The sequence below is a fragment of the Nocardia sp. NPDC004415 genome, from assembly GCF_053602435.1.
Window position 1 is genome coordinate 1 of the sequence record NZ_JBSGDP010000011.1, and the last position, 56,854, is coordinate 56,854.

The 56,854-nt window shown below is 70.9% G+C and carries 53 protein-coding genes (1 of these 53 cut by a window edge); 35 read left to right on the forward strand and 18 right to left on the reverse strand.

Going from position 1 to position 56,854, the window contains the following annotated elements:
* Positions 1–719, reverse strand: a 719-nt coding sequence (locus ACWEMY_RS07630) for a tetratricopeptide repeat protein (RefSeq protein WP_452389411.1), incomplete at its 3' end; no start/stop codon positions are given.
* Positions 716–1,957 (reverse strand): ATP-binding protein, encoded by a 1,242-nt coding sequence (locus ACWEMY_RS07635; protein WP_452389314.1) that lies wholly within the window; start codon positions 1,955–1,957, stop codon positions 716–718. The genes ACWEMY_RS07630 and ACWEMY_RS07635, both read right to left, overlap by 4 nt.
* 666 nt (positions 1,958–2,623) lie before the next feature.
* Between ACWEMY_RS07635 and ACWEMY_RS07640 the strand changes: the two genes are divergently transcribed.
* The 14 genes from ACWEMY_RS07640 (at position 2,624) to ACWEMY_RS07705 (ending at position 16,773) form a co-directional block, all read left to right on the forward strand.
* A complete protein-coding gene (locus ACWEMY_RS07640) occupies positions 2,624–3,193 on the forward strand; it encodes a C40 family peptidase (protein WP_452389315.1) in 570 nt (189 codons plus the stop codon).
* 179 nt (positions 3,194–3,372) lie between these two features.
* Positions 3,373–4,437, forward strand: coding sequence for an NlpC/P60 family protein (locus ACWEMY_RS07645; protein WP_375937651.1), 1,065 nt, complete (start codon positions 3,373–3,375; stop codon positions 4,435–4,437).
* Between the two features lie 7 nt (positions 4,438–4,444).
* Positions 4,445–5,458, forward strand: coding sequence for a peptidase MA family metallohydrolase (locus tag ACWEMY_RS07650; RefSeq protein ID WP_452389316.1), 1,014 nt, complete (start codon positions 4,445–4,447; stop codon positions 5,456–5,458).
* Between the two features lie 48 nt (positions 5,459–5,506).
* On the forward strand, positions 5,507–6,634 hold the full coding sequence (locus ACWEMY_RS07655; protein ID WP_375937645.1) for a glycosyltransferase family 4 protein: 1,128 nt from the start codon (positions 5,507–5,509) through the stop codon (positions 6,632–6,634).
* 43 nt (positions 6,635–6,677) lie between these two features.
* A complete protein-coding gene (locus ACWEMY_RS07660; RefSeq protein WP_452389317.1) occupies positions 6,678–7,067 on the forward strand; it encodes a polyketide cyclase / dehydrase and lipid transport in 390 nt (129 codons plus the stop codon).
* A gap of 27 nt (positions 7,068–7,094) precedes the next feature.
* A complete protein-coding gene (locus ACWEMY_RS07665) occupies positions 7,095–7,532 on the forward strand; it encodes an SRPBCC family protein (RefSeq protein WP_375937638.1) in 438 nt (145 codons plus the stop codon).
* Positions 7,533–7,558: 26 nt separating this feature from the next.
* Entirely contained in the window at positions 7,559–8,809 is a 1,251-nt protein-coding gene (locus ACWEMY_RS07670) for an ArsA family ATPase (protein WP_452389412.1), read from the forward strand.
* On the forward strand, positions 8,799–9,668 hold the full coding sequence (locus ACWEMY_RS07675) for a hypothetical protein (protein ID WP_452389318.1): 870 nt from the start codon (positions 8,799–8,801) through the stop codon (positions 9,666–9,668). The genes ACWEMY_RS07670 and ACWEMY_RS07675 overlap by 11 nt, the downstream gene beginning before the upstream one ends.
* Positions 9,665–10,660, forward strand: a complete 996-nt coding sequence (locus ACWEMY_RS07680) for an ROK family protein (RefSeq protein WP_452389319.1) — start codon at positions 9,665–9,667, stop codon at positions 10,658–10,660. The genes ACWEMY_RS07675 and ACWEMY_RS07680 overlap by 4 nt, the downstream gene beginning before the upstream one ends.
* A gap of 117 nt (positions 10,661–10,777) precedes the next feature.
* The gene (locus tag ACWEMY_RS07685) at positions 10,778–11,506 is read left to right on the forward strand and encodes a lysophospholipid acyltransferase family protein (RefSeq protein ID WP_452389320.1); all 729 of its coding nucleotides are present in this window, start codon (positions 10,778–10,780) and stop codon (positions 11,504–11,506) included.
* Between the two features lie 38 nt (positions 11,507–11,544).
* Positions 11,545–12,318: a sporulation protein gene (locus ACWEMY_RS07690; protein ID WP_452389321.1), complete on the forward strand. Its 774-nt coding sequence runs from the start codon at positions 11,545–11,547 to the stop codon at positions 12,316–12,318.
* Between the two features lie 120 nt (positions 12,319–12,438).
* Positions 12,439–13,818 carry an AarF/UbiB family protein gene (locus ACWEMY_RS07695; RefSeq protein ID WP_452389322.1) on the forward strand — a complete coding sequence of 460 codons (1,380 nt, stop codon included), beginning with the start codon at positions 12,439–12,441 and terminating at the stop codon, positions 13,816–13,818.
* A 75-nt stretch (positions 13,819–13,893) separates the two neighbouring features.
* Positions 13,894–15,450: an alkaline phosphatase D family protein gene (locus tag ACWEMY_RS07700; protein WP_452389323.1), complete on the forward strand. Its 1,557-nt coding sequence runs from the start codon at positions 13,894–13,896 to the stop codon at positions 15,448–15,450.
* Between the two features lie 51 nt (positions 15,451–15,501).
* On the forward strand, positions 15,502–16,773 hold the full coding sequence (locus tag ACWEMY_RS07705; RefSeq protein WP_452389324.1) for an FAD-binding oxidoreductase: 1,272 nt from the start codon (positions 15,502–15,504) through the stop codon (positions 16,771–16,773).
* Positions 16,774–16,995: 222 nt separating this feature from the next.
* Here the strand turns inward: ACWEMY_RS07705 and ACWEMY_RS07710 are convergent, their stop codons facing one another.
* Positions 16,996–17,412 (reverse strand): cytochrome c oxidase subunit 4, encoded by a 417-nt coding sequence (locus tag ACWEMY_RS07710; protein WP_278265502.1) that lies wholly within the window; start codon positions 17,410–17,412, stop codon positions 16,996–16,998.
* 10 nt (positions 17,413–17,422) lie between these two features.
* Positions 17,423–18,544, reverse strand: a complete 1,122-nt coding sequence (ctaC, locus tag ACWEMY_RS07715) for an aa3-type cytochrome oxidase subunit II (protein ID WP_375937615.1) — start codon at positions 18,542–18,544, stop codon at positions 17,423–17,425.
* 352 nt (positions 18,545–18,896) lie between these two features.
* Between ctaC and asnB the strand changes: the two genes are divergently transcribed.
* From asnB to ACWEMY_RS07730, 3 genes are all read left to right on the forward strand, one after another.
* Entirely contained in the window at positions 18,897–20,840 is a 1,944-nt protein-coding gene (gene asnB / locus ACWEMY_RS07720; RefSeq protein ID WP_452389325.1) for an asparagine synthase (glutamine-hydrolyzing), read from the forward strand.
* Positions 20,841–20,933: 93 nt separating this feature from the next.
* Positions 20,934–22,118, forward strand: coding sequence for a hypothetical protein (locus ACWEMY_RS07725; protein WP_452389326.1), 1,185 nt, complete (start codon positions 20,934–20,936; stop codon positions 22,116–22,118).
* Positions 22,115–22,534 carry a hypothetical protein gene (locus ACWEMY_RS07730; RefSeq protein ID WP_452389327.1) on the forward strand — a complete coding sequence of 140 codons (420 nt, stop codon included), beginning with the start codon at positions 22,115–22,117 and terminating at the stop codon, positions 22,532–22,534. Before ACWEMY_RS07725 ends, ACWEMY_RS07730 begins: the two co-directional genes overlap by 4 nt.
* A gap of 51 nt (positions 22,535–22,585) precedes the next feature.
* On the opposite strand, the gene ACWEMY_RS07735 is transcribed toward ACWEMY_RS07730, so the two are convergent.
* Positions 22,586–23,512 (reverse strand): carbohydrate kinase family protein, encoded by a 927-nt coding sequence (locus ACWEMY_RS07735; RefSeq protein ID WP_375937939.1) that lies wholly within the window; start codon positions 23,510–23,512, stop codon positions 22,586–22,588.
* 195 nt (positions 23,513–23,707) lie between these two features.
* Positions 23,708–24,064: an iron-sulfur cluster insertion protein ErpA gene (erpA, locus tag ACWEMY_RS07740; protein WP_067496006.1), complete on the reverse strand. Its 357-nt coding sequence runs from the start codon at positions 24,062–24,064 to the stop codon at positions 23,708–23,710.
* Positions 24,065–24,379: 315 nt separating this feature from the next.
* Between erpA and ACWEMY_RS07745 the strand changes: the two genes are divergently transcribed.
* Positions 24,380–24,982, forward strand: a complete 603-nt coding sequence (locus ACWEMY_RS07745) for a DUF3043 domain-containing protein (protein WP_452389413.1) — start codon at positions 24,380–24,382, stop codon at positions 24,980–24,982.
* A 58-nt stretch (positions 24,983–25,040) separates the two neighbouring features.
* Here the strand turns inward: ACWEMY_RS07745 and ACWEMY_RS07750 are convergent, their stop codons facing one another.
* Positions 25,041–25,208 (reverse strand): hypothetical protein, encoded by a 168-nt coding sequence (locus ACWEMY_RS07750; protein WP_452389328.1) that lies wholly within the window; start codon positions 25,206–25,208, stop codon positions 25,041–25,043.
* 86 nt (positions 25,209–25,294) lie between these two features.
* Here ACWEMY_RS07750 and ACWEMY_RS07755 point away from each other — a divergent pair, with 86 nt between their 5' ends.
* The 7 genes from ACWEMY_RS07755 to ACWEMY_RS07785 all read left to right on the forward strand — a co-directional run bounded on the left by ACWEMY_RS07755 (position 25,295) and on the right by ACWEMY_RS07785 (position 31,688).
* Positions 25,295–26,257, forward strand: coding sequence for a helix-turn-helix domain-containing protein (locus ACWEMY_RS07755; RefSeq protein WP_452389329.1), 963 nt, complete (start codon positions 25,295–25,297; stop codon positions 26,255–26,257).
* A 173-nt stretch (positions 26,258–26,430) separates the two neighbouring features.
* Positions 26,431–27,348: an alpha/beta hydrolase gene (locus tag ACWEMY_RS07760; protein WP_452389330.1), complete on the forward strand. Its 918-nt coding sequence runs from the start codon at positions 26,431–26,433 to the stop codon at positions 27,346–27,348.
* Positions 27,349–27,421: 73 nt separating this feature from the next.
* Complete coding sequence (locus ACWEMY_RS07765) at positions 27,422–28,261, forward strand: NAD(P)H-binding protein (RefSeq protein WP_452389331.1); 840 nt, start codon at positions 27,422–27,424, stop codon at positions 28,259–28,261.
* An 88-nt stretch (positions 28,262–28,349) separates the two neighbouring features.
* A complete protein-coding gene (locus ACWEMY_RS07770) occupies positions 28,350–28,871 on the forward strand; it encodes a bifunctional adenosylcobinamide kinase/adenosylcobinamide-phosphate guanylyltransferase (RefSeq protein WP_452389332.1) in 522 nt (173 codons plus the stop codon).
* Between the two features lie 79 nt (positions 28,872–28,950).
* Positions 28,951–30,024: a nicotinate-nucleotide--dimethylbenzimidazole phosphoribosyltransferase gene (gene cobT, locus ACWEMY_RS07775; RefSeq protein WP_452389333.1), complete on the forward strand. Its 1,074-nt coding sequence runs from the start codon at positions 28,951–28,953 to the stop codon at positions 30,022–30,024.
* Positions 30,025–30,091: 67 nt separating this feature from the next.
* A complete protein-coding gene (locus ACWEMY_RS07780) occupies positions 30,092–30,841 on the forward strand; it encodes an adenosylcobinamide-GDP ribazoletransferase (protein ID WP_452389334.1) in 750 nt (249 codons plus the stop codon).
* A 133-nt stretch (positions 30,842–30,974) separates the two neighbouring features.
* Entirely contained in the window at positions 30,975–31,688 is a 714-nt protein-coding gene (locus ACWEMY_RS07785) for an MBL fold metallo-hydrolase (protein ID WP_452389335.1), read from the forward strand.
* Positions 31,689–31,739: 51 nt separating this feature from the next.
* Here ACWEMY_RS07785 and ACWEMY_RS07790 read toward each other — a convergent pair whose 3' ends face one another.
* A complete protein-coding gene (locus ACWEMY_RS07790) occupies positions 31,740–32,837 on the reverse strand; it encodes a branched-chain amino acid aminotransferase (RefSeq protein WP_452389336.1) in 1,098 nt (365 codons plus the stop codon).
* Between the two features lie 28 nt (positions 32,838–32,865).
* On the reverse strand, positions 32,866–33,966 hold the full coding sequence (gene gcvT / locus ACWEMY_RS07795) for a glycine cleavage system aminomethyltransferase GcvT (protein WP_452389337.1): 1,101 nt from the start codon (positions 33,964–33,966) through the stop codon (positions 32,866–32,868).
* 179 nt (positions 33,967–34,145) lie between these two features.
* On the opposite strand from gcvT, the gene ACWEMY_RS07800 reads away from it, so the two are divergent.
* Positions 34,146–35,708 carry a phosphatase PAP2 family protein gene (locus ACWEMY_RS07800; RefSeq protein WP_452389338.1) on the forward strand — a complete coding sequence of 521 codons (1,563 nt, stop codon included), beginning with the start codon at positions 34,146–34,148 and terminating at the stop codon, positions 35,706–35,708.
* 5 nt (positions 35,709–35,713) lie between these two features.
* Positions 35,714–37,420 carry a hypothetical protein gene (locus tag ACWEMY_RS07805; RefSeq protein WP_452389339.1) on the forward strand — a complete coding sequence of 569 codons (1,707 nt, stop codon included), beginning with the start codon at positions 35,714–35,716 and terminating at the stop codon, positions 37,418–37,420.
* A gap of 6 nt (positions 37,421–37,426) precedes the next feature.
* Here the strand turns inward: ACWEMY_RS07805 and ACWEMY_RS07810 are convergent, their stop codons facing one another.
* Positions 37,427–39,355 (reverse strand): hypothetical protein, encoded by a 1,929-nt coding sequence (locus ACWEMY_RS07810; protein ID WP_452389340.1) that lies wholly within the window; start codon positions 39,353–39,355, stop codon positions 37,427–37,429.
* A gap of 122 nt (positions 39,356–39,477) precedes the next feature.
* On the opposite strand from ACWEMY_RS07810, the gene ACWEMY_RS07815 reads away from it, so the two are divergent.
* Both ACWEMY_RS07815 and ACWEMY_RS07820 read left to right on the forward strand, forming a co-directional pair.
* The gene (locus ACWEMY_RS07815) at positions 39,478–40,344 is read left to right on the forward strand and encodes a pentapeptide repeat-containing protein (RefSeq protein ID WP_452389341.1); all 867 of its coding nucleotides are present in this window, start codon (positions 39,478–39,480) and stop codon (positions 40,342–40,344) included.
* Between the two features lie 93 nt (positions 40,345–40,437).
* Positions 40,438–41,067 (forward strand): nucleotidyltransferase domain-containing protein, encoded by a 630-nt coding sequence (locus ACWEMY_RS07820; RefSeq protein WP_452389342.1) that lies wholly within the window; start codon positions 40,438–40,440, stop codon positions 41,065–41,067.
* 14 nt (positions 41,068–41,081) lie between these two features.
* Here ACWEMY_RS07820 and ACWEMY_RS07825 read toward each other — a convergent pair whose 3' ends face one another.
* Positions 41,082–42,077: a hypothetical protein gene (locus tag ACWEMY_RS07825; protein WP_452389343.1), complete on the reverse strand. Its 996-nt coding sequence runs from the start codon at positions 42,075–42,077 to the stop codon at positions 41,082–41,084.
* Positions 42,078–42,234: 157 nt separating this feature from the next.
* On the opposite strand from ACWEMY_RS07825, the gene ACWEMY_RS07830 reads away from it, so the two are divergent.
* Entirely contained in the window at positions 42,235–42,483 is a 249-nt protein-coding gene (locus ACWEMY_RS07830) for a hypothetical protein (protein WP_375937564.1), read from the forward strand.
* Between the two features lie 51 nt (positions 42,484–42,534).
* On the opposite strand, the gene ACWEMY_RS07835 is transcribed toward ACWEMY_RS07830, so the two are convergent.
* Both ACWEMY_RS07835 and msrA read right to left on the reverse strand, forming a co-directional pair.
* Positions 42,535–43,506 (reverse strand): hypothetical protein, encoded by a 972-nt coding sequence (locus ACWEMY_RS07835; protein WP_452389344.1) that lies wholly within the window; start codon positions 43,504–43,506, stop codon positions 42,535–42,537.
* Positions 43,507–43,602: 96 nt separating this feature from the next.
* Positions 43,603–44,103, reverse strand: coding sequence for a peptide-methionine (S)-S-oxide reductase MsrA (msrA, locus tag ACWEMY_RS07840; RefSeq protein ID WP_375937930.1), 501 nt, complete (start codon positions 44,101–44,103; stop codon positions 43,603–43,605).
* 187 nt (positions 44,104–44,290) lie between these two features.
* Here msrA and ACWEMY_RS07845 point away from each other — a divergent pair, with 187 nt between their 5' ends.
* The 3 genes from ACWEMY_RS07845 (at position 44,291) to ACWEMY_RS07855 (ending at position 48,457) form a co-directional block, all read left to right on the forward strand.
* A complete protein-coding gene (locus tag ACWEMY_RS07845; RefSeq protein WP_452389345.1) occupies positions 44,291–44,776 on the forward strand; it encodes a carboxypeptidase-like regulatory domain-containing protein in 486 nt (161 codons plus the stop codon).
* Between the two features lie 108 nt (positions 44,777–44,884).
* Complete coding sequence (locus tag ACWEMY_RS07850; RefSeq protein ID WP_452389346.1) at positions 44,885–46,840, forward strand: GMC family oxidoreductase N-terminal domain-containing protein; 1,956 nt, start codon at positions 44,885–44,887, stop codon at positions 46,838–46,840.
* 57 nt (positions 46,841–46,897) lie between these two features.
* Entirely contained in the window at positions 46,898–48,457 is a 1,560-nt protein-coding gene (locus ACWEMY_RS07855; RefSeq protein ID WP_452389347.1) for a serine/threonine-protein kinase, read from the forward strand.
* A 7-nt stretch (positions 48,458–48,464) separates the two neighbouring features.
* On the opposite strand, the gene ACWEMY_RS07860 is transcribed toward ACWEMY_RS07855, so the two are convergent.
* From ACWEMY_RS07860 to ACWEMY_RS07875, 4 genes are read right to left on the reverse strand one after another with little or no spacing between them, the layout of a single operon-like run.
* Complete coding sequence (locus ACWEMY_RS07860; protein ID WP_452389348.1) at positions 48,465–49,769, reverse strand: AAA domain-containing protein; 1,305 nt, start codon at positions 49,767–49,769, stop codon at positions 48,465–48,467.
* The gene (locus ACWEMY_RS07865) at positions 49,766–51,247 is read right to left on the reverse strand and encodes a hypothetical protein (protein WP_452389349.1); all 1,482 of its coding nucleotides are present in this window, start codon (positions 51,245–51,247) and stop codon (positions 49,766–49,768) included. The genes ACWEMY_RS07860 and ACWEMY_RS07865 overlap by 4 nt, the downstream gene beginning before the upstream one ends.
* A complete protein-coding gene (locus tag ACWEMY_RS07870) occupies positions 51,244–52,329 on the reverse strand; it encodes a hypothetical protein (RefSeq protein WP_452389350.1) in 1,086 nt (361 codons plus the stop codon). Before ACWEMY_RS07870 ends, ACWEMY_RS07865 begins: the two co-directional genes overlap by 4 nt.
* A complete protein-coding gene (locus ACWEMY_RS07875; protein ID WP_452389351.1) occupies positions 52,326–53,117 on the reverse strand; it encodes a hypothetical protein in 792 nt (263 codons plus the stop codon). The genes ACWEMY_RS07870 and ACWEMY_RS07875 overlap by 4 nt, the downstream gene beginning before the upstream one ends.
* 109 nt (positions 53,118–53,226) lie before the next feature.
* Between ACWEMY_RS07875 and ACWEMY_RS07880 the strand changes: the two genes are divergently transcribed.
* The gene (locus ACWEMY_RS07880) at positions 53,227–54,738 is read left to right on the forward strand and encodes a leucyl aminopeptidase (protein WP_375937538.1); all 1,512 of its coding nucleotides are present in this window, start codon (positions 53,227–53,229) and stop codon (positions 54,736–54,738) included.
* Here the strand turns inward: ACWEMY_RS07880 and ACWEMY_RS07885 are convergent, their stop codons facing one another.
* Positions 54,739–55,086, reverse strand: a complete 348-nt coding sequence (locus tag ACWEMY_RS07885) for an oxidoreductase (protein ID WP_452389352.1) — start codon at positions 55,084–55,086, stop codon at positions 54,739–54,741.
* A 257-nt stretch (positions 55,087–55,343) separates the two neighbouring features.
* Here ACWEMY_RS07885 and sucB point away from each other — a divergent pair, with 257 nt between their 5' ends.
* On the forward strand, positions 55,344–56,854 hold the 5' portion of the coding sequence (gene sucB, locus ACWEMY_RS07890; protein ID WP_452389353.1) for a 2-oxoglutarate dehydrogenase, E2 component, dihydrolipoamide succinyltransferase. The gene runs 238 nt beyond the window's last position; only the first 1,511 of its 1,749 coding nucleotides appear in the window; its start codon is at positions 55,344–55,346; the stop codon falls past the right edge of the window.

A 56,854-nucleotide genomic window follows, 5' to 3' on the forward strand; every position in this document is an offset into this window, starting at 1 on the left:
GGCGGCGGGATCCGCCCGAGCAGGTCGCGCGCCACCGGCCCCAGTGCCGGTTGCAGTTCCGCGGCGCGACGTACGCGCTGTTCGGCGGATTCCCAGCGCTCGCTCGCCATGTCGTGGCAGGCGAGCAGGTACAGCGCCTCGACATGCGCCGGGTCCAGGCGCAGGGCTTCGACGAACGAGTCGCGGGCCGCCAGACCCCACGGCGACAGCGCCCCCGCCTCCTGCCACAGCACCCGGCCCCGGACCACATGCAGCAGCCCGGGGTCGTCGGGGTCGAGTTCGAGCGCGGTGTCGATCGCGGCGAGCGCGGCGACGTCGTCGCGCGGCGCCAGCACCAGGGCGTGCAGGCGATGACATTCCGGCGACCACGGTTCCAGTTCGACACAGCGTTCGGCGGCGTCGCGGGCCGCGTCGAGGTGGGCGGTGCGGGCGGGCTCGTCCGCGCGCCACAGTTCCAGTTCCGCCAGCACGAGCAGTTTCCAGGCGAACACATTGTCCGGCCGCAGGCGCAGTGCCGTGCGCGCCGACCCGGCCGCCGCCGTGTCCTCCCCGGCGCGCACCCGCGCGTAGGCCAGGTACGCGTGGGCGTCGCTGTTGTCGGGGTCGGTGGCCAGCAGCGGAGCCAGCGCGTCCGCGGCGGCATCGTAGCGACCCAGATCGATCAGGACCGCGGCGCGGGCGAGCTGGTCCTCCCCCGGCGCCGCACCGGCGGGGTTCAGCGCCGCTTCCGGCTCTGCAGATACCGGGCGAGGTCGTCATAGCTGCCGTCCCCGTTGGCGAACTCCACCACATTCCGGGCGGATTCGAACCAGGCGCCGGTGCTAGGGCGCACCTGGGCCAGGGTCGTGGCCAGGTCGGTCATGCCGATCGGGCGCACCTGACCGGTCCGCACGGAGTCGGCCATGGCCAGCTGGGTGGCGGCGGTGCACACGTGGGCGAGGTCCGCGCCGGACAGGCCGTCGGTGCGGGCGGCCAGTGCCGACAGGTCGATGCCCGCCACCGGGCGGTCGCGCAGGTGGTAGTGCAGGATCGCCTGGCGCGCGGCGGTGTCGGGCAGGCCGACGAAGATCATCCGGTCGAACCGGCCGGGCCTGCGCAGGGCCACGTCGACGTCCCACGGGTGGTTGGTGGCGCCAAGGACGAAGATGCCCTCGTTGTCGCGGGTGGCCGAATCCAGTTCGGTGAGCAGCTGATTGACCACGGTGCGCATCGTCGAGGACGCCTGCATCTGGCTGCGCTTGTGGCCGAGGGCGTCGATCTCGTCGAGGAACAGCACGCACGGGGCGTTGCGGCGGGCCATCTCGAAGATGCTGTGCACATTGCGTTCACTGGCGCCGGTATAGATGTCGAGGATGTCGGTGATCTCGATCGGGTAGAAGTTGGCGCCCAGTTCACCCGCCACCGCCGAGGCGAGGAAGGTCTTGCCGCAGCCGGGCGGGCCGTAGAGCAGCAGGCCGCCGCGGGCCGAGGTGCCGAAGGCGGCGGCCAGTTCGGGATTGCGCAGCGGGCCGAACAGGGTGAGGTCGAGCTGACGCTTCACCTCGTCCATGCCGCCCACGTCGGCCAGGCGCAGGGTGGGGCGTTCGACGGTGGCCGCGTCCTCGTCGGTGACGAACTCGGTGGGGGTGCCGTCGACGAAGGCGGGGGCGATGATGTCGCCGACCTGGTCCTCGGCGGCGGCCCAGTCGAATCCGCTCGCCGGCGCCTGCGGGGTGGGCGGCACCGACACCACCGGCGTCGCGGGCGTGCCCGACAGGGCCGCGGTGCAGCGGGTCATCAGGGCCAGGACCTGCGTGTTCCCGGGCTCGGCGGCCAGCGCGATCCCGCAGTGCGCCAAGCCGTCCGCGTAGCGCTGCCGCTCGATGAGCAGCTCGATGACGCACACGCGCAGCGCGAGCACCCCCGGGCTGCGGTCGAGCATGGTGAGCATGTCGGCGAGTACCTGGTCCTCGGCCACCGTTTTCCCCCTTCGAACTGCGATCTTCCGGTCGTACCCTAACCGCCGCAACGTTTTCGCCGCCAGCGCTGATACGCCCACCCCGCCTCCGGCGACCAGGCAGTATGCGGGCGACGAAAGGCGGGGCGGCGGCATTTCGCGGTGAGGGTTTCGTTCCGATGCGAACAAAATGACCGCGCACATCATCGAATGCGACCGGGCTCACAGTTTGCCGATGATCACATCACCGGAGCCGAATCGATCGGGTAAGCGGGGTTACCACTCCGGGCATGCTGCACGGCGCGGCGCACCCAGCCTGTTGACACACCGCCAATCAGGTGTCATGCCCGTCATCGATCACCGGCGACCTGGTACTTCCACCCGCACCACCCCGCGATCGCCCGCCTACGAGCGCCGCCGACGCGCCGGGTTGCGGCCGGGAAACTCGCGAGAAATCCTCCGGCGTTATCTTTTCGTGATCGGTGTGACGCAGCTCGCAGGCATTCGGCGGCCATATCGGCGGAAACCCGATGCGGACGGTTGTCCGACTTTACAAACCACCGTGACGTCTTCGTAACCTTTTCGAGACCTCACGGAGTCCGCCGCATCGGAAACGACCGCAGCGCGATGAAGCCCGCCGAGTCATACGGACCCGGCGTCGTGGGGCAGATTGGAAGTACCCGCATCATGGCGACCAACACCGTCAAGCGTCAGGCGCAGCGAGCCGTTGCCGCCGGAGCCGTCGGCGCTGCCACCATCGGCGCGTTCCTCCTGCCGGCCGCTCCCGCGTCGGCGACGCCCGTGACCGTGCCCGGCATCGGCACCTTCGAGGTGCCCAACGAGATCCCGCTGCCGCAGGGTGTCCCCGGCATCGAGATCCCGGCCGCGCCGCAGACCTTCACCGCGCCGCGCGCCACCGCCGCCGACATCGCCCTCGACGCGGCGATGAGCAAGATCGGCTCCCCCTACGTCTACGGCGCCGCGGGCCCGAACGCCTTCGACTGCTCGGGTCTGGTCCAGTGGTCCTACGCGCAGGCCGGTGTCGACGTGCCGCGCACCAGCGACGCGCAGCTCGGCGCGGGCATCCCGGTCTCCTTCGACGACCTGCAGCCCGGCGACCTGGTCTCGTTCTACGGCGGCGGCCACTCGGGCCTGTACGCGGGTGACGGCAATGTCGTGCACGCCTCCACCTCGGGCACCCCGGTGCAGCTCGCGCCGATCTCGTCGATGCCGTTCGCGGGCGCGCGCCGCTTCTGATCGACCGGACACGGTGCGCTGTTCGCGGGGAAGGGCGCACCGTGACCCCTCCGTGGCCCTACTGGACACGGGTATACGCGGTTCCGTAACCTGATCGAGACCTTCGTGGCAGACGCGGCGATCGAGCTCGGGTAAAACGCGGCAGCGAGACACATCGACAGAACGGGGCACGGGGCACTGTGACGGCACACCACCGCGATTCACGCCTGGCGCGTGGTTTCGCCGCAGTACTTTCCGGCGCGATCGTGGTGTGCGCCGCCTACACCGCGGGCCCCTCGCTGGCCGACCCGGTGGCGCTGCCCGCCACCGCCACCGACGCGATCGCCCGCATGGTGGAGTTGTCGCGTCAGGCCGAGCAGCTCAACCAGGCCGCGCTCAACGCCCAGACCGATCTGGACGCCAAGCTCGCCGTCCAGCAGGCCGCCGACTCCCAGCTCGCCGCGGCCACCGCCGTCGCCGACGCCGCCAGGGCCGAGGTGCGCAAGTTCCAGCCGATGATCGATCGCACCGCGATCGCCACCTACACCGGCGCGCGCACCGACCGCATGTTCGCGGTGCTGTCGAGCAATTCACCCCAGCAGCTGCTGGACAAGATGTCGACGCTGGACGTGATCGCCCAGCAGACCGCCGACCAGGTGCGCGAATTCAAGAAGGCCGCCGACGCCGCGACCGGCGCGGAGACCGTCGCCCGCACCGCCGCCGACGCCGCCCACACCGCCACCCAGGCCGCCGAGGCCGTGCGCACCGATGTCGACCGCAAACTCCACGACCTGAGCACCGCCACCACCGAGGTCGTGCAGGCGTGGGGCGCGCTGTCCACCCGCGACAAGTCCACCCTGGCCGGTTCGCCGTTCCCGCCCGGTTTCGATCGCGACTCGCTGCTGGCGGGCCTGGTCCCCGGCAGCGGCACCAGCGCGCTGGCCGCCGCGCTCACCCGCATCGGCGATCCCTATGTCTGGGGCGCCACCGGACCCGACCAGTTCGACTGCTCCGGCCTGGTGCAGTGGGCCTTCAAGCAGGTCGGCAAGGACGTGCCGCGCACCAGTTCCCAGCAGGCGAACTTCGGCACCCCGGTGGACCGCGACGACCTGCAGCCCGGCGACGTGGTGCTGTTCTATTCCGACATCTCCCACGTCGGGATCTACGCGGGCAACGGAATGATGGTGCACGCCTCCACCTTCGGTGTGCCGGTCGCCGTGGCCCCGATCGACACCACCCCGTACCACTCGGCCCGGCGATACTGAGCCGCCGGTGACCGAACCGTCCCGCCGCCCGTCCGGCCTGCGCTCCTGGTTCTCGGCCAACGGCCGCCTCGAGTTCTGCCTGACCCTCGCCTCGATCACCCTGCTGACCGGTGCCTGCGTGGCCCTGGTGCTGGTGCCCCGCAACGCCGGTCCGCTACAGCTGGCCACCGACGAGGCCGAGGTTCTCGACACCACCGAGGGCATCGACGACCCCCGGCTGACCCCGGTCCGCCGCGATCTGCAGCCCTTCGGCCCGATCCTGGTGCGCCGCGTCGCCGTCGAGGGCTCCCCCGACGCGCTGCTGGTCGCCCACGACGGGCACCGCGCCGACCTGGCCACCCTCGAACAGGACCTCGCCCCGGCGATCGACGCCGTGAGCAGCGTGTGGGGCACCGACTGGAACCGCGCGCCGGTCATCGTGGTGGCGGGCACCCCGGCCGAGTTCACCGCGCTGACCCGATCGGCGGGCACCCCCGCGGCCGCCGACGTGGCCGCGGTCTCGCTGACCGGCTCCTACCCGCCGGGCAGCAGGCCCACCGATCAGCGCATCGTGTTCAACCCGGACGCGCGCCGCCGCGTCGGCGACGAGGGCCTGGCGACACTGCTGCGCCACGAACTCACCCACGTCGCGACCAGGGCCGCCACCGGCGACGGGGCCCCGCAGTGGCTGCTGGAGGGCTACGCCGAGTACGTCGCCCAGCGCGACCGAGGCGCGACCTTCTCCCAGATCGCGCCCACCCTGACCACCCGGCTGCGCGCGAACACCCTGCCCACCGACCTGCTCGCCGACGCCGCGTTCACCGGCACCGACGCCGCCTACGCCTACGAAGCCGCCTGGAGCACCTGCGCCTTCCTCGCCGACCGCTTCGGTGCCGACCGCCTCACCACCCTGTACCAGCGCCTGGCCGGTGGCCCGCAATCCGCCGCCGCGCAGGACGCCGCCTTCACCGCCGTGCTCGGCATCTCGCGCGCCGAGCTGCTCGACGGCTGGCGCGCGTGGTTACGCGCCCGCGCCGTCTGACCCCTGCGCGAGTCACACCGTGACACTCACCCACTAGGTTGTTCACTTATGGCCCGAACGCTGCTGGTTACCAACGATTTCCCGCCTAGGCCGGGCGGAATCCAGTCGTATCTGCAGGCGCTGACGAACCAGCTGCCCCCCGAGGACCTGGTGGTCTACGCCCCGCGCTGGCGCGGCGACAGCCACGAGAAGTTCGACGCCGCCCAGAAGTTCCGGGTGGTGCGCCACCCGACGACGCTCATGCTGCCCACCCCGGCGGTCGTGCGGCGGGCGAGCGCGCTGCTGCGCGAGCACGAGTGCGACACCGTCTGGTTCGGCGCCGCCGCCCCGCTGGCGGTGATGTCGCCGATGCTGCGCCGCGCGGGCGCCGAGCGCATCCTGGCCAGCACCCACGGGCACGAGGTCGGCTGGTCGATGCTGCCGGGCGCGCGTCAGGTCCTGCGCTCGATCGGCGAGAACACCGACGTGGTGACCTACGTCAGCAAGTACACCCGCGGCCGCTTCGCCTCGGCGTTCGGCCCGCGCGCCGCCCTCGAATACCTGCCGCCCGGCGTCGATCCCGCCGAGTTCCGCCCCGACCCGGCCGCGCGCGCCGAGCTGCGCGCCCGCTACGGCCTGGGCGAGCGCCCGACCGTGCTGTGCCTGTCGCGGCTGGTCCCGCGCAAGGGCCAGGACATGCTGATCGTGGCGATGACCGAGATCCGCAAGCGCGTCGACGGCGCGGTGCTGGTGATCGCGGGCGGCGGCCCGTACGAGGAGCGGCTGCGGGGCCTGGCCGAGGCCCTCGGCGTCGGCGACAGCGTCGTGTTCACCGGCCGGGTGCCCTCCGGCGAGCTGGCCGCCCACCACACCATCGCCGACGTGTTCGCCATGCCGTGCCGCACCCGCGGCGCCGGGCTGGACGTGGAGGGTCTGGGCATCGTCTTCCTGGAGGCCTCGGCGACCGGCGTCCCGGTGGTGGCGGGCGATTCCGGCGGCGCCCCGGAAACCGTGCGCGAAGGCGAGACCGGAACGGTCGTGCCGGGCCGTTCGGTGCAGCGGATCGCCGACGCGCTGGTCGAGCTGCTCACCGACCGTGACCGGGCCGCCGCGATGGGTGCCGCGGGCCGCGACTGGGTGCAGCGCAACTGGCACTGGGACCGTCAGGGCGCCCGCCTGCGGGAGCTGCTGCGGTGACACCCCGGCCTGCGCCGGTGTGGCGTCCACTACGCTCAGCGAGGTGAGCAGTATCCAGGTCGCAGATCAGACCTTCCTCGCCGCGCCGCCCGCCGACATCGCCGCCGTGCTCGCCGCCGCGAACAACTGGCGCCGCTGGTGGCCCGACCTGCGCCTCGACGTGCGCGAGGACCGGGGCGACAAAGGCATCCGCTGGACGGTGGCCGGCCCGCTGACCGGCACCATGGAGGTGTGGCTGGAAGCCGTCCCCGAGGGCGCGATCCTGCACTACTTCCTGCACGCCGAGCCCGCCGAGCCGCTGGCCCCGCGGGCGCTGGCCGCCGCCAACCGGGCCCGCCGGGTCGCGGGCAAGGACATGTCGTTCGAACTGAAGGCCCGGCTCGAGGCAGGCCGTCCAGCGGGTGTCGCGCCCGCGCACGCCACGGCGTCCTGAATCGCACGAAAGGAACTGCGTTCTGTCATGGCCGACCGGACCCAGCGCTCGATCGTCATCGAAGCACCGTCCCAGCAGGTGATGGCCGTCATCGCCGATCTGGAGTCCTACCCGGAGTGGGTGGCCGCCGCACAGTCGGTGGAGGTGCTCGACCGGGATGCCGCGGGCCGGGCGGTGACCGCCCGGTTCGTGCTGGACGCGGGCGTCGTCAAGGACACCTACGTGCTCAGCTACACCTGGCGCCCGGACGGCCGCGCGGTGAGCTGGCGGCTGCTCGAGGGTGACCTGCAGAAGGCCCAGGACGGCAGCTACGAACTGCGCGAGCGGCCCGACGGCGGCACCGAGGTCGTCTACGAACTCACCGTCGACCTGAACATCCCGATGATCGGCATGTTCAAACGCAAAGCCGAGAAGGTCATCACCGACACGGCCCTGAAGGAACTGAAGAAGCGAGTCGAGGGCTGAGCGCCCCGGGCGGTACCCGCGTCGAACTGTTCGTCGGCAAGGGCGGCGTCGGCAAGACGACCCTGGCCTGCGCGAGCGGGATGAGTTACGCGCGCGCCGGGCAGCGGGTGCTGATCGCCTCGCTGGACCAGGCCCATTCGCTCGGTGACGCGCTCGGTTTCCGGTTCCCGCACGACCCGGGCACGGTGGCGGGCGTGGCCAGGGTGGCGCCGGGCCTCGAGGTCATCGAGATCGATTCCCTCGCACTGCTCGAGGACCGCTTCCGCGAGGTGGTGCGAATGCTCGAGCAGGGCGGACAGCACGATCACGGCATCGACCTGGCCGCGCTGGACCCGGCCGAGCTCACCGGGCTGCCGGGCGTGCAGGAACTGCTCATGCTGGTCGAGATCGCCCAGTTCACCGAGGAGGACGACTGGGACGTCGTCGTCGTGGACTGTCCGCCCTCGGCCGACATGCTGCGCATCGTCACCGCCCCCGACACCCTGCTCAACTATCTGGAACGGATCTGGCCCAGGCACGCGCGCACCATGAGCGCCATCGGCCCCGACCTGCGCAAGGCGGTGCTGGCGGCGACGGTGGAACGGATCGTCAAGGCGGTCACCCAGGTCCGCGATCTGCTCGCCGACCGCAAACGCACCACCGCCCGGCTGGTCACCGGCCCCGAGCAGGTCGCCGTCGCCGAGTCGCGCCGGGTGCGCTCGGCGGCCGCGCTGCTGGGCCTGCGCCTGGACGCGGTGGTGGTCAACAAGGTGCTGCCCGCGGTGCCCCCACCCGGCGAACACGCCCATCCGGCGGTGCACTGGTATCTCAATCGCCGCGCCGAACAGCTCGAGGTGGTGGCGCGGCTGCACGAGCAGCTCACCGACGTGCCCATCCTGATCGCCCCGCACGCGGGCACCGAACCCGTAGGCACCCACGCGCTCTCGGCGTTCTCCTACGAGGTCGACACGCTGCCCGGCCCGCACGCTCGAAGCGCGGATTCGGGCGAACCGATGGTTCGATGGGAGTCAGGCTCCGGGGTCGACTCCGTGTACGCGATGCGGATGCGGCTGCCGGTGGTCGATCCCGGCACCTTGCGGCTGGGCCGAGTGGAGGACGATCTGATCGTGGGAGCCGACGGGGTGCGCACCCGAGTACGCCTGGCACCGGTGCTGCAGCGCTGCACGGTGGCGGGCGCCGAGCTCGACGACGGTCATCTGGTGGTCCGCTTCCGGCCCGATCCGCGGGTGTGGCCCGCCGATCCGAACTACACGAAGGCGACCGCAGATGACCAGTGACAGGCAATCCGATCGCCGCGGCCACCACCCGGACGGTTTCGCGGAGTTCACCGAGGAGCTGCGGCTGCTCGCCGAGGTCCTGCTGGCCCGGGTCGAGCCGGTGCTGCGCCGCACCGCCGCCGACGGCCAGGCCGACCTGGGTGGCTGTGCCTGGTGCCCGGTCTGCGCGGCCGCGGCCCTGGTCCGCGGCGACCACCACGACGTCGTCGCCGCCCTGGCCGACCACGGCACCGCCATGGTGACCGTCCTGCGCGAGGCCCTCGCCGGCGTCCCCGTCGACCCGCTGCTCCCCCCGGAATGGATGGAGCACGCCGCGGGCCACCCGCATCCGGGCAGCCCTCCCGCCGGAAACGACCCCGCCGCCCCCGCCTCACGCCCCACGGCACCGCGCGCACACGCCACCACCGCGGCCGGGCCGGGCTCGCCCGCCCCCACCACCGCATCCGGACCGAGCGCACACGCCACGAGTGCATCCGGACCGAGCGCACACGCCACCACCGCCGCGTCCGGACCGAGCGCACACGCCACCACCGCATCCGGACCGAGCGCGCGCGCCGAGGCAGCCGCCTCGGCGGAGCACGATGACCGCGCCGGCGCCGCGCAGACCGAGCGATCCCGGCCCCGCTGGGGCGCCCGCAAGGACCCCCAGACCCCGCGCCCACGCCGCGTCGACGAGTACCCCGCAACGCGTGGGCAGGGCGCGCCGACCCGCACGCCGATCTCCCCCGACTCCGGCCCGATCCCGGCCGCCGCGCCGACCGCCGACCCCGGGACCCCGCGCGGCACCGGCGACCGCCGCAAGCCCACCCGCGACTCCCGCGCGCGATACGTCGACATCCCGGTGACGATCCGGGGATGACCGGGCGGATCGACCCCCAACACCTGCTCACCGTCGGAATCGACGTGGGCGGCACCAACATCCGCGCCTCGGTGGTCGACGCCGAGGGCGAGGTGCTCGACACCGTGCAGGCGCCCACCCCGCACGCCGCGCGCGCCCTCGAGGACGCCATCGACCGCGCGGTGCGCGAGCTGGCCCGCAGGCATCCGGTCGCCGCGGTCGGGCTGGCCGTGGCCGGGTTCATCTCCGAGGACCGCTCCACGGTCCGCTTCGCCCCGCACCTGCCCTGGCAGGACGCGCCGGTCGCCCAGCGGCTCACCGCGCGCCTGGGCCTGCCGGTGCTGCTCGAGCACGACGCGAACGCCGCGGGCTGGGCCGAGTACCGCTTCGGCGCCGCGGCGGGCGGGCACACGGTGGTGCTCGTCGCGATCGGCACCGGCATCGGCGCTGCCCTGCTCATCGACGGGCAGCTCTACCGCGGCAGCCACGGTGTCGCCCCCGAGCTGGGTCACCTGCAGGTCGTGCCCGAGGGCCGGGCCTGCCCGTGCGGCAAACGCGGCTGCTGGGAGCGCTACTGCAGCGGAACCGCCCTGGCCGACACCGCCATCGAACTGCTGGCCACCGACCCGGTGCGTTCGGTGCTGGCCCGCGACGTCGCGCGCGACCCCGGCTCGCTCACCGGCCGCCGGGTGGCCGGTGCCGCCCAGGACGGCGACCCGCTGGCGACCCGGGTGATGGCCGATTTCGCGCGCTGGCTCGGCCTGGGCCTCGCCTTCGTCAGCGACATCTTCGATCCGGACCTGGTGGTCATCGCCGGTGGCGTGAGCAGTTCGGCGCCGCTGTTCCTCGACGAGGCCCGCGAGCACTACGCGAGCTCGGTCACCGGCGCCGGGCACCGGCCGCTGGCCCGGCTGCGCACCACCCAGCTCGGCGAGGCCGCGGGCATGATCGGCGCCGCCGAATTGGCCAGGGCCACCCTCGGCGCGCCGGTGGCGGGAACCGGCGGGAGATGAGGGTCACATCCATGTGTGACGGCTACCGTCCTGGGTTGGTTGTGACCTTCGACCAGCGGTAAAGTCGATTCCCGACGAGGCTGCACACCCATATCCGGTCCCCGAGGAAAGGACGCCATGTTCTACTGGCTGCTCAAATTCATCTTCCCGGGACCGTTCATGCACCTCTACAACCGGCCCGTGGTGGAGGGCGTCGAGAACATTCCGGCCGACGGTCCGGCGATCATGGCGGGCAACCACCTCTCCTTCGCCGACTGGCTGTTCGCGCCGCTGCTGAGCCCGCGCCGGATCAACTACCTCGCCAAGGCGGAGTACTTCAACACCCCCGGTGTGAAGGGCCGCCTGCAGAAGTTCTTCTTCAGCGGCACCGGCCAGTTCCCGATCGACCGCAGCGGCGCCTCGGCCGCCGAGGACGCGCTCAACGCGGCCCGCAAGCTGCTCGACGAAGGCCGCCTGGTCGGCCTGTACCCGGAGGGCACCCGCTCCCCCGACGGCCGCCTCTACAAGGGCAAGACCGGCATGGCGCGCCTGGCCCTGGAGACCGGTGTCCCGGTCATCCCGGTGGCCGTCATCGGCACCGACGAGGTGAGCCCGCCCGGACCGTTCAAGTGGCGCCGCAAGCGCGTCACCCTGAAGTTCGGTGCGCCGCTGGATTTCTCGCGCTACGAGGGGATGAGCGGCAACCGCTTCGTCGAGCGCGCCGTCACCGACGAGGTGATGTACGAGCTGATGCGCCTGACCGGCCAGGAGTACGTCGACGTATACGCGCACAGCCTCAAGAAGGGCGTCGCCCCGACCGATCGTCAGCTCGACGCCACCCGCATCCCCGATACCGCCGCGGGCTGACAAGCGAACCTTAAGCGTCATCGGCCAGACTGCCGGACATGTTCAAGCAATTGCTGGCCGCGGCCGGTGTCGGTGGTGCCGAGGTCGATACCGAATTGTTCACTCCCGGTGTGCAACCCGGGGGTCGGGTCGAAGGGGTGATCCGGCTGCGCGGCGGCCGGCTCGACCAGTCCATCGCGCAGGTGTCGGTCGAGTTCAGCACCCGGGTGGAACGTGAGTACGGCGACGGTGAGGAACACGTCACCGACCACGGGTTCGGCCGCACCCCCGTCGCGGGCGCGTTCACCCTGGGGGCCGGGCAGGTCACCGAATTCCGTTTCGCCGCACCGGTTCCGCTGGAAACCCCGATCACCTTCTTCGACGGCAGGCATCTGCCCGGTGCCGCGGTGGCGCTGCGGACCGCGGTCGACATCCACGGTGCCGTCGACAGCACCGATACCGATCCGATCGGGATCGGCGCCCTGCCCGCCCAGCACGTCGTCCTGGACGCTGTGCGGCGCATGGGTTTTCCGCTGCTGCGCACCGACGTGGAAGCGGGCGGCATCCGTGGCCTGCCGCAGCGGCTGCCGTTCTACCAGGAGATCGAGTTCGGCCGCTCCCCGCACTTCCCCCGGGTGAACCAGCTCGAGGTCACCTTCGTGGCCGCCGAGCACGGGGTGCACGTGGTGCTGGAGGCCGATATCGAGGGCGGCTGGTTCCGGGAGGACCGCGACGGCATCGGCATGTTCCTGGTGGAGCACGCGCGGGCGGGTCAGCAGGACTGGACCGCCGAGATCCACCGCACGCTGCACGGAATCGGCGCCCTGGGCTGATTCCGCGCCGCCGGGCCACGACAGGCCGCCCACCCGGTTGGTAGCCTGCTCTGGGCACGACGCCGACGGGTGGGCAGCCACCACACCGGTGGCCGGCGTCGGCGCGACAGTGAGGTGGAGATGATCGGCCGCGATCCCGAGGGCCGGGTGATGCCGTTCGTCCGGCCGGCACCCCCGCGACGCACCGGCAATCCACCCACCGGCCAGGTCGCGCGCAGCGCCCGGCTGGCGGCGGTCCCGGTCGCCTACGCGGGCCGCCGGATCGCGGGGTTCGGCAAGAAGGTGGCAGGCAGGCCGCCCGCCGACGTCGACCGCGACATCCGAACCCGCACCGCCGAGCACCTGTTCCAGGTGCTCGGCGAGCTCAAAGGCTGCGTGGCCAAACTCGGTCAGCTGCTCGGGCTGCTCGAACTCGGGCTCGGCCCCGATCTGGCCGAACCGTACCGCCTGGCCCTGGCCCGCCTGCACGATTCGGCCCCGGCCATGCTGCCCGGCGCCGTGCACACCGAACTGGCCACCCACCTCGGTCCCGACTGGCGGTCGCTGTTCCTGGAATTCGAGGACCGCGCCTCGGCGGCGGCCTCGGTGGGCCAGGTGCACCGGGCGCGCTGGCACGACGGCACCCCGGTCGCGGTGAAGGTGATGTACCCGGGCGCGCGCCGCGCGGTGCTGGCCGACCTGCAGGCCCTGCGCCGGGCAACCCCGCTGTTCACCGCGCTGCTGCCCGGCGCCGACACCCGCCCGGTGATCGAGGCGCTGTGCGAGGAGATCCGCGCCGAACTCGACTACGCCCGCGAGGCCGCCAACCAGCGCGCGTTCGCCGCCGCCTTCGCCGACGACCCGGACGTGGTGCTGAGCCGGGTGATCGCCCAGCGCGGCGACGTGCTGGTCACCGAGTGGCTCGACGGTGTGCCGCTGTCGCGGCTGATCCTGCGCGGGGAGGCCGCCGAACTCGACCGCCTCGGCGTGCTGATCCTGCGTTTCCTGTTCTCCGCCCCCGCCCGCGCCGCCCACGTCTACGGCGATCCGCATCCGGGCAATTTCCTGCGCATGCCCGACGGCAGGCTCGGCGTGGTCGACTTCGGCGCGTGCATGCCGTGGCCCGCCGCCTTCCTCGACGTCGCCGGTGACGTGGGCGCCGCCGTCATCGCCGACTCCCCCGCCGATCTCGAGGCCGCCATCCGCCGACACGGTTTCGTCGCCCCCGGCCGCGAACTCGACATCGAGACCGTGGCCGCCCGCCTGCAACCGGTCCGCGATGCCCTGCTGGCCCCCACCTACCCGCTCTCCGCCGACTGGCTGCGCAAACAGGTCCGCCTGGCCACCGATCTGCGGCTGTCGAACGTGCTGCGCCAGCTGACCATGCCACCGGACCACACACCGATCCTGCGTTCGTTCCTCGGCGGGGTCGCGGTGCTGTGCCAGTTGCAGACCGCGGTGCCGCTGCGCGCGGAGTGCACCCGCTGGTATCCCGAGACCGCGGCGGCCGTGGGACTCTGAGCTGTCCCACAGCGTTCACCCGGTGTTGCCACGGCGACGACCCGATGTTGTCTCCCGCGCTGCACGGTGTCAGGCATGTCAGGTTCGGTTTTCCCCGTGTCCCGGCGCACCGTGCTGCGCGCCGCCGCCCTCGGTCTGGTGACCGCGCCCGCCCTCGCGGCCTGTGGTCGTGACGGCGGCCCGGCGCTCGTGCGCGAGCGTCCCACCCTCACCCACGGCATCGCCACCGGCGACCCGCGCAGCGACGGCGCCCTGATCTGGGCGCGATCCGACCGCCCCGCGACGATGATCGTGGAGACCTCGGCCACCGAATCCTTCGCCGAGGTCCGCCGGTTCACCGGCCCGGTGCTCACCCCCGGCTCCGACGGCACCGGCCGGTTCCGGCTCGACGGCCTGCCGTCCGGTCAGCTCGTGCACTACCGCGTCCGCCTCGAGGGCGAGAACGGCGCCGCCTCCGAACCCCTCACCGGTGTCTTCCGCACCGCCCCGACGACCGCCTCCGACATCACCCTGCTGTGGTCCGGTGACGTGGCGGGCCAGGGCTTCGGTATCAACCCCGACCTCGGCGGCATGAAGGTCTTCGCCACCATGGCCGAGCGCGACCCGCACCTGTTCCTGCACTCCGGCGACGGCATCTACGCCGACAACGCCCTGGCCGAATCCGTGACGCTGCCCGACGGCCGCGTCTGGCGCAATGTCACCGCCGAGGCGAAGAACGCCCCCGCCGAGACCCTCGACCAGTTCCGCGGCAACTACGCCTACAACCTCACCGACGACAACTACCGCCGCTTCAACGCCGCCGTCGCCCAGGTGGTGCAGTGGGACGACCACGAGACCACCAACAACTGGTCACCGGGCGGTACGGTCTCCGCGAGCAAGAACTACACCGAGCGCAATATGGACATCCTCGCCGCCCGCTCCTGGCAGGCCTTCCACGAGTGGATGCCGCTCGCGCCCGCCGAGGCCGTCGACGGGCGCCTCTACCGCAAGATCTCCTACGGCCCGCTGCTGGACGTGTTCGTCCTGGACATGCGCGCCTACAAGGACCTCAACGGACCCAACACCGGCCCCGCGGGCCAGATCTTCGGCCCCGCCCAGACCCGCTGGCTCATCGAGGGCCTGCGCGATTCGACGGCCACCTGGAAGATCGTCGCCGCCGATCTGCCGCTGGGTTTGGCCGTCCCCGACGGCGAAACCGCCTGGGAGGGCCCCGCCAACGGCACACCGGGTGCGCCCTCGGGGCGGGAAACCGAAGTGGCGCAGGTGCTCTCGGCGATCAAGGCGAACAAGGTCACCGGTGTCGTCTGGCTCACGGCCGACGTGCACTACACCGCCGCGCACCACTACTCCCCGGCGCGGGCGGCCTTCACCGATTTCGACGAGTTCTGGGAGTTCGTCTCGGGTCCGCTCAACGCCGGCGCCTTCGGCCCCAACGAGCTCGATCCCACCTTCGGGCCCGAAGCCGTCTTCGTGCACGCGCCGCCCACGCCCAACACCTCCCCGCTCGATCCCGGGTACCAGCATTTCGGCGAGGTCCGCATCGACGGCCGCTCCCGCGCGCTCACGGTGAATCTGTGTGACTCGACCGGAAAAGTCCTGTTCAGCAAGGAACTCACGCCCGCGGCGAAATAGCTGCGAAGTACCCTGGGCGAGAATCGCCCGGCTGTGGTTAGCTATGCGGTCATGGGCACGCCGCACACCGTCATCTCCGAAGAGTATCTCCCCACCGACACCGCGGATGTCGTTCGCACTGTACGCGATTCGCGTGATCGTTCGGAACGGTTGACGGTGCGTGGCGGCGAACAGACCGAAGAGTCCTACGGGCTGGCCGACCAGCGCGGGGTGCTCTCGCTGCGCAAGATGAACTCGGTGCTCGACATCAACCTCGGCAGGCGCACCGTGCGGGTCCAAGCGGGCGCGAAGCTCTCCGAGATCGACCGCAGGCTCGGCGCGCACGGCCTCGGCCTGCCGGTGGTGGGCGATCACCGCGACATCACCGCGGGCGGTTTCGCCTCGGTCGGCGGTGTCAGCACCGCCTCGCACCGCTACGGCATGTTCATCGACCAGATCGTCGACCTCGAGTACGTCGACCCCGACGGCCGGATCGGCACCTGTGGGCGCGGTCATCACACCGAGCGGTTCCAGCGCATCCTCGGCGCGGGCGGGCGCGCGGGCATCATCACCGCGCTCACCCTGGACGTGGTCGAGGTCGACAAGGACCACACCTGGCTGACCACCGACGCCGACCGCTTCCTGGACTTCGACTCCTTCGTCGAGCACGCCACCACCGAGATCACCAATCCCGGCAGCGCGGCGCTGCAGGTGGGCCGCTGGGTCGACACCGCCGCGATCAAGGTGGCCCGGCCGGTCGGCGCGGGCCAGGTGAACCTCGGCGCGGTCCGTTTCGGCCAGTGGTCGAGCCTCTACCCCACCGCCCCCACCCGCGGCCTGCGGGCCCGGCGCGAGGTCGGTACCCGCACCCGCAAGTCGCTGGGCGCCATCGCCTCGGCCGCCGGCGGGCGCGCGGGCATGCCGGTGCGCAACGCGGCCGCGGGCGCGCTGATGTTCGCGCCGAAGGTGCTCACCATGCGCGACGCCGAATACCTCGCCGACACGGTCATCAACTCCTCCGAGCGCGGCCCCGCCTACCGCGTCGGCGTGTTCGCCCCGCTGGCCAACTACGGCTCGGTCTTCTACGGCCTGCACGACCTGTTCGCCGGCCACCGCGAGCGCACCGGCTGCTTCACCGTCATCTCCGCGATGACCTACGGCGTCCGCTCGGCCTACCTGCGCGCCGAAGCCGCCGCCCGCGGCCTGTCCCCCGCCGACTACGGCCTGATCACCTTCACCTGCCGCCTGCGCCCCTCCGCCCTGCCCTCCGAGCAACTGCGCGAGATCGTCACCCGCATCGACGACATCTGCCGCTCGGAACAAGCCCTGCGCTACAGCGTTTAGAAGGCGACAACGCGAAAGGCTCCACCGGAATCCGGTGGAGCCTTTCGCCTTACATCCTCAAATCTCCCCGTGGGAGCCGACCCCGAGGAGGCCTCGCGAGCGCAGCGAGCGTCGCGGCCGCCTCGCTCCCGAGAGGCGAGACGTACCGGCGAAGCCGAAGTATCGCCTCTCGGGAGCGAGGCCCAAGGGGCCGCGACTCGAGCGCGCCAGCGCTCCAAGAACTCAGTGCTTTTCTGCACCCAGGTAGTACTCGAAGACAAGGCCGGCTGCCGCGGCGAGCACGAGCACCACGCCGAGGCCGATCAGCCAGAACTGGAAGAACGCCAGGCCCAGCGCGGTGACCGAACCGGCCGCCGCCAGGGTGATGGGCCAGAAGCTACCGGGCGAGAAGAAGCCCAGGTCACCGGCGCCGTCGACGATCTCGGCCTCCTCGTAGTCCTCGGGCCGCAGGTCGATGCGGCGCGCGACGAACCGGAAGTAGGTGCCGATGATCAGCGACAGACCGGCGGTCAGCACGATCGCGGTGGTACCGGCCCATTCGATGCCGGTGCGCGACTGCGCGGTGAAGAAGCCGTAGACGATGCCCACCAGGATGAAGAACGCCGTGAGCAGTTCGAAGATCCGCGCTTCGATCCTCATATCAGAATCCTCACTTGCTCTCGTTCACCGAAGCGCTCTTGAGATCGCGCTTGGTGTTGAAGGGGTACGTGGAGGTGGCCACCGGCGACTCGCCGATCGACTCGAGCGCCTCACCGTTGGTCTTGCCGTCCTGGCGCGCCTTCAGGTACTGGGCGAACTTCTCCGGCGAGACGGCCCTGACCTCGAAGTTCATCATCGAGTGGTAGGTACCGCACATCTCGGCGCACCGGCCGACGAAGGCACCTTCCTCCTCGATCTCCGAGATCTGGAAGACGTTGTCGGAGTGGTTCTCCTTCGGGTTCGGCATCACGTCGCGCTTGAACATGAACTCCGGCACCCAGAAGGCGTGGATCACGTCGGCGGCGGCGAGCTGGAACTCGATGCGCTTACCGGTGGGCAGCACCAGGACCGGGATCTCGGTGCTGGAACCGTAGGTCTCGACCTTGTCGTAGTGCAGGTACGAGAGGATGTCGTTCTCCGGCTTGCCGTGCACCGGGCCCGGCTGCGGGTGACCCTCGTCGTTCTTGCGCTCCTTGTACTGCTCGAGCTGCTCCTCGTTGAGGAGTTCCCGCTCGGTGTCGATGCCGTTCCAGGTCATCCCGCCGACGTTGTTCACGTTGCGGTAGCCGAACTTCCAGTTCCACTGGAACGCGGTCACGTCGACGGTGACATCCGGGTTGTCCGTCTTCTCGTGCACGTAGTTCTGCACGACGACGGTGAAGTAGAACAGCACCGCGATGATCACGAACGGGATCGCGGTGTAGGTCAGCTCCAGCGACACGTTGTAGCCCGTCTGGCGCGGGAACTCCGGGGAGTCCTTGCGCTTGCGGTGCACGATGATGGTCCAGAAGGTCAGACCCCAGACCAGCACGCCCATGGCGAGCGCGGCCAGGACCGACCAGGTCCACAGCTCCCGCATCCGGGTGGCCTGCGGCGTGATGCCCGAGGGCCAGCCGAACCGCAGCCAAACATTGTCGATCGAGCAGCCCGAGACGAGGACGGCAGTGATCCCCAAGGACACCGCCAGCCCGGCCCGTCGAAGGAGACGGCCCTGCCGACCCCGAACGGGTCGAGCCCCGATCTCTTCGCTCGCCTTGTGCGCCACGCTCACGCCTTCCTGGTCGCCACACATTCCGACACATCGCGTCGTCGCAGGCCGCGATTCGCCCGCGCCGACGCGTATTCAAAGCAGTTTCAGGCCGCCCTCGAGTATTGCCGCTGTGATGCCTGCACACCTGAGAAGGACCTGAGTACTACGCAGCGTAGACCAAAGCGGGCACTGTCTTGCCGCGGGGTCGCTTTCGACACTCCGCCGTGACCGCACCGATCGTCGCGACCTGCGGTTTGATCATCGCCACGGTCGGGCCGGGTCCCGGTGACCGGGTGAGCGCGGCGTGTCGGCGCCGGGTGCGGCATACTCGGACACAGCGTTTCGGCCCGCCCGTGGCCACCCCATCATCGAACGAGAGAAGGTTGCCGACACCGTGTGCGGACTGCTCGGATTCCTGACAGCTGAGACGGCGACGACCGAGGTGGTCGATCAGGTGTACGACGCCCTGCACTGCCAGCGGCACCGTGGGCCCGACGAGAAGGGCACCTGGCACGACGAGCACATGATCTTCGGCTTCAACCGCCTGTCGATCATCGATATCGAGCACTCGCACCAGCCGCTGCGCTGGGGCCCCGCGGACAACCCGCAGCGCTACGCCATGACCTTCAACGGCGAGATCTACAACTACCTGGAACTGCGCGAGCAGCTGGCCGCCGAGCACGGCGCCGAATTCCCCGAGGGCAAGATCTTCGCCACCGACGGCGACGGCGAGTCCATCGTGGCCGCCTTCCACTTCTGGGGCCCCGAGGCCGTGCGCAAGCTGCGCGGCATGTTCGCCTTCGCGATCTGGGACACCGAGAAGCAGGAACTGTTCCTGGCGCGCGACCCGTTCGGCATCAAGCCGCTGTTCTACGCCACCGGCCCCGGCGGCACCGCCTTCGCCAGCGAGAAGAAGAGCGTGCTCGAGCTGCTGAGCCCGCTCGGCGTCTCCGACGACCTGGACCCGCGCGCCCTCGAGCACTACACGGTGCTGCAGTACGTGCCCGAGCCCGAGTCGCTGCACGCGAACATCCGCCGCCTCGAATCCGGCACCTACGCCACCGTGCGGGTCGGCCAGGCGCCCCAGGCCACGCGCTACTTCCGGCCCGACTTCCGGGTGCGCCCGTTCGCCGAGGGCGCCGCGCAGGCCCGCTACGCCGAGATCGCCGCCGCGCTCGAGGACTCCGTCGCCAAGCACATGCGCGCCGATGTCACCGTCGGCTCGTTCCTGTCCGGTGGCATCGACTCCACCGCCATCGCCGCCCTGGCCATGCGGCACAACCCGAAGCTCATCACCTTCACCACCGGTTTCGAGCGCGAGGGCTATTCCGAGGTCGACGTGGCCGCCGAGTCCGCCGAGCTGATCGGCGCGCGCCACATCGTCAAGGTGGTCTCGCCCGCCGAGTTCGCCGCCGCCATCCCCGAGATCGTCTGGTACCTCGACGACCCGGTCGCCGACCCGGCGCTGGTGCCGCTGTACTTCGTGGCCAAGGAGGCCCGCAAGCACGTCAAGGTGGTGCTCTCCGGCGAGGGCGCCGACGAACTGTTCGGCGGCTACACCATCTACCGGGAGCCGTTGTCGCTCAAGCCTTTCGAGTATCTGCCCGCCGGGCTGCGCAAGCTCGTCGGCAAGCTCGGCGACCGCATTCCCGACGGCAAGCGCGGCAAGTCGCTGCTGCAGCGCGGCTCGCTCACCCTCGAGGACCGCTACTACGGCAACGCCCGCAGCTTCAACGACGCCCAGCTGCGCGCGGTGCTGCGCGAGTTCCGCCCCGAGTGGACCCATCAGGACGTCACCGCCCCCATCTACGCCCAGTCCGCCGGCTGGGACCCGGTCGCGCGCATGCAGCACCTGGACCTGTTCACCTGGCTCCGCGGCGACATCCTGGTCAAGGCCGACAAGATGACCATGGCCAACTCCCTGGAACTGCGTGTGCCGTTCCTGGACAACGAGGTCATGCGCGTGGCCCAGGGCCTGCCCTACGACCAGAAGATCACCAAGGAGACCTCGAAGTACGCGCTGCGCCAGGCCCTGGACGGCATCGTCCCCGACCACGTCCTCAACCGCGCCAAGCTCGGCTTCCCGGTCCCCCTGCGCCACTGGCTGCGCGGCACCGAACTCTACGACTGGGCCGAGTCCCAGATCGCCGACTCCCAGACCGACCACCTCATCGACAAGGCCGCCGTCCACCAGATGCTGCGCGACCACAAGGCAGGCGTGTCCGACCACAGCCGCCGCCTCTGGACCCTGCTGGTCTTCATGATCTGGCACGGCATCTTCGTCGAGAACCGCATCAAGCCCGAAATCCAGGAACCCACCTACCCGGTGTCCCTGTAGCTTCCCGGCCCGGACGCCCCCTCGATCGAAAGATCAGGGGGCGTTCGCCGTTATGCTGGCCCACGAAGGGAAGTACATGGGGAACGGGGAGACATGGCCACATCATCCACCGGGACACCGGACGCCACCGATCTGACGGTCGCACAGGTCCTGTCCTGGCAGCCGACGACATTGTCCACACTGGCGACGCGGTGGTCCGAGCAGGCACGCGGGCTGGCGACCATCGATGACAGCGCCTATCGCGCTGTCGACAGCAGTCTCGATTTCTGGCGCGGCGACGCTGGTACCGCCATGCGCGCCGGCCACGACACCCTGCGCACCGCCACAAAGATCCTGATCACCGCCCTCACCGACGGCGCCGCCGCCGCGAGTGCCGGCGCGACCGAGGTCGACGCTGCCCGCACCGCGGTCGAGCGCGCGGTCGGCACGGCTGAGACCAACGGCAACGAGGTCGCCGGCGACGGCACCGTCTCGCTGTCGACCACCACCCACCAGACGCTGCTCACGCAACTGCCCGACGCCACGTCCTACGCGCTCGCCGCCGGCGCGCTGCAGGTCGACGCCGACAGTTCCAGCACTGCGGTCAAGCAGGCACTCGCCCAGGCCGGTACGGCGGCGGCAACGGTGGCCACGGCGATCGAGCAGGCCTTCGCCACACTCGCCGATAGCGAGACGCTGATCAGCCCGGCTCCTCAGAACATCGACGGCCGCGAGATCTGGGACACCACCTCCGACCCGCAGGGCCGCGCCATACTGCAGCGCTATCTGACCGGCGGCGGGGACTGGTACATCAACAGCGACCCGGAGTGGTCGGAGTACATGAAGAACAACCAGCTGCTGCGCAGCCAACTCGATGAGCCGGTGACCACGGCGGCCCAGGCGGCGCTGCAGGGCTACCTGGCCAACGGCAATCCCTCGCAGGCCGGTACGCCGCAGAGCCTGCACGCCGAGATCGAGAACGGCGAGGCCATCATCGGCTATCAGTATCTACACGGAACCGACTCGACCGTCGGCGATTTCACCTTCGTGCCGAACTCGACGGTCAAGCCACTCGGGGACGGCACCTACGAGGTGACGATGTACAACAGCTACACCTGGAACGACATCATCGACCCGAATCCGCAGTACGGCTCCGATCAGACCAAGAGCGCGATCGCGGAGGCGATCACGCTCGGCACCGCCGACCCGTACAACATCCACATCAACTGGACCGGGAACACCACCTTGATCATGGACGCGTCCGGCAAGGTGCTCAGTCAGAGCGGGTACCCGAAATGAGGCGCCGGACGGTGCTGGGTCTGGTGCTCGCAGGGGTGGTGCTCACGGGGGCGTGTGGCCCGGCCGACGACGCTACCGATCGGGAGCCGACGACCGCGCAGGCCCGGTTCGCCGTTCCCGGGACTTCGGCGATCTCACCCAGCGGCTTCTACGAGGCGAGGGTCAATCCGGACGGGGACCTGTCCATGTTCGTGTCGATCGTCGATACCCGCACCGGCGCAGAGGTTTTCCACGGGACCGACAAGTACAGCACCAGCAGGCATCATCGCTATGTGGTCGGCTGGCTGTCCACCGCGCCCGAGGAACTCTGGATCCGGACCGGTGACGTGGGTACTTTTCGCGTGGACCGCGCCCAGGACGGTACCTGGACCAAGTCGGGCCCGAAGTTCGTTCCGGCCGAGGTCGCCGACTGGTAGGCACGACGACGCCCCGGACCCGAACGGTCCGGGGGCGTCGAAGGGTCCGGCCTACAGCAGGGCGGAGAGTTCGTCGGCGGCGTCGGTGCCGTAGGCCTTGGTGAGGCGTTCGACGGCTTCGTCCTTGTTCAGGGTCCATTCCTGGGTGCCGGTGGTCTCGAGGACCAGTACGGCGATCAGGGAGCCGAGCTGGGCGGCGCGTTCCAGGCTCAGGCCGGCGCGGTGGGCGGTGAGGAAACCGGCGCGGAAGCCGTCGCCGACGCCGGTCGGGTCGACCTTGGCCACCTCGGGCACCACGCCGACGCGCACCTCGGTGCCGTCGGCGTCGACCACCAGCACGCCCTCGGCGCCCAGCGTGGTCACCCGGATGCCCACCTTGGCGGCGATCTCGGCCTCGCTCAGGCCGGTCTTCTGCAGCAGCAGGCCCCACTCGTACTTGTTGGTGAACAGGTAGGCGGCCCCGTCGACCAGTTCGGCGGCCTGCTCGCCGTCCAGGCGGGCCAGCTGCTGGGAGGGATCGGCCGCGTAGGCGATGCCCTGCGCCTTCGCCTGGCGCGTGTGCGCCACCATCGCCTCGGGATCGTTGGCGCCGACCAGCACCAGGTCCACCTCGTGCGCGGCCGCGATCGCGGCGATGTCGATATCGCGCGCCTCGCTCATCGCCCCGGGGTAGAACGACGCGATCTGCGCCATCGCCTCGTCGGTGGTGCAGACGAACCGCGCGGTGTGCGCGGTGCCGGAGATGTGCACCGCCGAGCAGTCGACGCCGTTGTCCTCCAACCACTTCCGGTATTCGGCGAAGTCGGCCCCCACCGCGCCAACGAGCAGCGGCCGCTGCCCCAGCAGGCCCATCGCGTAGGCGATGTTTCCCGCCACCCCGCCACGACGGATCTGCAGATCGTCGACGAGGAAGCTCAGGGACACATGATCGAGTTGATCGGCAAGCAGCACATCGGCGAACTTGCCGGGGAATCGCATGAGGTGGTCGGTGGCGATGGACGCGGACACAGCAACAGACACGAGGCAGGGCCCCTTCGACGCTAGGCGGGGAAACAGAAAAAGCCCGGGATCACCCGATCCCGGACTTCAACGGTAGCAAGCGCCACAACCCCCGCGGTTCACCTCGACGTAACCCCGCACGTTCGGATACGGGGTTACGTGAAGCACCGAATGTCAGTTGAAGCTATCGCCGCAGGCGCAGGAACCGGTGGCATTGGGGTTGTCGATGGTGAAGCCCTGCTTCTCGATGGTGTCGACGAAGTCGATCGAGGCGCCCTGGATGTAGGGGGCGCTCATGCGGTCGACCGCGAGCTTGACGCCGGAGAACTCGACCACGATGTCCCCGTCGAGGACACGGTCGTCGAAGAAGAGCTGGTAGCGCAGGCCGGCACAGCCACCCGGCTGGACGGCGATGCGCAGGGCGAGGTCGTCGCGACCTTCCTGGTCGAGCAGCGCCTTCGCCTTGGCGGCGGCAGCGTCGGTCAGCGTCGCACCGTGGGTCTCGGTGGCGGTCTCGTTCTGCACAGTCATGGACACTCCTAATTCGACTCAGCCCGTCAACGGACCTCAGGTGCACAGCGCACGACACACATCAACGTCGCAGCGCTCGCTGTTATTCCTATCTTGCCACCCGCACGTCGATCGGTGGACACGCCCTGGGTGCTTCGCCCCACACTACCCCCGCTCGCCGGGTGATCCGGGTCACGCGGCGGGGGCCGATGAGACCGGGCGCACCGCGTCCCGGACCGCATTACCCCCGCGCGGGCCCCATCGAATAGCCTGGTGAACGTGAAATTGTTCCGTCGTGACGAGTCCAGCACCATCGACGAGTCCGTCGACCCCTCGGTGCCGGACGCAGATCAGGCCGCCGCCGCTTCCTCGTCGACCACTCCCGGCAAGGGCCGTCCGACGCCGAAACGGCGTGACGCGGAGGGCAAGCGACGCGGCCCGGTGGCGCCCGCCCCGATGACCGCCAAGGAAGCGCGCGCCCGCCGCAAGGCCGCCAAGGGCAACAAGGAAGACCGCAAGGCCGCCGCCGCGGATCGCCGCGCCGCCGTGCAGGAGCGTCGCGCCCGCATGCTGGCCGGTGAGGACAAGTACCTGCTGCCGCGCGATCAGGGCCCGGTGCGCGCCTATGTGCGCAATATCGTCGATGCCCGGCGCAATCTGGTCGGCCTGTTCATGCCGATGGCGCTGGTGCTGATCATGTCGATGTTCGTCGCTCCCGGCCTGCAGACGATCGTCACCCTGGCGATGCTGGTGATGATGGTGTTCATGATCATCGAGGGTTTCGTGCTCGGCAAGATCGTGAACAACCGGGTGATCGAGCGGTTCCCCGACACCACCGACACCGGTTTCAAGCTGGGCTGGTACGCCTTCGTGCGCGCCTCGCAGATCCGCAAGATGCGCGCTCCCAAGCCGCAGGTGGGCCCCGGCGACGCCATCTGACCCTCTCCGAACTGCTCGAATGCCGTTCCACCGCGCCGGTGGGGCGGCATTCGTCGTCTCAGCTGTGGCCGCGCGGGATATTGCTCGCGTAGCCGGCGATGGCGGTGAGTTCGGCGGTGATCCGCTGGGCGTCGCGGTCGACGATGCCCGTCGATCCGGCGGTGCCGCGCCCGATCAGCACGGCGAATCCGATGATGACGGCGAGGACGACAAGAAAAGTAACCATGGCAGAAAGTTTGCGCTCGTCGGTTTTCCGCCGAAAGTGGCTGTTCTGTCATTGTGCGCAAAGATTCAGCCAGATAGCATGAACGCATGCTGTCGAAGGTCGCCGTGGTCCTCAACGACCGGCTCGCCATGTTCGAATTCGGCGTGGTCTGTGAGGTTTTCGGGCTCGACCGCACCGGCGACGGTCTGCCCGGCTTCGATTTCCGCGTGTGCGGCGTCGAGCCCGGCAAGCCCTTGCGTTCCACCACTCCCGGCGTCACGGTGACCCCGGACTACGGCCTGGACGAGCTCGCCCACTCCGACCTGGTCGCCGTCCCGGCCTTCCCGATCGATGTCGAGCACGCCTACGACCCGCGCGTCGTCGGGGCCGTCCGCGACGCCTCGGCCGCGGGCGCCACCGTGCTCACCGTGTGTTCCGGCGCCTTCCTGGCCGGTGCGGCGGGCCTGCTCGACGGCCGCAAATGCACCACCCACTGGCGCTATGTCGACCGGCTGGCCACCCAGTTCCCGGAGGCGACGGTGGACCCCGACGTGCTGTTCGTCGACGAGGGGAACCTGATCACCAGCGCGGGCACCGCCGCCGGCATCGACGCCTGCCTGCACCTGGTCCGCCGCGAGATCGGCTCGGCGGCCGCCAACGGCATCGCCCGCCGCATGGTGGTCCCGCCCCAGCGCGACGGCGGCCAGCGCCAGTTCATCGAGCAGCCGGTGCCCACCTGCACCACCGCGGGCCTGGCGGGCACGCTGAGCTGGCTCACCGAGAACCTGGCCGAACTGCACACCGTCGACGATCTGGCGGCTCGCGCGGGCATGTCCACCCGCACCTTCGCCCGCCGCTTCGCCGCCGAGACCGGCACCACCCCGGTCAAGTGGCTCACCACGCAGCGCGTGCTGTTCGCCAAGGGACTGCTCGAGGCCACCGATCTGCCGCTGGACCGGGTGGCCGAGCGCTGCGGTTTCGGTTCCGGCGCGCTGCTGCGCCACCATTTCCAGCGGCAGGTCGGCATCGCACCCACCGAATACCGGCGCCGTTTCGGTGCGCGGCGGTGAGTGTCACGCGATCGTCATGTTGACGCGAAAGCCCTGTGAGTCAACACAATCGGGCGCCTATCACGGTTGTATCACGAGCGATTTCGCTTGACGGGATCATCGGGCACTGATCAGCTGATCGGGTGTTCTGCGCTGGGCCGGGTAATTCTCGTTGGTCGATCAAAGTCCTGAGTGTGGCCGCGGCCGCGATCATCACCTCGGTGCTCGGTGTGGCCGCCGCGGTGGCCGCCCCGCCCGGATCGCGCACGCCCGCGGGTGGTTTGGAGCAACTGACCGTCCCGTCCTCGATGGGCCCGATCACGGTGCAGGTGCAGTGGGCGGCCAGGGGCGGCGGTTCGGCGCTCTACCTGCTCGACGGCCTGCGCGCGCCCGCCGATCACAACCAGTGGACCACCGACACCGACGCGCTGCGCCGATTCGCCGGTGACGACGTGACATTGGTGTTCCCCGTCGGCGGCCATTCCAGTTTCTACACCGACTGGTACCGCGCGAGCAGCACCAACAACCAGGCCGTCACCTACAAATGGGAAACGTTCCTCACCCGCGAACTCCCCGATTTCCTCGCGGGGTACGGAGTTTCGCGCACGAACAACGCGATCGTGGGCGCCTCGATGGGCGGTAACGCGGCCCTCGTGCTGGCGGCCCATCACCGCGACCAGTTCCGTTTCGCCGGTTCGTTCTCCGGATTCGTGAATCCGACCTATCCGATGTGGAACCAGGCCATGCGCGCGGCCATGATCGACGAGGGCAATTTCGCCGTCGACGACATGTGGGGCCCGCCCGGCGATCCCGCGTGGGCGCGCAACGACGCCACCGTGCAGGCCGAACTGCTGCGCGGCCTGCCGATCTACGTCACCACCGGCAACGGCATGCCCGGCTCCCCCGACCTCGCCAACGGTTTCGGCAACACGGTCAACGCGATGGCGCTCGAGTCCATGGCCGCGGTCGCCGCGGGCATCTTCCGCGACCGCGTCACCGAGCTGGGTGTCTCCGCCCGCGTCGACATCCTCAACGGCACCCACACCTGGCCGTACTGGCAGCAGGCCCTCGCCACCGCCCGCCCGCTGATCCTGGACGCCCTTTCCGCCTGACGACCCGGCATGGACAACCGCGGCGGAAGCCGTTACCGTTCGAGTTAGTCAGTCAACTAACTCAGGAGTAGTCGTGATCGTGGTGACCGGAGCGACCGGGAATGTCGGACAACCGCTGGTGCGGATCCTCGCCGAGGCGGGCGAGAAGGTGACGGCGGTGTCGCGCCGGATTCCGGACGAACTCCCGGACGGCGTGCGGCACGTGGCCGCGGATCTGAGGGACCTCGACAGCGTGGCGGAGGCGTTCCACGGGGCGGAGAAGCTGTTCCTGCTCTTCTCCCCCGGTTCCTTCGCCGCGGACGTCCCCGCGATTCTCGCGGCGGCGGAAACCGCGGGGGTAGGCCATGTCGTCTTGCTGTCGTCCCAGGGCGTGAGCACCCGGCCCGACAGCGCGTCACACGGGGAATTCGGGAAGACGATCGAGGACGCGGTGCGGCGAAGTGGGCTGACCTGGACTTTCCTGCGGCCCAGCGGTTTCCAGTCGAACGCCATGGCCTGGGCCGAGCAGGTCCGGGCCGAGCGGACCGTCAGCGCGCCCTTCGGTGACACCGGCGTGCCCTTCGTCGACCCGGCGGACATCGCCGCGGTGGCCGCGGTCGCGCTGCGCGAGGACGGGCACGCGGGCCGGATCTACGTCCTGACCGGGCCCGCCCCGGAAACCCCGAGGGAACGGGCGCGCACGCTGGGCGATCTCCTCGGCGAGCCGGTGCGTTTCGTCGAGCAGACCCCGGATCAGGCGCGGGCACAGATGCTCGCGTTCATGCCGCCGGACGCGGTCGAGACCACCCTCGCCATTCTCGGCGACCCGACCGAGGAGGAGTCGCGCGTCAGTCCCGATGTCGAGGACCTGCTGGGTCGCGCGCCCAGCCCTTTCGCCACCTGGGCGCGACGCCACGCCGCCGTGTTCCGCTGACCCGCGGTCCAGGATCGGCGCGTCGGCGGCCACGGTTTCGCCGCTGCCGGACGTGGGTCGGGCGGCCGTCGGTTGCTACGGTGCTCGGATGTCTGTCCGCACCCTTGTCCTCGGCGGCGCCCGGTCCGGGAAATCGGCCTTCGCCGAGCATCTCCTGAGCGACGAGCCCGCGGTGCGGTATCTGGCCACGGCGGTGCTCGATCCGGCCGACGACGACTTCGCCGAGCGGGTCGCGGGTCATCGGGAGCGGCGTCCGGCGCACTGGTCGACCGTCGAGAACACCGAGCCCGCAACGGTTCTGGGCGAGCCGGGACCGGCCGTCCTGCTCGACGACATCGGCACCTGGCTCACCGCGCGGCTCGACGCCAGGGCGGCCTGGGAGGCACCGCGCGGCACCGTGTCCCCCGACTGCGACACACTGGTCGACGCGGTGGCCGAGTACCGGGGGCGGCTGGTGATCGTCTCGCTCGAGGTGGGCCTGGGTGTCATCCCGGCGACCCGCTCGGGCCGGTTGTTCCGTGACGAGATCGGCACCCTCAATCAGCGGCTCGCGGCGGTGTGTGACGAGGCGTTCCTCATCGTGGCCGGGCTGCCGGTCCGGCTGAAATGATCCGGGCCGGTCTGTGCGACGGCACCCGATCCGGGCAAGATGAGTCCGACACCCGGCACCACTGTCGAAAGGCTTGCTAGTGACTCACGGATTCGACCCGGTCGCGGCCCCGGACGCGCGGGTGCGCGCGGCGGCCGAGCAGCGCCAGCGGCAGCTGACCAAGCCGGCCGGATCGCTGGGACGGCTCGAGGAGATCGGCAACTGGGTCGCCGCCTGCCAGGGCGTGTGCCCGCCACGGCAGTTCGAGCGGGCCCGCGTGGTGGTCTTCGCCGGTGACCACGGCGTCGCGAAGCACGGTGTGTCGGCCTACCCCAGTGAGGTCACCGCGCAGATGGTGGCCAATTTCCTGGCCGGCGGCGCCGCGGTGAACGCGCTGGCCGCCGTCGCGGGCGCGACCGTGCGGGTGGTCGACATCGCCGTGGACGGCGACACCGATCCCACGGTGTCGGCGCACAAGATCCGCCGCGGCAGCGGTGCCATCGACCGCGAGGACGCGCTGACCGAGGACGAGGTCGCCGCCGCGCTGGCCGCCGGTCGCGCCATCGCCGACGAGGAGATCGACGCGGGCGCCGACCTGCTCGTCGCCGGGGACATGGGCATCGGCAACACCACCCCCGCCACCGTGCTCGTGGCCACCCTCACCGGCACCGAGCCGGTCGCCGCCGTCGGCCGCGGCACCGGCGTGGACGACGCGGGCTGGATCCGCAAGGTCGCCGCGATCCGCGACGGCATGCGCCGGGCCCGCCCGATCGCCAAGGACCCGGTCGACCTGCTGCGCGTCGCCGCGGGCGCCGACTTCGCCGCCATGGCCGGATTCCTCGCCCAGGCCGCCGTCCGCCGCACCCCCGTCCTGCTCGACGGCGTGGTGGTGACCGCCGCCGCCCTGGTCGCCGAGGACCTCGCCGCGGGCGCCAAGGACTGGTGGCTGGCCGCGCACCGCTCCACCGAACCGGCTCACGACCTGGCCCTGAAGCACCTGCGCCTGGACCCGCTCATCGACCTGTCCCTGCGCCTGGGCGAGGGTTCCGGCGCGCTGACCGCCCTGCCGATCGTGCGTGCCGCGGTCGCCGCGCTCGCCGAGATGTCGACCTTCGCCGACGCGGGCGTGAGCACCGCCGAGGACGAACCGGCCGCGCTCGACCTGACCAAGTGAGCGCACCCCGCGCATCGATCCCGGGACGCACGCGCGTGACCACGTCGTGGTGGCGGCCGGTGTCGCTGTGAACGCCGTGCGGTTGGCCGTCTCCTGGCTCACGGTCGCGCCGATCTCCGGGCCCGCGACCGTCGATCGCCGCGGCGCGGGGCACGCGATCACCCTCGCCCCGGTCGTCGGCCTGATTCTCGGCGCGATCGCGACGGGCGCGATGTGGGCGCTCGGCCGGGCCGGACTCGACCCCCTGCTCGCGGGGCTGCTCACCGTCGGCCTGCTGGCCCTGCTCACCCGGGGCATGCACCTGGACGGCCTGGCCGACACCGTCGACGGGCTCGGTAGTTACGGTCCGCCGGAGCGGGCCCGGCAGATCATGAAGTCCGGGGGCGCGGGGCCGTTCGGGGTGGCGGCGCTGATCTTCGCGATCGGTATCCAGGCGGTGGCGTTCGCGGCGCTGGCCGGGCAGCAGCGGTGGTGGGCGATCGCGCTCGCCGTCGCGGTGGGCCGGGTGGCCGTGGTCGTCGCGTGCCGCACCGGGATTCCCGCCGCTCCCGAGGCCGGTTTCGGGGCGCTGGTCGCGGGCACCCAGCGGCCCGTGGTGGTGGCGGGCTGGTCGGTCGCCGCGCTCGCCGGGGCCTGCGTGGCGGTCCCCGCGACCCTCTGGCTCGGCCCGCTCGTCACCGCGATCGCCCTCGCGGCGACCTGGCTGATCGTGCGGCACTGCGCGCGCCGCTTCGAAGGGCTGTCCGGCGACATCCTCGGCGCGGTCGTGGAGATCACGGTTTCGCTTGCCGCCGTTGGCTTTTCGCTCACGATCTAGCCGGGTCGCCGCGTCCCGGCAAACTCCGAGTGGTCACAAGACCGGCATCGGGCACTTGTGCCGTCGCACAGACCGTCCGCTCATCGGTACTCGGTTGCCTCCCCAGCACACCGGTGGCAATACAGTGGACGCCATGTCTTCCGAGCGCCTCTACTTCCGCCAGCTGTTGTCCGGCCGGGATTACGCCGTCGGCGATCCGATCGCCACCCAGATGCGCAATTTCGCGTATCTGATCGGCGATCGGGAGACGGGTGAGACCCTGCTGGTCGATCCGGCGTACAAGGCCTCGGACCTGGTCGAGGTCGCCGAGGCCGACGGCATGCGGGTCAGCGGCGTGCTGGCCACCCACCACCACCCCGACCACGTCGGCGGCACCATGCTCGGCTTCACCCTGGGCGGGGTGGCCGAACTGCTCGAGAAGACCAGCGTCGCGGTGCACGTGAACAAGCAGGAGCTGGACTGGGTCGCCCAGACCACCGGCATCGCCCCCAGCGAGCTGACCGGCCACGACAACGGGGACAAGGTCACCGTCGGCGCCTTCGAGATCGAGTTACTGCACACCCCCGGCCACACCCCCGGCAGCCAGTGCTTCCTGTTCGACAACCGCCTCATCTCCGGCGACACCCTGTTCGTCGACGGCTGCGGCCGCACCGACTTCCCCGGCGGTGACTCCGACGAGATGTTCCGCAGCCTGCGCCGCCTGGCCGCCCTCGACGGCAACCCCACCGTCTACCCCGGCCACTGGTACTCCGAAGCCCCCAGCGCCGCACTGGGTTCCATCAAAGACAGCAACTACGTCCTGCGCCCCCAGACCCTCCAGCAATGGCAGGCCCTCATGCCGGGCTGAAACGCCACGAGCGGGTTCCCCGTGAAAGGGAAACCCGCTCGGGTGGAATTCCTACAGCGTGCGCATCCAGCCGTGGGTGTCGGCGAAGGTGCCGCGCTGGATGCCGGTCAACGTGTCGCGCAGCGCCATCGTCACCTCGCCCGGCTCACCGCCGCCGATGCTGAACTCGCCCTCGGTCGAGCGCACCCAGCCGACCGGGGTGATCACCGCGGCCGTACCGCAGGCGAAGACCTCGCTGATCTCGCCGGACTCGGCGCCCTTGCGCCATTCCTCCACCGAGACCTTGCGCTCCTCGACCGGGTAGCCGGAGTCGGCGGCCAGCGTCAGCAGTGAGTCGCGGGTGATGCCGGGCAGCAGCGAACCGGACAGTTCCGGGGTCACCAGGCGGGCCTCGGAGCCGGTGCCGTAGACGAAGAACAGGTTGTTGGTGCCCATCTCCTCGACGTAGCTGCGCTCGCACGCGTCCAGCCAGACCACCTGGTCGCAGCCCTTCTCGGTGGCCTGGGCCTGCGCGAGCAGCGAGGCCGCGTAGTTGCCCGCCACCTTCGCCTCGCCGGTGCCGCCGGGTGCCGCGCGCACGTACTCGGTGGACAGCCACACCCGCACCGGCTTCACCCCGCGCGGGAAGTACGCGCCCGCCGGCGAGGCCAGCAGCAGGTACTTGTAGGCGGCGGCGGGCTTCACACCCAGGCCCGCCTCGGTGGAGAACATGAACGGACGCAGGTACAGCGATTCCTCGCCACCGGCCGCGGGCACCCAGTCGGCGTCCACGTCGAGCAGCTGACGCACCGATTCGATGAACAGTTCCTCGGGCAGTTCGGCCATCGCCATGCGCGCCGCCGAGCGGCGGAACCGCGCCGCGTTGGCGTCGATGCGGAAGGTGGCGATGCTGCCGTCGGCCTGCCGGTAGGCCTTGAGACCCTCGAAGATGGCCTGGCCGTAGTGGAAGACCATGGTGGCCGGGTCCATCGACAGCGGACCGTACGGTTCGACGCGTGCGTTGCCCCACGCGCCGTCGGCGTAGTCGATGGAGACCATGTGATCGGTGAAGAAGCGCCCGAATCCGGGGGCCGCCAGTACCTCTTCCCGCTGCTGCGCCGCCAGGGGCGCGGGGTGCGGAATACGAGTGAACTGTGCAGCGACTGTCATGATGCGATCCTATATCCGGCGGGTGCGGTCACTTGGTGTTGGTGTCGACGAACGGCGGCCTGACCACCTTCGCGCGCAGCTTGCGCCCACGCACGTCGACCTCGACCTCGTCGCCCGGTTCCAGCTTCGCCTCGGTGTCGAGCAGCGCCAGCGCGATGCCGACCTTGAGCGTGGGCGAGAAGGTGCCCGAGGTGGTCTCCCCGACCGGCGCGCCGTCGCGCAGCACGGTCTGGCCCTGCCGCAGCACGCCGCGGTCGATGGCCTCGAGGCCCATCAGCAGACGGCGCGGTCCGTCGGCCTTCTCCTGTTCGAGCGCGGCCTTGCCCCAGAACGCCGGCTTCTTCCAGCCGACGGCCCAGCCGGTGCGGGCCTGGTTGGGGGTGATGTCGACCGAGAGCTCGTGGCCGTGCAGCGGATAGCCCATCTCGGTGCGCAGGGTGTCGCGGGCGCCGAGACCGGCGGGCTGGCCACCGGCCGCCTCGACCTGCGCAGCCAGTGCGCGGAAGACCGCTTCGGCGTCGTCCCACGTCGGCAGCAGCTCGTAGCCGTGCTCGCCGGTGTAGCCGGTGCGGCACACCCGCACCGGGCGGCCCTGCCATTCGGCGTCGGCGTAGGCCATGTACTCCATGTCGGTGGGCAGGCCGAGCGCGGCGAGCACCTCGGTCGACTTGGGGCCCTGCACGGCGAAGACCGCGTAGTCGCGGTGCTCGTCGGTGACGGTGATCCCCTCCGGCGCCACCTTCCGCAGCTCCGCGACGACCGCGGCGGTGTTGGCCGCGTTGGGCACCAGGAAGATCTCGTCGTCGGCGACGTAGTAGGCGATCAGGTCGTCGATCACCCCGCCCTCGGGGGTGCAGCACAGCGTGTACTGGGCCTTGCCCGGCCGGATGCGGCCCAGGTCGTTGGTCAGCGCCGAGTTCACGAACTCCGCCGCGCCCGCCCCGCGCACGGTCGCCTTGCCCAGGTGGCTCACGTCGAACAGCCCGACCGTGGTCCTGGTCGCGGTGTGCTCGCCCACGGTCCCCGCGTAGGAGACCGGCATCGCCCACCCCCCGAACGGCGCGAAGGTGGCACCGAGTTCGACGTGGACATCGTGGATCGGGCCCTGCAACAGGTGGGAGTCGGTCATCGCCCGAGCTTATCGCCGACACGGCGCGGATCGGGTCCGAGGTACGCACGCCCGCCGGGCCGCTTCCCCCCGCGCGGGCGGGCTCGGCGGGCAGATACTGCCTGTCCCAGCGTGATTCGGGGTCGTCACGATGCGACAGCCGCGCCGCCACCGGTGGGGGACGCGGTAGGGTCGGTGCCGTGAGTGAGTTGCCCGGCCGCAGGTTCCAGAATGTCGCCCGGATCGACGCCGCGACGAGCCGGGCGGTGTCGCGGATTCCGGCGTCGCGCGTCGACACGGGGATGCTGCGGCTGACCAGGTCGGCCAACACCGGCGGGCTGTGGCTGGCCACCGCCGCGGTGCTCGCGCTCGAACCCGGCCCGCCGCGGCGCGCCGCGCTGCGCGGGGTGATCGCGCTGGCCGGGTCGAGTTTCCTGGTGAATCTGGTGCTCAAGACCCTGATCCCGCGCCGCCGCCCGCCCGCCGAACTCATGCCGCTGGGCCGGCGCCTGATCGAAGCGCCCGCGTCCTCGTCGTTCCCGTCCGGGCACAGCGCCAATGCCGCCGCCTTCGCCACGGCCGTCGCGCTGGAGAGCCCGCGCACCGCGCTGGCCGTCGCGCCGGTGGCCGCCGCCGTCGCCTACTCGCGCATCCACACCGGCGCGCACTGGCCCTCCGATGTGCTGGTGGGTGCCGCCGTCGGCACCGGTGTCGCGCTGACCACCCGCCGCTGGTGGCCGATCCGCGAATCCGACGAGGCCGACGCGCACGTCGTGCACGACGCACCGGTCCTCGCCGACGGCGCCGGCCTGCTGCTGCTGATCAACCCCCGCTCCGGCGACTCCGGCTACGACCCCACCGACGACATCGCCGCCGCCCTGCCCCGCGCCACCCTCCTGCAGACCGAACCCGGCCGCGATGCCGCCGAGCAGCTCCAGGAGGCCGTCGACCCGTCGATCGTCGCCGTCGGCGCGGCGGGCGGCGACGGCACCATCGCCGCCGCCGCGGCCGTCGCCGTGCGCAACAAGCTGCCGCTGGTGGTCGTCCCCGCAGGCACCCTCAACCACTTCGCCCGCGACCTCGGCGTCTACGACCTGCGCGAGGTGGTCGACGCCACCGGCACCGGCGAGGCGGTCGAAGTCGACATCGCCGCCGTCGAATTCGAGACCCCCGAGGGAACCCGCACCCACCACCTGATCAATACCGCCAGCATCGGCGCCTACCCCGAACTGGTGCGCCTGCGCGAGAAGTGGGAGGACCGCTGGGGCAAGTGGCCCGCCTTCGCCGCGGCCCTGATCACCACCCTGCACCGGTCCGAACCGATCCGGATCCGCATCGACGACCGCTGGCACGACCTGTGGTTCCTGTTCATCGGCAACGGTCCCTACCACCCGCACGGCGCCGTCCCCGCCTTCCGCTCGCGCCTGGACGAAGGTCTGCTCGATGTGCGCTGGCTGCGCGCCGACGTGCGCTTCTCCCGGACCCGCGCGGTCATCTCCCTGATGCTGGCCGCCATCGGCCACAGCCGCGTCTACGGCGAACGCCAGATGCACGAACTCACCGTCGCCACCCATTCCCCGCAGGCCGTCGCCGCCGACGGCGAAGTCGTCGGCACCTCCTCCACCCTGCGTTTCACCATCGCGGGCCGCGTCCCCGTCTACCGCCGCAACGAGGACAACCCCCGCTGGGAGAACCGCGCCCGCCCCCACCACCGCCGCCCCCTCGCCTGGCTCACCGACCGCCGCGGGCGGGGTGGGCAGTAGCGTCGTTGCCCGAGTCACCCGGCGCCGGAACCGGATTCGCCGCAGGCCGTGCGCGCTGGTCCACCTTCGGGCACGAGCGGGTGGTCCTGGCGGTGGTCCACAATGTCACCGCCGCGACCCGCCTGTTCGACACCCTCCCGATCCTCGCGGGCGACCCCCGCGTCCGCATGGTCTTCACCCGTCCGGGTTCCTCGGCCTTCGACCGCGACACCACCGCCTTCCTCGCCCACCGCGGCGTCACCGAGATCGGCTGGACCGAGGCCGTCACCCACCGTTTCGACCTCGCCGTTTCGGCCAGCTACGGCGGCGATCTCCACAAAATAATCGCCCCTTTGTTCATCATTCCGCACGGAATGGGATACAATAAATATCTGAACAAAGAAACAAAGAAACAAAGAAACAAAGAAACAAAGAAACAAAGAAACAATTCGGTATTCGGTCTCTCGGCCGAGTGGCTCACCCACGACGGCACCCTGATCCCCACCGCGATCGTCCTGTCCCACACCGAACAGCGCGACCGCCTCGCCGCCGCGTTCCCAGCAGCGCTACCGAACACCCTGGTAGCTGGCGATATCTGCTTCGATCAGCTCACCGCGAGCCTGCCCCTGCGTGCGGCCTACCGCCGCGCCTTCGGCCTCACACCCCGCCAATCGCTGGTCGTCCTCTCCTCCACGTGGGGCCCGGAATCATTGCTCGCCCGGCACCCCGAACTACCGGCCCGCCTGGCCGAGGAACTCCCCTCCGATGAATTCCGGCTGATCCTCGCCCCGCACCCCAATATCGCCGCCGAACATTCCGGCTGGCAATTCGGCGAATATCTGCGTGCGGCAGCCCGCGCCGGTGTACACATTCTCGACGATGTCGACGGCTGGAAAGCCGCGATCCTCGCCGCCGACCTGCTCATCGGCGACCACGGCTCGGTCACCTTCTACGGCGCCGCACTGGGTGTCGCCCCGCTGCTGGCGACGGCTCCCGCCCACACTGTGGATCCGGCATCGCCGATCGCCGGATTCCTGGCCGCCGCACCACGTCTCACCATCGACGCCGACCCGACCACCCAGATCAGGACGGCGATCACCGATCACGACCCCGCCCGCTACGCCCCGGTCACCGAGCGCACCACCTCGCACCCGCTCGCCGGTTCGGCACTGCTGCGCACCGCCCTCTACGAGGCGATGGCGCTGTCGGAGCCCGATCCGGTCCCCGACATCCCCGCCGTCCCGCTGCCGCGGGCACCGCTGCCCACGCCCGATTCCCATCTGGTCCTGGTCGATTCCCCCGATCCCGGCACCGCGCGGGTCACCCGCTACCCCGCCGAGCGGCTGCGTTCCGGTGCCGATCTCCCCCGGGGCGCGCATCTCGCGGTCGGCGTCCGGGAACCACTGCACCGCTGGCTTCGCCTGGCGGACCTGATGATCGGCGAACCGGGCCCCGCCACCGCGACGTGGATCGCCGAGACCCTGCGCGCGCTGCCCGGCTGCCGACTGGCCGCGGCGCCGGACGGACCGGGGACGTGGCTACTCGGCACCGGCACCGACCTGCTGACGATCACCGGCTCCGACGCCGCGTGCCGGTTGTTCGCCTCGGTCGCCGGGACGCACCTCGGCCGGGGAACCGCGATCGCGCGGCTGTGCGGACAGTGGACGATCGAGTGCGGCGGTGTGTCCCACCCGGTCTCGGTGCGCGCGGACGGCTCACCTCGACCCGAGTGACCGGCTTCAGGCCGTCGGCTCGTCGAGCAGCGCCCTGGCCCGCGTCGCGTCGGCGGTGAGCCCGGCCTGCTCGTAGTGCGCGACCGCCCGCACCAGGAACTCCCGCGCACCGTCCCGGTCACCCCTGGCACGAGCCACACCGGCCGCCGCCACGGCGATCTCGCCGAGGTCGAACGAGCGCCTGCGCGACCGCATGATCGTGTAGGCGGCATCGAGTTCGGTGGCGGCCCGGTCGAATTCGCCCAGCTCGGCCAGCGTGCGTCCGCGCCAGTATTTCGCCTTGGCTTCGTTGTCGGTCTCCTCCGAGGGCAGAGCGGCGAAGCCCGCCTCGGCGACAGCGAGCAGTTCCAGTGCCGCGGTGGGCGACTCGGCCTTGGCCAGGTGCAGCGCGGCGATCAGGATCCGGCGCCGGTCACCGATCTGCTCGGCGAGTTCGGCGCTGCGGCGCAGCAGTTCCCGCGCCTCGGGTCTGCGTTGCTGCCCCAGACGCACCAGCCCGAGGCCCTCGATCGCGCTGGCTTCCAGGTCGACCCGGGTCGCGGCCGCGGCGCCCGCGCTGAATTCTCCGGCCGCCTGCTCGGTGTCGCCCGCCCAGACCAGCCCGAACCCACGCTGGATGTGCAGCAGACCGGTGATGTCGGGTTGCCCGGCCCGCGCGGCGGCGCGCAGGCCCCACTCGTGCAGCAGGCGCAGGTCGTCGAGGATCTTCTCCTTCTCGTGGAAGGCCCACAGCAGCACCGCCCAGCGCTGTGGATGGTGCGCGTCTCCGAGCTCGTCGAGGTATTCGGCGGCCGCCAGGATCGCGGTGCGTTCCTCCCACAGCCAGGCGCGAGCTTGCTCGGCGGAGCCGAATACCGCGGCGCCGGTGGTGGTTTCGTGCAGCAGCAGTTCCCGCCACGGCCGTCCGGGAGCGATCAGCGCGTCGGCCGCGGCGATGCGGGTGTCGTAGTGCTCGACGAGTGTCCACTCGTCGGCGTGGCGTTCGGCGGTGGTGCGCTCGTCCAGCTCGGCCGCGTGCCGCCGGACCAGCTCGCGCACCTGGTACCGCTGGGCACCCACCGGGGCGATCAGGTGCATGTCGGCCAGGTCGATCAACAGGTCCTCGACCTCGCCGACCGGCAGGTCCAGCACCGCGGCCAATGCCTCGGCGCCGACCCGGCCGCCGTGCGCTCGCAGACCCAGCGCGCGATAGCAGCGCTGCGAGGGCCCGGCCAGCAACCGGTAGGCCGCGCCGTAGACACGATCCAGCGGTAGCACCGTCCTGCGGCGGTCTTCGTCGCGAAGCCGTTCCACTGTCTCGCGCAGCGGTGCCGTGCTCCGCCGGGCGCCGCGGTAGATCATGGTCGCCACGATCCGCAGCGCCTGCGGCAGGTGACCGCACAGCGCGATCAGGTCCGGGATCACCTCGGCTTCGGCGCGGCAGCGATCGGCGCCCACCAGGATCTCGAGCAGGTGGCGGGCGGCGGCGTCGTCGAGCCGGTCGAGCACGAACAACTCCATTCCCGCCGCGTCCACCGGCGCCGCGGGGCGCGCCTCGGTCACCACGACCAACGACGACCCCTCGCCCGGAAGCAAGGCCCTGACCTGCTGTTCGGTCACCACGCCGTCCAGGAAGACCACCAGCGACCGGTCCCTGGTCAAGGCCCGGTAGCGGGCCTGGCGCGCACCGCGCAGGCCGGAGATGTCCTCGGCGGACTCCCCCAGTGCCCGCAGCGCCAGCGCGAGCACATCGTCGGGGTGGTCCGGTTGCTCGGTGCCGCCGAAGGGCAGATACAGCTCGCCGTCGGCGTAGTACGGCCGCAGCCGGTGTACCAGCTCGATACCGAAGGCGGTCTTGCCGATCCCCGGCTCCCCGCTCAGCACGACGGTGCGGTTGCCCGGCCCGCTCCCGAGTACCCGCTCGGTGACCTCGGCCATCAGCCGCTCGTGATTCACGAACGGTCGAACACGTTCCGGCAGTACGTAACTCGACAGCATCACCCAACCCCCATCGACGACTCCGCATAGTACAGTGCGGACAACGACCCGGCACCGTGCCGAGGAGTCTGGACAGTTCGATGAGAGTACGCCCGATCCTCACCGCCCTCGGTATCGCCGCGGCGGTGGTTCTGCTGATCCTGGCGGTCTACCGGCTGCCGCTGGTGCTCGCGCCGGAGGGGTTGCACGAGCTGGCGGCCAAGGAGCGGCTGGACGCGGCGGCGGCGCAGCGCAATCAGTTCGCCACGCTGCTCGGGACGCTCGTGGCGCTGGCCGGGTTGGGCTATACGGCGCGCAAGTTCCTGCTGGATCGGGCGAAACAGGATGTCGACCGGTTCAGTGCGGTGGTGGGGCATCTGGCCGCCGAGGATCCGGTGACCCGTTCCGGCGGGGTCTTCGCCTTGCAGCGGCTCATGGAGGACGCGCCGCGGGAGCGGGAACGTGGGCTGCGGCTGCTGGCGCGGCTGCTCCAGCGCCGCACGGCCGGTGGCGAATTCGCGAGTGGCCCCGGTGATCTCGTCGACGCGGTGACGGTGCTGCGCAGTCAGCTCCTCGGCCGGGGTGCCCCCGTCGAACTCGATCTCACCGGTGCCCGGCTGCCCGGCGCGGACCTGCGCGGTGTGCGGCTGCGCGGTGCCCGTCTGGCGCGGACGGATCTGTCCGCCGCCGACCTGCGCGGCGCCGACCTGCGCGAGGCCGACCTGTCCGAGGCCACCCTGACCGGCGCCGATCTGCGCGAGGTCGATCTGCGCGGGGCCATCCTGCGCCGCACCCGGCTCGACACCGCGCGGTTGTCCGGTGCCGATCTCACCGGCGCCGACCTCACGGGCACCGTCCTCAGCGGTACCGACCTCACGAGCGCCCAGCTGCACGGCCTGGACACCACCACCGCCCTCGGCCTGCCCACCGGCGACGCGCTCCCGGCGCCGACGGCCCCCAACCCCTGAGCCGCCCGGTATACCTCACGAACCCGTCTCACCTGCGTCACCATTGATCACAACCACACCGATCGGCCCGTGCTCCGGGCACATCATGGACGGATGAGGGCTCCCGACGGTGGACGTTCGATCAGCGCGGCCGAGGCCGACCAGCGGTGGGACGCGTGGACGCCCAGCGTGGTGGCCGCGCGGCTGAGCGGCTGTACCGCGCCGTGGGCGGTGGCGGGCGGCTGGGCGCTGGATCTGTTCGCCGGGTCGATCTCGCGGGCGCACGCCGATATCGAGATCACGGTTCCCCGCGCGGAGTTCCCGCAGGTCGCCGCGGCCTTTCCCGAGTACGAGTGGGATGTCGTCGGTGACGGCCGCGTCTGGCCCTACGCCAGGGCCGCCGACCACCCCGACCTGCACCAGACCTGGCTGCGCGACCCCTACACCGGCACCTATCACCTCGATGTCTTCCGTGAACCCCACGACGGCGGCACCTGGATCTGCCGCCGCCATCCCGCCATCACGCTGCCCTACACCGACCTCGTGCACACCACTCCGACCGGCATCCCGTACGTGATCCCCGAGGTCGTCCTGCTCTTCAAGGCGAAAGCCGCGCGCCCCAAGGACGACGCCGACTTCGACCGCATCCTCCCCCTGCTCCCCGACCCCCACCGCGCCCGCCTGACATCCTGGCTCACCACCGCGCACCCGGCCCACCCCTGGCTCACCCGCACCGCCGCCTGAACCCAGCGGACCCGTCAGCTCGGCAACCCGCACCAGTCGTGCCGATAATCCGCCCAATCCTGTTCCGTGGCGGCGAAATCCACATACAGCGCGACACCGAACGCACCGCGGCCGACCTCCGCGCGGGTCAGACCCAGCCGGATACCCCGCACCGCCGCGGCCACCGTCTCGGCCGCACCGTGATGACCGGGGTCGTCGGCCCAGAACGCCGGGGCACCCATCAGCAGATCGACCTCGGCGGGTGTCACCTCGGCGGCCAGCGCGGTCTGCTGGGCGACATACCCGCTGTAGAGCGCTCGCGTGGGCATGGCCGTGTCATAGGACATCACCGCCACCTGGTCGACACGACGGGTCACGTCGGCGAAATAAGCCTGGCTCCACCACTTTCCGTGGTCGGCCACGGCCAGACCGACCGAATGCAGACCCGGCAGCGGATCGATCACCGGCGCCGACACCGACAGCGGGACCCCGGCCGCCGCGGTCACCGCTCGGGTCGCGTCGAGCAGGGCGAGGAAACCCGGAGAGCCGGAACGCACCGGTTCGAGGTCGTAATGCACACCGTCGAAGCCGTACTCCAGCACACGGCGGGCCGAGGCGACGACGCGCTCGCGCGAGGCCGCCGATTCCACATCCAACCCGTCGAATTCGGGCTGCACGACATCACCGAGCCAGGACTGCACCCGGATGCCGGGCAGTGTCGCGTGCACGGCCTCGACGAACCACCGGGCCCGCGGCGCCAGCTCGTCGCGCAGGCTCCCGTCGTGTTCCAGCGGCCCGGTGTGGACATACAGATCCCGGATGCCGGTGCCCGCCAGCAACTTCGCCAGCGCGGCGACATCGGCCTCGGATTTGCGGCCGTCCACCCACGCGTGCCCGAGCCAGACCGCGTCGCGCCCCCGGGTGCGCGCCTGCTCGGACTGCTCACCGATATTGTGCGCGAGCAGCGCGCACAATACGCCCACGACCGGCGCGAACACGACCGCGAGCACGATGCAGAGCACCACCGCCACGCGCCTCCGCCACGACCACCGACACCATCTCTCCCGCATGATTCCTCCCCCGTGACAACGAACCACCCAGTTTACCGACAGGTACCGATCCGCAGATTTCCGGCAAATCGACCAACCGTGAAACACTGTGCCCCGCTGTACAACTGAACGGAGCACCATGAAACTCGCTGTCACCCTCGCCGCTGCCGCCGCCGCGGCCTTCGCCTTCGCGATCGCGGCCCCGGCCGTGGCCACCGCGCAGCCCTCGAACTGCCACAGCTCGTACACCCCCTGCCTGCCGATCGTCAGCGATGTCGACTGCGAGGGCGGCAGCGGCAACGGCCCCGTCTACACCGGCCCGGTCCGGGTCATCGGCCCCGACGAGTACGGCCTGGACCGTGACGGCGACGGATACGGCTGCGAGTAGGGCATGAAGAAGGGGCGTGCGAGCAATCGCACGCCCCTTCTCCGTTGTCCGTCAGCGGTTCTCGGGACCACCCTGCCCCGGGTCACCCGGCTTGCCCAGATCCGGACCCGACTCCGGCCCGCCGTAACCCTGGCCGCCACCGCCGGGCCCACCGTAGCCTTGGCCACCGCCCGGCGCACCGTACCCGGGGCCGCCGTATCCCTGGCCGCCCTCGGCCGGGCCGCCGTAGCCCGGCGCACCGTATCCGGGACCGCCCGCGGCGCCGGGGTACCCCGGCTGACCACCGAATCCGCCCTCGGGACCGCCGTACTGCTGCGGATACCCCGGCTCCGGCGTGGCCGCCACCGGTCCACCGGTGACCACGCGGTAGGCGTAGGTCGAGGCGATGATCGTCAGCGGGATCGTCACCAGCAGGCCGAGACCACACGGGATCGCGCCCAGCACATTGATGCCGAACAGGGCCAGCGCCAGCAACAGCAGCGGGCCCGCATTGCCCGAGATCGCCGAGAAACTGGATTTGATCGCGGTGACCGCGTCCTGATCCCGGTCGATCACGAATTGCATGGTCCACCAGGTGAAGAAGGCGACGACGATACCCGGCAGAATGCACAGCAGCAGACCGATACCGGTCGCCAGACCAACCAGCAGACCGGCCAGAATGATCACACCGACTTTGCTGAACTGGAAGAAATCACCGAATGCCGGTTTACGCCCGTCGGTTTCGTGCAGGGCTCCGCGCACCAGCGCCGCCGAGATCAGGTAGCCGACGATCGTGGTCACGACGGTGCCGATCAGCTGCCAGATCCCGAACCCGATGACGACGGCGCCGTCACTGTCGGTATCGGTGTTGCCGACGCCGAACACGAAATTCAGCGCCACCTGGATCAAGACGGCGACCAGCACGATGGCCACCCACACCACCGCGTTGTCCTTGAATTTGTTCCACCCGTATCCGATCGCGTCGCCGACGCCGAGTTTCGGCCCGGCCGGTGGATAGCCGGGTTGCTGCTGGCCATACGTCATTCGAATCGCACCCCTCATCGACTGGACGGCCGCGGCCGCCTATTTATGAGCAGACACCGCCGATCATGGCATATGGATACGAGTGGGCGCGGCGAGTCAGTTCCCGGCGTTTTCCCGCTTGGGCAGTTTCCAGCCCGGGCGCGGGAAGTGGCAGGTGTATCCGTCGGGGTAGCGCCGCAGGTAGTCCTGGTGTTCGGGCTCGGCGTCCCAGAAGGTGCTGGCCGGGGTCACCTCGGTGACGACCTTGCCCGGCCACAGCCCGGACGCGTCGACATCGGCGATGGTGTCCAGGGCGATCCGGCGCTGGTCCTCGTCGAGATAGAAGATGGCCGATCGATAACTCGAACCGATGTCGTTGCCCTGCCGGTCCCGGGTGGTGGGGTCGTGGATCTGGAAGAGGAACTCGAGCAGCGCCCGGTAATCGGTGACGGCCGGGTCGTAGACGATCTCGACCGCTTCCGCGTGCCCGGGATGATTGCGGTAGGTGGGGTGATCATTGCGTCCACCGGTATAGCCGACCCGGGTCGTGAGCACGCCCGGTTGCCTGCGGATCAGCTCCTGCATTCCCCAGAAACAACCACCGGCCAGAATCGCCATACGGGTTTCGGTCACGTCTCCTCCTCGGTGAGAGCGGCGCGGTCGGCGGACTTCGGCCACAACCGTCTCCTGGAGAACTCCCGACGACCCCCGGAAAATTCCCGGCAGTAAGGTTGCCGCCCGAGCGTTACCTCGCGCGTGTCCACGCGTACCCGGTGTCACCGAGGAAAAGGAGGAAAACGGCGCCATGCCACGGTTCGGCATCACCCGGAGTTCGGCGATCGGCCTACTGGCGGCAGTATCGATCGGGACGGGGGTCGCGCACGCGCACCCCGGCCACGACGACTCGGTCGCGCAGAAATCGGCCTGCGCGCAACCCGGTCAGCCCCGCCAGGACGACCTCCAGGCCCGCGCACCCAGCCCGACCGCCGTCGGCCAGATCGACGCGGTGCTGATCACCTCGGACTCCCGGCGTCCGGTCCCCGGCGGCAAGGTGGTGCTCACCGGCTTCGACTCCTGCGGCGACACCATCCACCGGCGGCTGACCACCGGGTCCGACGGGCAGGTCAGCTTCCGCGCCCTGCAACCCGGCCGCTACCAGGTCACCGCCTACGCCAGCGAGGTGGCGGTCCGGTCGATCTCCTCGGCCGACATCGACCTCACCGTGTCGACCCGCAAGACCCTGCAGTTCACCGCGGGCACCGAGGATTTCATCCCGGCGACCGTGGATTGAGCGCGCGGTTTCGGGGCCGGGCGTGCTCCGGCCCCGAAACCGTTGACTCCCAGCGGGACCCGAACCGCCGTGATACAAATCACCCAGCAGTGGAAGGGTGGTTTCCGCATGGAGCTGACAGCCGGACAACGAGCCGCACTGGGCACGATCTGCGACACGTTCCTCCCCGGTGACGGCCTCGGGCTCCCCGCCGCGACCGAGCTCGGCGTCGTCGACACCATCGTCGAGATCCTGCGCCGCAACCCCCGCGAAGCCGACCGCAAGCAGCTCGCCCTGCTGCTGAGCCTGTGGGACTCCCCGCTCACCGGCCTGCTCACCGGCAGCGGGCCGCGCCGGTTCTCCTCGCTGTCGCAGGAGCGGCGCGAGGCTGCCCTGCTGCGCCTCGGCGATTCCCGGCTGGCCCCGGCGCGCGCGATCTTCCAGGCGCTCGAGCAGGCCGCGCTGCTGGCCTACAACATCACCCCGGGTCCGACCGGCGAGAATCCGCTCTGGAAGCAGATCGGCTATCCGCCGCCGCCGGGCCGGCTGCCGAACGCCGCCGCTCCCGCGCTCAGCCCGCGGCGGTTCACCGCGCCGACCACCCTGGACTGCGATGTCGTCGTGGTCGGGTCCGGCGCCGGAGGTGGTGCCGCGGCGGCGGTGCTGGCCGAGGCGGGTCTGGACGTGGTGGTCCTGGAACGCGGCGGCTACTACGACGACCGCGACTTCGGTGACGGCGAACTCGCCGCCCTGACCAGTCTCTACGCGCCCGGTCCGCCCGCGACGGCGGAAGGTCAGCTCACGCTGGTGGCGGGCAGCTGTCTGGGCGGGGGCACCGTCGTCAACTGGACCACCTCGCTGCCGACCCCGGACCGGGTGCGCGCCGAATGGGCCGACTCGGGCGTCCCGCAGTTCGCCACCGACGAGTTCGGTGACGCGCTCACCGCGGTGCGGCGGCGTCTCGGTGTCACCAAGCGCAAGTCGCCGCTCTCGGCGCGTGACGGGGTGCTCGAACGCGGCGCCCGGGCACTGGGCTGGGATGTCGGCACCCTGCCGCGCAATGTCGGCGACGCCTGCGATGCCGGGATCGAGTGCGGCCGTTGTGGTTACGGCTGCCGGGTGGGTGCCAAGCAGTCGACGGTCAAGACCTGGCTGGCCGACGCGGCGGCACACGGCGCCCGGCTGGTGGTCGACGCCGAGGTCCGCGCGATCAGCGTCACCGCGGGCAAGGCCGACGCGGTGACCGCGCGCACCGGCGCGGGTGTCGAGATCACCGTGCGGGCCCGCGCGGTGGTCGTCGCCGCGGGTGCGATCCAGACCCCGGCGCTGCTGCGCCGCTCCGGGCTGCGCAACGAGAACATCGGACGGCATCTGCGTTTGCATCCGGCGGCGGCGGTGTTCGGTGTGTTCGAGGAGGAGATCCGGCCGTGGGAGGGGGCGCTACAGGGGCGGATCAGCAGGCAGCACGCCGACCTCGACGGCCACGGGTACGGCGTCATCTACGAGACCGGTCCGATGCATCCCGGCCTGGCCACCGGCTTCATGAACTGGCGCGGCGCCGAGCGGCATCGCGCGGCCCTGCTGGACTTCGCGCGCACCGATTCCATCGGGGTGATCACCCGTGATCGCGATTCCGGCAGCGTCACCGTCGGCCGCGACGGCGAACCGGTGGTGAGATACCGCCTCTCGCGCTACGACGCCGCCCACCTGCACACCGGAATCGTCGGCGCGGCCTCGATCCTGGAAGCCGCGGGCGCGCGCCGGATCTCCTCGGGCCACCAGGCGGGCGTCTCGTTCCAACCCGGGGTGCGCGGTTCGCTCGCGGAGTTCGGCGCCGCGTGCGAACGGGCCGGATACGGGCCGGGCCGCTGCGCGATGGGCGCCCTGCACATCATGGGGTCGGCGCGGATGGGCGGCAGCGCGGCGCTGTCGGCCACCGACCCCGACGGCGCCACCTGGGAGGTGCCCAACATCGTGGTGGCCGACGGTTCCAGCTTCCCCACCGCACCGGGTGTGAACCCGATGGTCACCATCGAGGCGATCGGCTACATGAACGCCCACCGGCTGGCGGCCCGGCTCGGCTGACGGGATGACCGGCTAGGCTGCCGGAGTCACGTGCACGGAAACAGGGAGGGGAGCCCGGTGACCGCAGTGGAGGACACCTTCGCCGGCTATCGCATCGAGGGCACCCTCGGGCAGGGTGGGATGGGCACGGTCTACCGGGCCCGACATCCGCGACTACCGCGCACCGTCGCGCTGAAACTGCTCAACCGGGCGGTCTCCGACGACGCGGAACTGCGCCGCCGCTTCGAGCAGGAGGCCGATATCGTCGCGGGCCTGGACCATCCGGGCATCGTCGGCGTCTACGACCGCGGCACCCACGACGGGCACCTGTGGATCTCCATGCGCTTCGTCGAGGGCGCCGACGCGACCCGGCTCGACCCGCGAACCCCACCCGAACAGGTGCTGCGCTACGTGTCCGAGACCGCCGAGGCGCTGGACTACGCGCACCGGCACGGGGTCCTGCACCGCGACGTGAAACCGGCCAACATCCTCATCACCGCCGCCGAGGGCGCCGAATCACGGGCCCTGCTCACCGATTTCGGGATCGCCCGCCTGGTCGAGGCCGACACCAAGCTCACCGCCACCGGCACCTTCACCGCCACCCTGGCCTACGCCTCCCCCGAACAGCTCTCCGGCGAGGTGGTCGACGCGCGCGGTGACCAGTACTCGCTGGCCTGCACCCTGTACATGCTGCTGGCCGGGCAGCCCCCGTTCCCGGCCACCAATCCGGCCCAGGTGATCGCCGGTCACCTCTCCCAGCCGGTGCCGCCGCTGAGCGGAGTGCGCCCCGGCCTGCCCGCGGCACTGGACGTGGTGCTCGCGCGGGCGATGGCCAAACGCCGTGAAGACCGCTTCGCCGACTGCCGCGAGTTCGTCACCGCCGCCCGGGAAGCACTGCTGCACAACACTTTCCCCGCATCGACACCAGGCCGGACACCGGCCGCGGGCTACGCGGCACCGGCCGGACACATCTCCGCCGACGGGCACGCGCTGCCACACGGCTACGCGCAGCAGCCGGGCCTCACACCGCCCGTCGGACACATGATGCCGCCGGGCTACGCCCAGCAGCCCGGCCAGGTGCTGCCGCAGGGCTACGCGCAGCACGCTCCTGGCGGTGGTCATGCGCTGGGCCCGGTCGCGGGGTACGCCGCGCCACCCGGGTACCCCGCCCGACCCGGCTACGCACCGGTCCCGAAAGTGCCTGGCGGCGATGCCAAGACGGCCGCCGTACTCTCCCTCGTGATCGCCGTGGCCAGCGGCTACGTCGGCCTCGCGATGGTGGGGCATCTGATGACCATGCAACCGAGCGACACCGGCTACCGCAGCGACACTGCGATGACCTACACCGAGGATCTGTGGTTCACGATCGGCGCGGTGGTCCTGCTGGTGCCACCCGCGATCATGTCCTTCGTGGGTTCAGTCGCGCTGTTCATGCGCCGCAGAGCGGGCCGGATCTTCGCACTGCTCGGTGCGACCCTCGTCCTGTTGTTCGCCTTCGTCATGGCGGGCATGAGCCTGGTCGACGGGGACTCCAGCTGGATCATCGCCGGGCTCTGCGTCGCGATCCTGCCCGCCTGCACCATCCTGGCCGCCCGCTCCAAGGGCACCGAGCGCTGGCTCGACCAGCCGCGCTACTGACCGCCGCTCAGTGCGTCCCCGCGCGCACCCGGTGCTGCGCCAGATGACTCAGCACCGCCTGATTGGCCTCCCACCCGTCCGGGAACTTCACCGGCACACCGAGATGCACCGGTTCGGCCGACGGGTGCGCGTCGAGCAGTTCGGGAATTCCCGCGCGCCCCACCACGATGCACGCGTGCCGGTGCCGGGACGCCAGCACGCACAACCGCCCGGCCTCCAGGTGGAAGGCGCTCGCGTCGCGCCGTCCGGACAGTGGGTGCAGCACGAGGGTGACGTCGTACTCGCGGCCCTGCAGCCGGTTGGCGGTGTCGACGGTGACCGGCTCGGCCGCGGTGCCACGCAGGGCCGCGCGCACGGCGTCGGCCTGGTCGCGATGCGCGGTGCCCACGGCCACCCGGTCGACGGTGACCGGCCTGCTGCCCGCCTCGGAATGCGCGGTGGCGCCGCGTTCGATCAGCCGGGCGGCGATGTCGGCGATGGCCTGCACCGCCTCGCGGTCGGTGCGCAGAGTGTGCCGGGCCGGGAGTTCGTACCAGCCCCAGCCGGTGGCCGCCGCCTCCTCGAGCACCGCGTCGATCGGGCCGCCGAGGCCGCGCGTGCCGAATTCCATGCGGCGGTCGCCCAATCCGGTGCCGGACTCGAATTCGGTGAACGGGTAGAACGCCTTCGACACCACCGGGGCGGCGGTGGCGGGCAGGCGCCAGGAGACCGGCAGCCGGTGGGTGGGGATGTTGTCGTTGTTTGCCAGCATCACGCTCACCGCGCTCATGGTCGGGTCCCAGGTCAGGCCCGCCCAGCGCGCGGTCTCGACGGTGGCGAACGGGTCGAGCTGGCCGGGATCGCCCACGAACAGCCCGCGATCGAAACGATTCGCGATGCGCAGCAGCATGTCCGAACGCATCTGATACGCCTCGTCGATGATGGCGTGCGACCAGCTGCCCTCGGTGACGGTGGCCCACTTGGCCGCCGTACCGATCACGATGACGCGGTCGGCGAGGTCGCCGGGTTTGGTGGCGACGCGGACATTGCCGTGCTGGTCCACCCGGTCGCTCACGACATAGGCCGCGCTCGACAACCGGCCGATGCGCAGGGCCGGGTCGGCGCCGGCGAGCCGGTCGATGAGGTCGTCGACCTGTTCGTTGGTCTGTGCCACGATCATCCGCTGCTCGTCGTCCTCGGCGAGCTGCCGGGCCGCGCGCACCACCAGCGTGGACTTGCCCGCCCCGGGCGGGGAGTCCACCACCAGCGCGCGATGGCTCGGGTCGCGCAGATCGGTGAGGATGTCGGCCACGGCCTGATCCGGGCTGGTCACAGCGGGTCCTCCCCGTCGTCGGTGGCGTCGGGCGCGTATTCCGGCGGCGGTCCGCCGTGGGTCCACGGGGTGTCCTCGCGCGCGGGCAGATTCAGCTGGCCGGTGAACGGCGTCGGCGTGAACCGCGCGAAGCCGAGTTCGTCCTCGGTGTCGGGCACACTGCCCGGCTCGGGGACGAGCTTGCGGCCCATGCCGCCGGAGAGTTCGAGCACCAGCGTGTCGCCGTCGATCTCGACGACCACCCCGGACTGCTTCGGCCGCTCCACACAGGTCAGCTCCTCGCCGAGCACCGCCGCGAACGGGTCGGACGTGCGGATGTGGATGTACGGGCGCAGTTTCGGACGCGCGCCGGAGCGGTCGAGCCGTTCGGGTTCGCTGTGCACCACGGTGCCGCGGAAGGCGGCGCCGGAGACGCGGTGTTCGAGCATGAGCAGCGGGTCGTCGAAGGCGCACTGGGCCTGCAGGGCCTCGAGCGCGCGTTCGCGTTGCAGCAGTTTGCGGACCGCCCGCACCGCCGGGTCGCGCCGCGACTGCGGTGTGCCCTCGGCCAGTTCGGCGGCGAAATAGGAGAAGGCGCCGCGGTCGTCGGTCCAGCGCGTGTCCACGCTGGCCCCCTCGGGCAGGGCGCGCAACAGCTCGATCCCGCGCCACATGAGCCGCCAGGTGGGTTCGAGCTGACCGCGCAGCGACCGTTCCAGCCGTTCGGCCGCCACCGAGCGGGCGGTGTCGTCGGGTGCGGCGTTGTAGGCGGCGATCAGCGGGGCCAACTCCTCGTTGTCGAAGCCGGGATCGGTGGCCGGACCGGCGGGCGGCGAGCGCAGGGGGTCCTCGGCCAGGGCGGCCGCTTCGGCACCGGTGAGCCCGCGCGGCGGGTCGATCCAGCCCAGCAGCGCGGCGAGATTGCCGTCCTCGAGCGCGGATTGGCCCGAGGCCCAGTGCGCGGCGAGCACCGAGGTCAGCGCGGGCAGCACCGCCGAGCCGGGATGCTCGGCGCGGTCACCGAACCAGGTGAGCCAGCGGCCCAGCAGCGGCACGGCGGGCGGGACCGGGTTGTCGCCGTCGGTGCGGTGGAAACGCACCGACCGGCCCAGCAGTTTCAGGAAGTTCTGGCCGCCGGGATTGGGCGTCCACAGCTGCGGTGCGTCCAGCGCGCGGGTGTAGGTCTCCCCCGCCTTGCTGGTCAGCTCCTCGACATCGGTGAGGAACGAGGCCAGATATGGCAGCACCACGTCGGCGAGCTGCTCGATGAAGCGCAGGCGCAGCACCCGGTCGCGGGGCTGCGGCACGATGAGCACGTTCTGGTCGCCGGGCGCGGTGCCGATCATGATCGCCAGCGGCGCGGCGGCCTCCCCGGCCAGCCGCAGCGGAACGGCCACCAGCGGCCGCTCGGCCAGGTGCACGTGCCGCACCGCGGCGGTCGGTTGCGCGCGGCCCGAGCGCACGGCCTCGGCCTTGGCCAGCGCCGACAGCACGCTCATCCGGCGATCTCCAGCCGCAACCGGTGCGCGGTGCGCAGCAGGGCGGTGATGTCGGCGTGTTCGGGCCCCGGTTCCAGGGTGCCGTCGGCCAGGCCGAGCACGGTGTGCAGATTGTCGATGCCGCCCACCTCGTCGCACACCCCGCGCCCCAGCGCGTCCAGCGAACCGCAGGCGCGCGCCTCGTCGCGGCAGGCGAAGGCCAGTTCGCAGCTGGACATGCACTCGGGCGCGTAGCGCGCGGGAATCGCCGCGACGGTTTTTTCCAGGCCGTCGCCGGGCGCGAAGGTGGCCTCCGGCGGCAACAGCTCGAGCAGCTCGGGGATCGCGGTGAGCCGGGCGAGCTGGCGGCCCACCACGGCCAGCTGCTTGCGCAGGTCGACCAGCTCGGCCGTCGGCCGGTTGCTGAAGTCCTTGGCGCACACCAGGATCACATTGTGCGACACCAGCTCCGGTGACTCCCCGATCGCGCTCATCAGCTCGCGCAGCGCGATCACGTACACCGCCGACTGCCGCGCGGCCGCGGCGACCTGCGCCGGATCGGCCTGCCCGTCGATCACCGGGAACGCCTTGATCTCGACCACGTGGAACTTGCCGTCGAGCTGCACCGCCACCACGTCGGGTTCGAGATAGGCGGTGGCACCAGCGATGTCGAGACGCAGCATCGGGTGGTCGAACAGGGTGCCGTCCCCGGCCTCGATCGTGCTCTTCAGCAACTGCTTGGTGCGCTGATAGCGCACGGCGTTGCCGGTGTTCTCGCCGACCGAGTTCAGGTCGTGGTAGGCGACCTCGGGCACCGTGAGGCCGAGCTTGTCGCGCAGCAGCGCCAGCAGTTCGGCGCAGCCGTTGGCCTTGACCATCGACTCGAAGGCGTTGCCGCGGGTGATCGCGAACTGCGACTGACCGAATTGCGGTGGGAACCCCAGGGACTGGGCGATCGCGGTCTTGTCCACCGCGGCCGCGTCGAGCAGGGCGCGGCGCGCGCATCCCGGATTGGCCGTCAAGGCGGCGATGGTGCGGGCATTGTGCCTGGTCGCGGGCGCCGCGCCGCGCAACTGATCCAACTGTGCTGCGAGAGTGCTCATTTCACCTCGATCCGTCGCCGATCGGCTACCCCGAGCCGAACACCGAATAGTTGTGCGGCCGGATCAGCGAGCTGATCGGCCGCCCGGTGCGCGGCGGTTCGCCGCTGCCGCGCGTCCTCGTCCTCGTGCACCGCCAGCTCCCGTCGGGCCGCCGCGATCACCGTCGCCGGGTCGAGCGCGTCCGGCGCGCCGCGCACGCCCGGGATCGAGACGGCGAGCCGCCACAGTACGCGCCTGCCCGCCGATTCCGCGGCAGGCTGCGCCGCGAGGTGCTCGGCCAGCCGGATCGCCGAGACCAGCAGGGCCACCCGGGGACTCAGTGGTCCGACCATCCGCCGTTCCAGCGGCCAGGAGCTCACCGCCATCAGCCCGCGCGCGGGCGCCAGCAGATCGGTGGTGAGCGCGGCGCACAGGTAGTACGGCCGCGCGTACGGCGCCGAACGGAAGGAGCGTTCCTCGTCGCGGCGCAGGCTGGTGAGCCGCGCGGGCAGCAGCTCCCCGGAGAAGAACGCGTCGTGGGTGGCCAGCACAAGTTTCGGCGCGGACGGCACCGACAGCAGTGTCAGCGCGCGGTGCACGTGCTCGCGCACCGGCACCCCGGGCGCCTCGACCTGTTCCGGTTCCTCCGGCATCGAGCCGAGAACCACGGCGTCCCAGTCGGTCTCGGCCTGACGCAACCGGGCTCGCAACTGCCGCGCCGCGACCCGGTCACCGGACGCGGCCGCCCGGCGCACCTCGGCCCGCAATCCGCTGATGCGCGCCTCCAGCTCCTCGGCCGAGTCCGTCACGCGACGGAGCGTATCCACAGCTACCAGTATTGTCCAGTGAATCCCAGTATTTTTCGTCGCGCGGAGGCGAAGTGTGCGACCGGGGCGGGTCACCGAATAACCTGGGGCGATGACCGCTGCTGCAGATCGTTCACTCGGACCGGAACTGGCACGTATCGAGACCATCACTCCGGATACCGATGTACTGGTGATCGGATTGACCTCCTCGGAGAACGGGCCCGCCGTCGTCCCGGCCGACCTGTTCGGCGACGTGCTCACCGCCGAGGTGCGCGCGGAGCTGCTCGACGCGCTCGGCGCGGTCGGGGCCAAGGGCAAGCCCGAGGAACTCACCCGGGTGCCCGCGCCCGCGGCGCTGGGCAATGTCACCAGCGTGCTCGCCGTCGGCCTCGGCGCGGCCGAGAAGATCGACGCCGAACAGGTCCGCCGCAGCGCGGGCGTGGCGGGCCGCGCGCTGGCGGGCACCGAACTGGTCGCCAGCACGCTGTCGGGGATCGACCTCGGCGCCGCCGCCGAGGGTTTCTACCTGGGCGCCTACACCTTCAGCGCGTTCAAGTCGGCCAAGAGCGCGCCCAAGCCCGACGAGCAGCCGGTGCTGCGCGTCGAACTGCTCGTGCCCGAACCGGAATTCGGCGTGCTGGAGCTGCTGCGCGCCCAGCTGGTGGCCGAGGCCGTCGCCACCGCCCGCGATTTCGTCAACACGCCGCCGAGTGCGCTGTACCCGGCCGAGTTCGCCGAGCGGGCCCGCGTGCTCGCCGAGGCGGCCGGGCTCGAGGTCGAGGTGCTCGACGAGACCGCGCTGGCCGCAGGCGGTTACGGCGGCATCATCGGTGTCGGCCAGGGCTCCGCGCGCCCGCCGCGACTGGTGCGCATCCACTACGCGGGCGGCCCGAAGAAGATCGCGCTGGTGGGCAAGGGCATCACGTTCGACACCGGCGGCATCTCGATCAAGCCCGCCGCCAACATGGAGAACATGACCTCCGACATGGCCGGTGCCGCGGCGGTCATCGCGACCGTGCTGCTGGCCGCGCGCCTGGGCCTGCCGGTCACCGTCACCGCGACGGTGCCGATGGCCGAGAACATGCCCTCGGCCACCGCCCAGCGCCCCGGCGATGTGCTCACCCAGTACGGCGGCACCACCGTCGAGGTCATCAACACCGACGCCGAGGGCAGGCTCATCCTGGCCGACGCGATCGTGCGCGCCGCCGAGGACGAGCCCGACTACCTGATCGACGTCGCCACCCTCACCGGCGCCCAGATGGTCGCCCTGGGCACCCGCACCCCCGGCGTGCTGGGTACCGAGGAGTTCCGCGACCGCGTCGCGGCGACCTCGCGCGCGGTCGGCGAGAACGGCTGGGCCATGCCGATGCCCGCCGAACTGCGAGCCGACATCAACTCCAAGGTCGCCGACCTGGCCAATGTCGCCCCGCACCGCTGGGGCGGCATGCTCTCGGCGGCGCTGTTCCTCAAGGAGTTCGTGCCCGAGGGTGTGCAGTGGGCGCACCTGGACGTGGCCGGTCCGGCCTACAACACCGGTGGCCCGTTCGGTTACATCGGCAAGGGCGGCACCGGGGTGCCGGTGCGCACGCTGATCACCGTGATCGAGCAGATCGGCGCGGAGTAGTCACTCGTCGCGTTCTTCGCGGGCCCGCCGCTGTTCGATGCGGCGGCGGGCGTCGTAGTCGCGCATCCGTTGCGGATACCCGGTGCGGTTCACGTCGTAGACCGGGATCCGCAGCACCCCGGCCAGCCGCCGTGCGCCGCGCTCGCCGACGATGCGCCGGGTCCATTCCCCGTCCGCCGCGACCAACACCGCTGTGACATCGGTCACAGTGGTTTTCGGTTCGACGAACGCCTCGACACCGCGCCGAGCACGCGCCCACTGCGCGAGCGCGTCGAGTTCCGAGGCGTACCCACGGGCGACGTTCCTGCTCGTGCGGCGCCCGCCGCGGAAACGATCCAGCAAACCCATCGGTAGCGACCTCCGCCGTCTCGGCGGAATTCTGCTCACCGCCGTACATTCCATGGTGCCAGCTCTGCCCGTATCGCCGCCCAGCGCTTCGCCGTCGGCGAGCGAGTGCAAGGATGGTTGCCGGAACAAGAAACCGACGATTCCCGGACGCCTCACCGTGACGGCGGGGTGGACGAACGCCGCGACCCGCGACGGGTGTCTGCCGGGGTCGAAGCACTGTTGTATTACCCGTCTAACAGTCAGAGGAGACAGAGGACATGGCCTTCTCCGTCCAGATGCCGGCTCTTGGTGAGAGCGTCACCGAGGGAACGGTGACCAGGTGGCTGAAGCAGGAAGGAGACACGGTCGAGGTCGACGAACCGCTGCTCGAAGTCTCCACCGACAAAGTCGATACCGAGATCCCGTCGCCCACCGCCGGTGTGCTGTCGAAGATCGTCGCCCAGGAAGACGACATCGTCGAGGTCGGCGGTGAGCTCGGTGTGATCAGCGAGGCCGGCGAGGCCGCCGCGTCCGCTCCTGCTCCCGCTGCCACCCCCGCCGAGGCTCCCGAGCCCGCCCCCGAACCCGAGCCCGAGCAGGCTGCCCCGGCCGCACCGGCCCCCGCGGCCGAGCAGGCCCCGGCCGCCGCGCCCGCCGCCGCCTCCGGCACCCCGGTGAAGATGCCCGAACTGGGCGAATCCGTCACCGAGGGCACCGTGACCCGCTGGCTCAAGGCCGTCGGTGACGACGTCGCCGTCGACGAGCCGCTGCTCGAGGTGTCCACCGACAAGGTCGACACCGAGATCCCCTCGCCCGTCGCGGGCACGCTGCTCGAGATCTCGGCGCAGGAAGACGACATCGTCGCCGTCGGCGGTCAGCTGGGTGTGATCGGCAGCGGTTCGCCCGCCGCCGCGGCACCCGCCCCGGAACCGGCCCCCGCGCCGGAGCCGGAGCCCGAGCCGGAACCCGCCCCGGCCCCGAAGCCCGAGCCCGCCGCGGCGGCGCCCAAGCCCGCTGCGGCTCCCGCGCCGAAGCCGGAACCCGCGGCCAAGCCCGCACCGGCTCCCGCGGCCTCGTCCAACGGCAGCACGCCGTACGTGACCCCGCTGGTCCGCAAGCTGGCCGACGAGAACAATGTCGACCTGTCGACCATCACCGGCTCCGGCGTCGGCGGCCGCATCCGCAAGCAGGACGTGCTCGCCGCCGCCGAGGCGAACAAGGCCCCCGCCGCCCCCGCGTCGGCTCCGGCCGCCGCACCGGCCGCGCCCGCGGCCAAGGAATCGGCGGCGCCGAAGCTGGCCGGCCTGGTCGGCACCACGCAGAAGGCCAGCCGGATCCGGCAGATCACCGCGACCAAGACGCGCGAATCGTTGCAGAGCACCGCGCAGCTGACCCAGGTCCACGAGGCCGACGTCACCAAGATCGCGCATCTGCGTCAGCTCGCCAAGGCCTCGTTCAAGTCGCGCGAGGGCGTCAACCTGACGTACCTGCCGTTCTTCGCCAAGGCCGTGGTCGAGGCCCTCGGTGTGCACCCGAACGTGAACGCCTCCTACAACGAGGACACCAAGGAGATCACCTACCACGCGTCGGTGCACCTGGGTATCGCGGTCGACACCGAGCAGGGTCTGCTCTCGCCGGTCATCCACAACGCCAGCGACCTGTCGCTGGCCGGGCTGGCCCGCGCGATCGCCGACATCGCGAACCGCGCCCGCACCGGCGGCCTGAAGCCGGACGAGCTGTCCGGTGGCACCTTCACCATCACCAACATCGGCTCCGAGGGCGCGCTGTT

Bases quoted from the DNA above. Each gene is read 5' to 3' on its own strand.
- ACWEMY_RS07685 (WP_452389320.1), top strand. From the start codon at position 10,778: ATGTTCTACTGGCTGCTCAAATTCATCTTCCCGGGACCGTTCATGCAC.
- ACWEMY_RS07755 (WP_452389329.1), top strand. From the start codon at position 25,295: ATGCTGTCGAAGGTCGCCGTGGTCCTCAACGACCGGCTCGCCATGTTC.
- ACWEMY_RS07690 (WP_452389321.1), top strand. From the start codon at position 11,545: ATGTTCAAGCAATTGCTGGCCGCGGCCGGTGTCGGTGGTGCCGAGGTC.
- ACWEMY_RS07675 (WP_452389318.1), top strand. From the start codon at position 8,799: ATGACCAGTGACAGGCAATCCGATCGCCGCGGCCACCACCCGGACGGT.
- ACWEMY_RS07640 (WP_452389315.1), top strand. From the start codon at position 2,624: ATGGCGACCAACACCGTCAAGCGTCAGGCGCAGCGAGCCGTTGCCGCC.
- ACWEMY_RS07725 (WP_452389326.1), top strand. From the start codon at position 20,934: ATGGCCACATCATCCACCGGGACACCGGACGCCACCGATCTGACGGTC.
- ACWEMY_RS07750 (WP_452389328.1), bottom strand. From the start codon at position 25,208: ATGGTTACTTTTCTTGTCGTCCTCGCCGTCATCATCGGATTCGCCGTG.
- ACWEMY_RS07770 (WP_452389332.1), top strand. From the start codon at position 28,350: ATGTCTGTCCGCACCCTTGTCCTCGGCGGCGCCCGGTCCGGGAAATCG.
- ctaC (WP_375937615.1), bottom strand. From the start codon at position 18,544: ATGTGTGGCGACCAGGAAGGCGTGAGCGTGGCGCACAAGGCGAGCGAA.
- ACWEMY_RS07820 (WP_452389342.1), top strand. From the start codon at position 40,438: ATGAGGGCTCCCGACGGTGGACGTTCGATCAGCGCGGCCGAGGCCGAC.
- ACWEMY_RS07655 (WP_375937645.1), top strand. From the start codon at position 5,507: ATGGCCCGAACGCTGCTGGTTACCAACGATTTCCCGCCTAGGCCGGGC.
- ACWEMY_RS07865 (WP_452389349.1), bottom strand. From the start codon at position 51,247: ATGAGCGTGCTGTCGGCGCTGGCCAAGGCCGAGGCCGTGCGCTCGGGC.
- ACWEMY_RS07880 (WP_375937538.1), top strand. From the start codon at position 53,227: ATGACCGCTGCTGCAGATCGTTCACTCGGACCGGAACTGGCACGTATC.
- ACWEMY_RS07680 (WP_452389319.1), top strand. From the start codon at position 9,665: ATGACCGGGCGGATCGACCCCCAACACCTGCTCACCGTCGGAATCGAC.
- gcvT (WP_452389337.1), bottom strand. From the start codon at position 33,966: ATGACCGACTCCCACCTGTTGCAGGGCCCGATCCACGATGTCCACGTC.
- ACWEMY_RS07845 (WP_452389345.1), top strand. From the start codon at position 44,291: ATGCCACGGTTCGGCATCACCCGGAGTTCGGCGATCGGCCTACTGGCG.
- ACWEMY_RS07700 (WP_452389323.1), top strand. From the start codon at position 13,894: ATGTCAGGTTCGGTTTTCCCCGTGTCCCGGCGCACCGTGCTGCGCGCC.
- ACWEMY_RS07695 (WP_452389322.1), top strand. From the start codon at position 12,439: ATGATCGGCCGCGATCCCGAGGGCCGGGTGATGCCGTTCGTCCGGCCG.
- ACWEMY_RS07705 (WP_452389324.1), top strand. From the start codon at position 15,502: ATGGGCACGCCGCACACCGTCATCTCCGAAGAGTATCTCCCCACCGAC.
- ACWEMY_RS07850 (WP_452389346.1), top strand. From the start codon at position 44,885: ATGGAGCTGACAGCCGGACAACGAGCCGCACTGGGCACGATCTGCGAC.
- ACWEMY_RS07835 (WP_452389344.1), bottom strand. From the start codon at position 43,506: ATGACGTATGGCCAGCAGCAACCCGGCTATCCACCGGCCGGGCCGAAA.
- ACWEMY_RS07735 (WP_375937939.1), bottom strand. From the start codon at position 23,512: ATGCGATTCCCCGGCAAGTTCGCCGATGTGCTGCTTGCCGATCAACTC.
- ACWEMY_RS07790 (WP_452389336.1), bottom strand. From the start codon at position 32,837: ATGACAGTCGCTGCACAGTTCACTCGTATTCCGCACCCCGCGCCCCTG.
- ACWEMY_RS07730 (WP_452389327.1), top strand. From the start codon at position 22,115: ATGAGGCGCCGGACGGTGCTGGGTCTGGTGCTCGCAGGGGTGGTGCTC.
- msrA (WP_375937930.1), bottom strand. From the start codon at position 44,103: ATGGCGATTCTGGCCGGTGGTTGTTTCTGGGGAATGCAGGAGCTGATC.
- ACWEMY_RS07830 (WP_375937564.1), top strand. From the start codon at position 42,235: ATGAAACTCGCTGTCACCCTCGCCGCTGCCGCCGCCGCGGCCTTCGCC.
- erpA (WP_067496006.1), bottom strand. From the start codon at position 24,064: ATGACTGTGCAGAACGAGACCGCCACCGAGACCCACGGTGCGACGCTG.
- ACWEMY_RS07870 (WP_452389350.1), bottom strand. From the start codon at position 52,329: ATGAGCACTCTCGCAGCACAGTTGGATCAGTTGCGCGGCGCGGCGCCC.
- ACWEMY_RS07710 (WP_278265502.1), bottom strand. From the start codon at position 17,412: ATGAGGATCGAAGCGCGGATCTTCGAACTGCTCACGGCGTTCTTCATC.
- ACWEMY_RS07665 (WP_375937638.1), top strand. From the start codon at position 7,095: ATGGCCGACCGGACCCAGCGCTCGATCGTCATCGAAGCACCGTCCCAG.
- ACWEMY_RS07885 (WP_452389352.1), bottom strand. From the start codon at position 55,086: ATGGGTTTGCTGGATCGTTTCCGCGGCGGGCGCCGCACGAGCAGGAAC.
- ACWEMY_RS07815 (WP_452389341.1), top strand. From the start codon at position 39,478: ATGAGAGTACGCCCGATCCTCACCGCCCTCGGTATCGCCGCGGCGGTG.
- ACWEMY_RS07785 (WP_452389335.1), top strand. From the start codon at position 30,975: ATGTCTTCCGAGCGCCTCTACTTCCGCCAGCTGTTGTCCGGCCGGGAT.